Origin of the sequence: Bradyrhizobium sp. SZCCT0148, from assembly GCF_018129985.1 — a bacterium.
Lineage (GTDB): Bacteria > Pseudomonadota > Alphaproteobacteria > Rhizobiales > Xanthobacteraceae > Bradyrhizobium > Bradyrhizobium japonicum_H.
The window spans coordinates 454,612-511,432 of the sequence record NZ_JAFCKT010000003.1 but is presented as its reverse complement, the minus strand read 5'-3'; the positions used below and the strand labels follow the sequence as shown (position 1 = coordinate 511,432).

51 protein-coding genes (2 of these 51 running past the window's edge) are annotated in these 56,821 nt (G+C 64.3%); 25 read left to right on the top strand and 26 right to left on the bottom strand.

All coding sequences use genetic code 11. The annotated features are described in order from the left end of the window. The 4 genes from JQ580_RS14215 to JQ580_RS14200 all read right to left on the bottom strand — a co-directional run. Positions 1-12: the 5' end (the start) of a histone gene (locus JQ580_RS14215; RefSeq protein WP_249134154.1), read on the bottom strand. It extends 375 nt beyond the left edge of the window; the window shows 12 of its 387 coding nt (coding positions 1-12); it begins with the start codon at positions 10-12; the stop codon falls past the left edge of the window. Positions 13-96: 84 nt separating this feature from the next. After that, entirely contained in the window at positions 97-1,419 is a 1,323-nt protein-coding gene (gene glcF, locus JQ580_RS14210; RefSeq protein WP_212280651.1) for a glycolate oxidase subunit GlcF, read from the bottom strand. After that, positions 1,416-2,654, bottom strand: coding sequence for an FAD-binding protein (locus JQ580_RS14205; protein ID WP_212280650.1), 1,239 nt, complete (start codon positions 2,652-2,654; stop codon positions 1,416-1,418). The genes glcF and JQ580_RS14205 overlap by 4 nt, the downstream gene beginning before the upstream one ends. A 72-nt stretch (positions 2,655-2,726) precedes the next feature. Beyond that, positions 2,727-4,220 (bottom strand): FAD-linked oxidase C-terminal domain-containing protein, encoded by a 1,494-nt coding sequence (locus JQ580_RS14200; protein WP_212280648.1) that lies wholly within the window; start codon positions 4,218-4,220, stop codon positions 2,727-2,729. Between the two features lie 279 nt (positions 4,221-4,499). On the opposite strand from JQ580_RS14200, the gene cycA reads away from it, so the two are divergent. After that, positions 4,500-4,895, top strand: coding sequence for a cytochrome c-550 CycA (cycA, locus tag JQ580_RS14195; RefSeq protein WP_212280647.1), 396 nt, complete (start codon positions 4,500-4,502; stop codon positions 4,893-4,895). 1,106 nt (positions 4,896-6,001) lie between these two features. On the opposite strand, the gene JQ580_RS14190 is transcribed toward cycA, so the two are convergent. Next, positions 6,002-6,958: an alpha/beta fold hydrolase gene (locus JQ580_RS14190; RefSeq protein WP_212280646.1), complete on the bottom strand. Its 957-nt coding sequence runs from the start codon at positions 6,956-6,958 to the stop codon at positions 6,002-6,004. A 327-nt stretch (positions 6,959-7,285) separates the two neighbouring features. On the opposite strand from JQ580_RS14190, the gene JQ580_RS14185 reads away from it, so the two are divergent. Beyond that, positions 7,286-7,468, top strand: a complete 183-nt coding sequence (locus tag JQ580_RS14185; RefSeq protein ID WP_212280645.1) for a hypothetical protein — start codon at positions 7,286-7,288, stop codon at positions 7,466-7,468. Positions 7,469-7,478: 10 nt separating this feature from the next. On the opposite strand, the gene JQ580_RS14180 is transcribed toward JQ580_RS14185, so the two are convergent. The 3 genes from JQ580_RS14180 to ykgO all read right to left on the bottom strand — a co-directional run bounded on the left by JQ580_RS14180 (position 7,479) and on the right by ykgO (position 8,747). Then, positions 7,479-7,739 carry a hypothetical protein gene (locus JQ580_RS14180; protein WP_212280644.1) on the bottom strand — a complete coding sequence of 87 codons (261 nt, stop codon included), beginning with the start codon at positions 7,737-7,739 and terminating at the stop codon, positions 7,479-7,481. Between the two features lie 125 nt (positions 7,740-7,864). Beyond that, a complete protein-coding gene (locus JQ580_RS14175; protein ID WP_212280643.1) occupies positions 7,865-8,503 on the bottom strand; it encodes a tetratricopeptide repeat protein in 639 nt (212 codons plus the stop codon). A 118-nt stretch (positions 8,504-8,621) separates the two neighbouring features. Further along, positions 8,622-8,747, bottom strand: coding sequence for a type B 50S ribosomal protein L36 (ykgO, locus tag JQ580_RS14170; protein ID WP_006611362.1), 126 nt, complete (start codon positions 8,745-8,747; stop codon positions 8,622-8,624). A 312-nt stretch (positions 8,748-9,059) separates the two neighbouring features. Between ykgO and JQ580_RS14165 the strand changes: the two genes are divergently transcribed. Beyond that, positions 9,060-9,944: an amidohydrolase family protein gene (locus JQ580_RS14165; RefSeq protein ID WP_212280642.1), complete on the top strand. Its 885-nt coding sequence runs from the start codon at positions 9,060-9,062 to the stop codon at positions 9,942-9,944. A gap of 70 nt (positions 9,945-10,014) precedes the next feature. Here the strand turns inward: JQ580_RS14165 and JQ580_RS14160 are convergent, their stop codons facing one another. Beyond that, entirely contained in the window at positions 10,015-10,749 is a 735-nt protein-coding gene (locus tag JQ580_RS14160) for an SDR family NAD(P)-dependent oxidoreductase (RefSeq protein ID WP_212280640.1), read from the bottom strand. Positions 10,750-10,896: 147 nt separating this feature from the next. On the opposite strand from JQ580_RS14160, the gene JQ580_RS14155 reads away from it, so the two are divergent. The 4 genes from JQ580_RS14155 to JQ580_RS14140 all read left to right on the top strand — a co-directional run bounded on the left by JQ580_RS14155 (position 10,897) and on the right by JQ580_RS14140 (position 13,460). Next, complete coding sequence (locus tag JQ580_RS14155; protein WP_212280638.1) at positions 10,897-11,271, top strand: winged helix-turn-helix transcriptional regulator; 375 nt, start codon at positions 10,897-10,899, stop codon at positions 11,269-11,271. A gap of 68 nt (positions 11,272-11,339) precedes the next feature. Continuing rightward, positions 11,340-12,068 (top strand): haloacid dehalogenase type II, encoded by a 729-nt coding sequence (locus JQ580_RS14150; protein ID WP_212280637.1) that lies wholly within the window; start codon positions 11,340-11,342, stop codon positions 12,066-12,068. A gap of 40 nt (positions 12,069-12,108) precedes the next feature. Beyond that, positions 12,109-12,576: a YbaK/EbsC family protein gene (locus JQ580_RS14145; RefSeq protein WP_212280634.1), complete on the top strand. Its 468-nt coding sequence runs from the start codon at positions 12,109-12,111 to the stop codon at positions 12,574-12,576. Positions 12,577-12,635: 59 nt separating this feature from the next. After that, positions 12,636-13,460, top strand: a complete 825-nt coding sequence (locus JQ580_RS14140; protein WP_212280813.1) for an adenylate/guanylate cyclase domain-containing protein — start codon at positions 12,636-12,638, stop codon at positions 13,458-13,460. A 63-nt stretch (positions 13,461-13,523) separates the two neighbouring features. Here the strand turns inward: JQ580_RS14140 and JQ580_RS14135 are convergent, their stop codons facing one another. Both JQ580_RS14135 and JQ580_RS14130 read right to left on the bottom strand, forming a co-directional pair. Next, positions 13,524-13,880, bottom strand: coding sequence for a hypothetical protein (locus JQ580_RS14135; RefSeq protein WP_212280633.1), 357 nt, complete (start codon positions 13,878-13,880; stop codon positions 13,524-13,526). Positions 13,881-13,988: 108 nt separating this feature from the next. Beyond that, complete coding sequence (locus tag JQ580_RS14130) at positions 13,989-14,975, bottom strand: tripartite tricarboxylate transporter substrate binding protein (RefSeq protein WP_212280632.1); 987 nt, start codon at positions 14,973-14,975, stop codon at positions 13,989-13,991. 147 nt (positions 14,976-15,122) lie between these two features. Here JQ580_RS14130 and JQ580_RS14125 point away from each other — a divergent pair, with 147 nt between their 5' ends. Beyond that, entirely contained in the window at positions 15,123-15,380 is a 258-nt protein-coding gene (locus tag JQ580_RS14125; RefSeq protein ID WP_212280630.1) for a hypothetical protein, read from the top strand. Positions 15,381-15,498: 118 nt separating this feature from the next. On the opposite strand, the gene JQ580_RS14120 is transcribed toward JQ580_RS14125, so the two are convergent. Continuing rightward, the gene (locus JQ580_RS14120) at positions 15,499-16,434 is read right to left on the bottom strand and encodes a LysR family transcriptional regulator (protein ID WP_212280629.1); all 936 of its coding nucleotides are present in this window, start codon (positions 16,432-16,434) and stop codon (positions 15,499-15,501) included. Positions 16,435-16,548: 114 nt separating this feature from the next. Between JQ580_RS14120 and JQ580_RS14115 the strand changes: the two genes are divergently transcribed. From JQ580_RS14115 to wrbA, 3 genes are all read left to right on the top strand, one after another. After that, positions 16,549-17,301, top strand: coding sequence for an SDR family NAD(P)-dependent oxidoreductase (locus JQ580_RS14115; protein ID WP_212280628.1), 753 nt, complete (start codon positions 16,549-16,551; stop codon positions 17,299-17,301). Between the two features lie 35 nt (positions 17,302-17,336). Further along, positions 17,337-18,035 carry a pirin family protein gene (locus JQ580_RS14110; protein WP_212280627.1) on the top strand — a complete coding sequence of 233 codons (699 nt, stop codon included), beginning with the start codon at positions 17,337-17,339 and terminating at the stop codon, positions 18,033-18,035. A 143-nt stretch (positions 18,036-18,178) separates the two neighbouring features. Further along, positions 18,179-18,778, top strand: a complete 600-nt coding sequence (gene wrbA / locus JQ580_RS14105; RefSeq protein WP_212280626.1) for an NAD(P)H:quinone oxidoreductase — start codon at positions 18,179-18,181, stop codon at positions 18,776-18,778. Between the two features lie 60 nt (positions 18,779-18,838). On the opposite strand, the gene JQ580_RS14100 is transcribed toward wrbA, so the two are convergent. The 3 genes from JQ580_RS14100 to JQ580_RS14090 form a co-directional block, all read right to left on the bottom strand. After that, complete coding sequence (locus tag JQ580_RS14100) at positions 18,839-19,984, bottom strand: GNAT family N-acetyltransferase (protein WP_212280625.1); 1,146 nt, start codon at positions 19,982-19,984, stop codon at positions 18,839-18,841. A 109-nt stretch (positions 19,985-20,093) separates the two neighbouring features. Then, on the bottom strand, positions 20,094-21,446 hold the full coding sequence (locus JQ580_RS14095; RefSeq protein ID WP_212280624.1) for an O-antigen ligase family protein: 1,353 nt from the start codon (positions 21,444-21,446) through the stop codon (positions 20,094-20,096). 3 nt (positions 21,447-21,449) lie between these two features. Next, complete coding sequence (locus JQ580_RS14090) at positions 21,450-22,550, bottom strand: glycosyltransferase (RefSeq protein WP_212280623.1); 1,101 nt, start codon at positions 22,548-22,550, stop codon at positions 21,450-21,452. 245 nt (positions 22,551-22,795) lie between these two features. Here JQ580_RS14090 and JQ580_RS14085 point away from each other — a divergent pair, with 245 nt between their 5' ends. Beyond that, complete coding sequence (locus JQ580_RS14085; protein ID WP_212280622.1) at positions 22,796-23,788, top strand: glycosyltransferase; 993 nt, start codon at positions 22,796-22,798, stop codon at positions 23,786-23,788. A 3-nt stretch (positions 23,789-23,791) separates the two neighbouring features. On the opposite strand, the gene JQ580_RS14080 is transcribed toward JQ580_RS14085, so the two are convergent. Continuing rightward, positions 23,792-24,820: a glycosyltransferase family 2 protein gene (locus JQ580_RS14080; RefSeq protein ID WP_212280621.1), complete on the bottom strand. Its 1,029-nt coding sequence runs from the start codon at positions 24,818-24,820 to the stop codon at positions 23,792-23,794. Positions 24,821-25,218: 398 nt separating this feature from the next. Between JQ580_RS14080 and JQ580_RS14075 the strand changes: the two genes are divergently transcribed. The 4 genes from JQ580_RS14075 (at position 25,219) to galE (ending at position 30,483) form a co-directional block, all read left to right on the top strand. Then, a complete protein-coding gene (locus JQ580_RS14075) occupies positions 25,219-26,019 on the top strand; it encodes a class I SAM-dependent methyltransferase (RefSeq protein ID WP_212280620.1) in 801 nt (266 codons plus the stop codon). A gap of 291 nt (positions 26,020-26,310) precedes the next feature. Further along, positions 26,311-28,680, top strand: a complete 2,370-nt coding sequence (locus tag JQ580_RS14070) for an exopolysaccharide transport family protein (protein WP_212280619.1) — start codon at positions 26,311-26,313, stop codon at positions 28,678-28,680. Further along, positions 28,673-29,476, top strand: a complete 804-nt coding sequence (locus JQ580_RS14065; protein ID WP_212280618.1) for a WecB/TagA/CpsF family glycosyltransferase — start codon at positions 28,673-28,675, stop codon at positions 29,474-29,476. Before JQ580_RS14070 ends, JQ580_RS14065 begins: the two co-directional genes overlap by 8 nt. Before the next feature lie 14 nt (positions 29,477-29,490). Further along, positions 29,491-30,483 carry a UDP-glucose 4-epimerase GalE gene (gene galE, locus JQ580_RS14060; RefSeq protein ID WP_212280617.1) on the top strand — a complete coding sequence of 331 codons (993 nt, stop codon included), beginning with the start codon at positions 29,491-29,493 and terminating at the stop codon, positions 30,481-30,483. Between the two features lie 55 nt (positions 30,484-30,538). Here the strand turns inward: galE and JQ580_RS14055 are convergent, their stop codons facing one another. Beyond that, complete coding sequence (locus JQ580_RS14055; RefSeq protein ID WP_212280616.1) at positions 30,539-34,654, bottom strand: bifunctional diguanylate cyclase/phosphodiesterase; 4,116 nt, start codon at positions 34,652-34,654, stop codon at positions 30,539-30,541. Positions 34,655-34,947: 293 nt separating this feature from the next. Between JQ580_RS14055 and JQ580_RS14050 the strand changes: the two genes are divergently transcribed. The 3 genes from JQ580_RS14050 to JQ580_RS14040 are packed head-to-tail and all read left to right on the top strand — an operon-like array spanning position 34,948 to position 38,198. Then, positions 34,948-36,000, top strand: coding sequence for an Ldh family oxidoreductase (locus JQ580_RS14050; protein WP_212280615.1), 1,053 nt, complete (start codon positions 34,948-34,950; stop codon positions 35,998-36,000). A 20-nt stretch (positions 36,001-36,020) separates the two neighbouring features. Further along, positions 36,021-37,388, top strand: coding sequence for an LLM class flavin-dependent oxidoreductase (locus JQ580_RS14045; protein WP_212280614.1), 1,368 nt, complete (start codon positions 36,021-36,023; stop codon positions 37,386-37,388). Between the two features lie 15 nt (positions 37,389-37,403). Next, on the top strand, positions 37,404-38,198 hold the full coding sequence (locus tag JQ580_RS14040) for a fumarylacetoacetate hydrolase family protein (protein ID WP_212280613.1): 795 nt from the start codon (positions 37,404-37,406) through the stop codon (positions 38,196-38,198). Between the two features lie 120 nt (positions 38,199-38,318). Here JQ580_RS14040 and JQ580_RS14035 read toward each other — a convergent pair whose 3' ends face one another. After that, positions 38,319-38,774, bottom strand: coding sequence for an Lrp/AsnC family transcriptional regulator (locus tag JQ580_RS14035; RefSeq protein WP_212280612.1), 456 nt, complete (start codon positions 38,772-38,774; stop codon positions 38,319-38,321). Positions 38,775-38,927: 153 nt separating this feature from the next. Between JQ580_RS14035 and JQ580_RS14030 the strand changes: the two genes are divergently transcribed. Both JQ580_RS14030 and iaaH read left to right on the top strand, forming a co-directional pair. After that, positions 38,928-42,374, top strand: a complete 3,447-nt coding sequence (locus JQ580_RS14030) for an indolepyruvate ferredoxin oxidoreductase family protein (protein ID WP_212280611.1) — start codon at positions 38,928-38,930, stop codon at positions 42,372-42,374. A gap of 76 nt (positions 42,375-42,450) precedes the next feature. Further along, positions 42,451-43,872, top strand: coding sequence for an indoleacetamide hydrolase (gene iaaH, locus JQ580_RS14025; RefSeq protein WP_212280610.1), 1,422 nt, complete (start codon positions 42,451-42,453; stop codon positions 43,870-43,872). Here the strand turns inward: iaaH and JQ580_RS14020 are convergent. Together JQ580_RS14020 and JQ580_RS14015 are read right to left on the bottom strand one after the other, a co-directional pair. Continuing rightward, positions 43,869-44,921: a DUF3616 domain-containing protein gene (locus JQ580_RS14020; protein WP_212280609.1), complete on the bottom strand. Its 1,053-nt coding sequence runs from the start codon at positions 44,919-44,921 to the stop codon at positions 43,869-43,871. The two genes, iaaH and JQ580_RS14020, sit on opposite strands and share 4 nt — an antisense overlap. 320 nt (positions 44,922-45,241) lie before the next feature. Then, positions 45,242-46,153 carry a LysR family transcriptional regulator gene (locus JQ580_RS14015; protein WP_212280608.1) on the bottom strand — a complete coding sequence of 304 codons (912 nt, stop codon included), beginning with the start codon at positions 46,151-46,153 and terminating at the stop codon, positions 45,242-45,244. A gap of 134 nt (positions 46,154-46,287) precedes the next feature. On the opposite strand from JQ580_RS14015, the gene JQ580_RS14010 reads away from it, so the two are divergent. The 3 genes from JQ580_RS14010 to JQ580_RS14000 are packed head-to-tail and all read left to right on the top strand — an operon-like array spanning position 46,288 to position 49,545. Further along, on the top strand, positions 46,288-47,439 hold the full coding sequence (locus JQ580_RS14010; RefSeq protein ID WP_212280607.1) for an HlyD family secretion protein: 1,152 nt from the start codon (positions 46,288-46,290) through the stop codon (positions 47,437-47,439). Positions 47,440-47,443: 4 nt separating this feature from the next. Continuing rightward, positions 47,444-49,054, top strand: coding sequence for an MDR family MFS transporter (locus JQ580_RS14005; RefSeq protein WP_212280606.1), 1,611 nt, complete (start codon positions 47,444-47,446; stop codon positions 49,052-49,054). A 29-nt stretch (positions 49,055-49,083) separates the two neighbouring features. Beyond that, positions 49,084-49,545 (top strand): carboxymuconolactone decarboxylase family protein, encoded by a 462-nt coding sequence (locus JQ580_RS14000; protein WP_212280605.1) that lies wholly within the window; start codon positions 49,084-49,086, stop codon positions 49,543-49,545. 132 nt (positions 49,546-49,677) lie between these two features. On the opposite strand, the gene JQ580_RS13995 is transcribed toward JQ580_RS14000, so the two are convergent. The 6 genes from JQ580_RS13995 to JQ580_RS13970 form a co-directional block, all read right to left on the bottom strand. Then, positions 49,678-50,538: a D-amino-acid transaminase gene (locus JQ580_RS13995; RefSeq protein WP_212280604.1), complete on the bottom strand. Its 861-nt coding sequence runs from the start codon at positions 50,536-50,538 to the stop codon at positions 49,678-49,680. Between the two features lie 179 nt (positions 50,539-50,717). Then, complete coding sequence (locus JQ580_RS13990) at positions 50,718-51,449, bottom strand: amino acid ABC transporter ATP-binding protein (RefSeq protein WP_212280603.1); 732 nt, start codon at positions 51,447-51,449, stop codon at positions 50,718-50,720. A gap of 12 nt (positions 51,450-51,461) precedes the next feature. Continuing rightward, complete coding sequence (locus JQ580_RS13985; protein ID WP_212280602.1) at positions 51,462-52,154, bottom strand: amino acid ABC transporter permease; 693 nt, start codon at positions 52,152-52,154, stop codon at positions 51,462-51,464. A gap of 2 nt (positions 52,155-52,156) precedes the next feature. After that, on the bottom strand, positions 52,157-52,888 hold the full coding sequence (locus JQ580_RS13980) for an amino acid ABC transporter permease (RefSeq protein ID WP_212280601.1): 732 nt from the start codon (positions 52,886-52,888) through the stop codon (positions 52,157-52,159). 119 nt (positions 52,889-53,007) lie between these two features. Then, the gene (locus JQ580_RS13975; protein WP_212280600.1) at positions 53,008-53,919 is read right to left on the bottom strand and encodes an amino acid ABC transporter substrate-binding protein; all 912 of its coding nucleotides are present in this window, start codon (positions 53,917-53,919) and stop codon (positions 53,008-53,010) included. Between the two features lie 86 nt (positions 53,920-54,005). After that, positions 54,006-55,391 carry a M20 family metallopeptidase gene (locus JQ580_RS13970; RefSeq protein WP_212280599.1) on the bottom strand — a complete coding sequence of 462 codons (1,386 nt, stop codon included), beginning with the start codon at positions 55,389-55,391 and terminating at the stop codon, positions 54,006-54,008. A 275-nt stretch (positions 55,392-55,666) separates the two neighbouring features. Here JQ580_RS13970 and JQ580_RS13965 point away from each other — a divergent pair, with 275 nt between their 5' ends. Then, positions 55,667-56,821: the 5' portion of an LLM class flavin-dependent oxidoreductase gene (locus JQ580_RS13965; protein WP_212280598.1), read on the top strand. 225 nt of this gene lie beyond the right edge of the window; only the first 1,155 of its 1,380 coding nucleotides appear in the window; it begins with the start codon at positions 55,667-55,669; its stop codon lies beyond the right edge, outside the window.

The following is a 56,821-nucleotide window of genomic DNA, read 5'->3' as shown; positions in this document are numbered from 1 at the left end:
CGCTTTCGCCATCGTGGTCCTCCTGTTGCCGACGAACAATGGTCGATCGGGCGTCGTTCCAGTGCCGCCTCCGGACGAAAGCTCGGGCTTGAAAGCTCAAACTTGCGCGTTCAATGCCGGTCGCGACCCGCCCGTAGCCCAATCGAGAAGCTCAATCGTGTGTACGACCGGAACTGACGTGCCACTGGCAATCTGCACCATGCAGCCGATATTGCCCGCGGCAATCATGTCCGGCTTGACGCTCGCGATGTTGGCGACCTTGCGATCGCGCAACCGGCCCGCAAGCTCGGGCTGGAGAATGTTGTAGGTCCCCGCCGAACCGCAACACAAATGGCTCTCCGGCACATCTTTCACCACGAATCCATTCTTGGAAAGCAATTCTTTCGGAAGCGTCGTGATTTTCTGCCCGTGCTGCAACGAACACGCTGAGTGATAGGCGACGACGATGTTGTCCTGTCGCGCAGTCGGCTCGAGGCCGAGGCCGGCGATGTATTCGGTGATGTCCTTGGCGAGCGCGGACACCTTCGCCGCGTCGGCGGCAAACGCCTTGTCCTCGCGCAGCAGATAGCCGTAGTCCTTGATCACGGTGCCGCAGCCCGAGGTTGTCACCAGGATCGCGTCGAGCCCCTCGCCGGCCGCTTCCCTTTGCCAGGCCGTGATGTTGGCGCGCGCCCGCGCCAACGCATCCTGATCGTTGCCGAGGTGATGGGTCAGCGCGCCGCAGCACTGCTCGTCCCTGACCAGGACGACCTCGATGCCGTGGCGGGTGAGGAGGCTGATGGCGGCCTGGTTGATGCGCGGCGCCAGCACCTGCTGGGCGCAGCCTTGCAGCAGCGCGACCCGGCCGCGCTTCTTGCCGAGCGCCGCGAACACGCTGCCCGGCAGCGCCCCCCGCGGCGGCAGCCGGTTGGGCGCCAGCGCCAGCATCGCCTTGAGACGCTGGATCAGGCCGGGTGTCGCCGAGGGCCGCGGCGTCGGCAGCAACACGGCAAGCGGACGGGCGAGCCGCGCCAGCACCATGCTGATTCGAAAACGCTGCGGGTCAGGCAGGACGAAGGCCAGCACCTGACGCAGCAGCCGCTCGGTCAGCGGCCGCTGATAGCGCTCTTCGATCCTGACCCGGGCCTGGTCGACGAGATGCATGTAGTTCACCCCGGAGGGGCAGGTCGTCATGCAGGCCAGGCACGACAGGCAGCGGTCGACGTGCTTGACGACCTCCGCGGTCGGCGCCTGGTCCTTCTCCAGCATCTCCTTGATCAGGTAGATGCGGCCGCGCGGGCTATCGAGCTCGTCGCCGAGCAGCACATAGGTCGGACAGGTTGCGGTGCAGAAGCCGCAATGGACGCAGGCGCGCAGGATCTTGTCGGCTTCCGCGATGTCGGGATCGGCGAGCTGGGTGAGTGAGAATTCGGTCTTCATGCCACAGCGCCTCGGCTCAAGCGGCCCCGGTTGAGAACGGCCTTTGGATCGAAACTGGCGCGCACCCGCTCGCTCAAGGCGGCGACGCCGGACGCCTGCGGATGGAAGACATCGACATTGCGCCTGACGTCCTCGGCCGCCCGGATCAGCGTGGCGTGGCCGCCGACGGCATTGGCACGCATTCGCACCGCCGGTTCATGCGCGTCGTCCTTCGGCGGCAAAGCCGCCCAGATCAACCCGCCGCCCCAATCGTAGATCACGTCGCCTCCCGTCTCCTGCGCCAATCGCGTGCCGAGCGCAGCGCCCGAGGCAGGCGGGCAGACGATCCGCCAGACCGGCCGGGCGCCGAGCGCGCCGCCGGCCGCGAACGGCAGCACGTCGCGGATGGTCGCCCACAGCGCGGCAGAGGCTGCGTCGTCGATGAGGGTCGCGGCTCCGAACGGCGCCAGCAATTCGCGCAGCGAGTTGGCGCGATGGGCGGCCGAGGCTGTGATGCCTTCGAGCCGCAGCACGGTCAGCGCCTCGCTCTGGCCTGCGAGATCGCCGAGTCCGTCGGTCCCGGCCCGGACCGCCTGATACGGCAGGTGAGCTGCACCCGAGACGTCGAAGGGCGAGCCGAGCGCCGCAGTCATCGCCTTGTTGGCGGCGGCATCATCCAACCCGCGCAGCAGCAGCGTCCGCTCGGCCTCGGGCTTGGGCATTACCTTCAGCGTGACCTCGGTCATGACCGACAGCGTGCCCCAGGATCCCGCGAGCAGCTTGCAGAGGTCGTAGCCGGTGACGTTCTTCACCACCTTGCCGCCGGTCTTGAAGCTGTCGCCGAAGCCCGAGACGGCGTGCGCGCCGAGCAAATGGTCGCGCGCCCCGCCCGCCCTGATGCGGCGCGGACCGGCGAGCCCGGCTGCGATCATGCCGCCAATCGTACCGAGCGCCGGCGTGCCGAGCAGCGGCGCCGTATCCATCGGCTCGAAGGCGAATTGCTGGTTCTTGGCATCGATCAGCGACAACACGTCGGCGACCGGCGCGCCCGCCTGCAGCGTGACGATCAGCTCGTTGGGCTCGTAGGCGGTGACGGCATTGAGCGCAGAGAGGTCGAGCACGGCATTGGTCGCCATGGCATGGCCGATGCCGCGCTTGCTGCCATGACCGATGATCTCGAGCGGCTGCTCGTTGGCAATCGCCGCGCGCACGACTTCTTCGACGTCTTTGGCGTCTCTGACTTTAAGCGTATCCACGACTGAGCCGGTATCCAAGTTGAGAGCGGAAAGCAAATTTGGCGCGCTGCGGCGAACGCGCAGCGACCGACGCTAGAACCGTGGCAAATCCGGGAATGCCAGCTTGCCGGCATGGACATGCATGCGACCGAGCTCGGCGCAGCGGTGCAGGGTCGGGAATACCTTGCCGGGATTGAGCAGGCCCTGCGAATCGAAGGCGCATTTAAGCCGCTGCTGCTGGTTGAGGTCGATTTCCGAAAACATCTCCGGCATCAGGTCGCGCTTCTCGATGCCGACGCCGTGCTCGCCGGTCAGCACGCCGCCGAACTCGACGCAGGCGCGCAGGATGTCGGCGCCGAAGGCTTCCGCACGCTCGATCTCGCCGGGCTTGTTGGCATCGTAGAGGATGAGAGGATGGAGATTGCCGTCGCCGGCGTGGAACACGTTGGCGCAGCCGAGCTGGTATTTTTCACCGAGCTCGCGGATGCGGGCCAGCGCCTTCGGCAGCGCGCCGCGCGGAATGGTACCGTCCATGCAGAGATAGTCGGGCGAGATGCGCCCGACCGCGGGAAATGCAGCCTTGCGGCCGGCCCAGAACAGGTTGCGCTCGGCCTCGGAGGTCGAGATCTGGCAGGTGGTCGAGCCGCAGCCATTCGCAATGGCCTCGACGCGCGTGATCAGCTCGTCGACCTCGATCTTTGGGCCATCGAGCTCGATGATCAGCAGCGCCTCGACATCGAGCGGATAGCCGGCATGGACGAAAGCTTCAGCGGCGTGGATCGCGGGCTTGTCCATCATCTCCATGCCGCCGGGGATGATGCCGGCGCCGATGATGCGCGCGACGCATTCGCCGGCGGCTTCGACCTCGGCGAAGCCAACCATCAGCGCGCGCGCCGTCTCCGGCTTCTGCAGGATGCGCACCGTGATCTCGGTGATGACGCCGAGCAGGCCTTCGGAGCCGGTGATGACGCCCATCAAATCGTAGCCGGCGTTCTCGCACCCCTTGCCGCCGATGCGCAGGATCTCGCCGCTCATCAGCACGATTTCGCAACCGAGCACGTTGTTGGTGGTCATGCCGTATTTGAGGCAGTGCACGCCGCCGGAATTCTCCGCGACATTGCCGCCGATCGAGCAGGCGATCTGCGAGGAAGGATCGGGGGCGTAGTAGAAGCCGGCATGCGCGACCGCCTGGCTGATGGCGAGATTGGTGACCCCGGGCTCAGTGACGACGACGCGGTTGTCGAAGTCGATCTCGCGGATGCGCTTGAACTTGCCGAGCCCGAGCAGCACGCCGTCCTCCAGCGGCAGCGCGCCGCCGGACAGCGAGGTTCCGGAGCCGCGCGGCACCACCTTGACGTTCTGCCCTGCACAATATTTCAGGATCAGCGAGATCTGCTCGGTCGTTTCGGGCAGCACCACCACCATCGGCGGCTGCCGATACGCCGTCAGCCCGTCGGACTCATAGGCGCGCATCTCGGCGGGCGTATCGATCACGCCTTCGCCCGGCACGATCGCGCGCAATGCAGCAACGATCTCGGCGCGGCGCGCGAGCACAGCCTGGTCGCTCGCAGGCATCATGATGGCCATATCAGATCCTTCATGGCATATTTTTCCGGCTCACGCCGCACGATCAATTTGTCTCGGCAAATCAATCACGTCCGCAGGTGTTTGGGTAGGCCATCCGAAAGTCGAATCGACCATCTTCCGCCAGTTCGCTCTGGGACAAGTCGGAAATGATGAAACCTGTCATGGTTTGGTGGCTTGTCCAAGCCGAGCAGGCCTGCCAAAACCGGCAGGTCGGGCGAATGCCGATCCGGCAAGAGACTGACAGCCCAGACCCACCAGGGAAGAGACGAAGAGCACCCGATGACAAAACTGATTTTTGGCGCACTGACGATCCTCACCGCGATTGCCACCGCACCCGCCGCGATGGCGCAGGATGTCGCGGCCGGCAAGACGTCGTTCAACAAATGCCTGGCCTGCCACGCGATCGGCGAAGGCGCCAAGAATAAGGTCGGCCCCGAGCTCAACGGTCTCAACGGCCGCAAGTCGGGAACCGCTCCGGACTACAATTATTCGGACGCGAACAAGAATTCCGGCATCACCTGGGACGAAGCCGTCTTCAAGGAATACATCAAGGACCCCAAGGCCAAGATCCCCGGCACCAAGATGGCGTTCGCCGGCATCAAGAACGAGACCGAGATCAACAATCTCTGGGCCTATGTCTCGCAGTTCGACAAGGACGGGAAGATCAAGCAGTAAGCGCGTAGCGGACAACCACTGCAGCTTCGGTTCCGCTGAAGTCGGGACCGAGGCTGCAGCTTATTATTTTTGGTGCGCTTTCTCCCGGGCATCATTGGGAGCGAAGCATTCCAGAATCCCTCCTTGGAGAGATTTCTGGAGTGCTTCGTCGCAAGAGCTTCTCGCAATGACGGGGCATGAGGCGGCAGGTCGGTTCTCCAAGCACAGCTGTCATTTCCGCGAAGGCGGGAATCCAGCAAGCTGCGGCTTCGTGTTTCGATCAGTGCCGTCTTGAGGACTGGGTCCCGGTCCTTGTGCGCAGTTGCGCACTGGCCTGGCGATCACACTGAGTGTGTGGCAGCAGACACGCCTTCTCGTTCCCGCGGCGCGTTTCGCCCGAGCTTTGCTTCGTCGCTCCACCCTCTAATCCAAGAGGGCGCAGGGAAGGCCGGGTGCCGGCTGGCACCCGCGGTCCGCTGCGCGAAAATGCACACGCAGGAAGAACCGCACAGCAGCATACAGGTGTCGCCGATCACTCGGCCTTCCCTGCGCAGTGGCTGGACGGCTTATGCCGTGATCTCCCGGGAGCCGACCATTCCTTCTGGCCTCCCTCGCCGTTCGAATTGACGATGCCGTCTGCCCGGTTGGGCTCGCGCACATCTCCGAACGGCTTGACCGTGGCAACGACGGCCAGGACCACACGGTTTTGCCGTACGCACGGCCCGCCATGTCGCCGCAGTATTCCCGGCCCTGTCGACGGAGCCGGAAACTTACGAGCGAGACGAAGCCTGACAGCGCCGTCGTCCGCACGTGGCCTCGGGCTCACAGGGACTACCCGCCCTGCCCGCGCCTTTCGTGCCGACGCTGCCGCGTCCACCGCAAGCCCGGCTCGCGAACGTGACGACTTCACGTCGCCCCTCCTGGGTGAGCCGGGATGGGTGACACATACGCCGAAACCGAATTTCGGTAAAGCGGAATCTTTTCGCGCTTGCGGATTGACAGAGGCCGACACAGGCAGCTGCCGTAGGGTGGACAAAACGAAGCGCGCCCACGTCTTTTTACTGTCATCGAGACATCGTGGGCACGGCGCAAGTGCGCCTTTGCCTACCCTACGAGAGCTCGAACGTCTAATCCGCCGCCGCCTGCGCCGGCGCGATTTTGCCGATCATCGTCTCGATTTCCGTCTTCACGAGCTCCGGCACGACGTTCTGCACCATATGGCCGAGATCGGGCAGCACGATCAGCTTCGTTTGCTGTACCATCGCCGCGAACGGGCGCGCGTGGATGTTGGTCTTCACCGTCGTATCGGGCTCGCCGGCGATGATCGTGACCGGCGCCGTGATCTCGCCGTAGCGCGCGACTTGTGCCGTCACCGCCTGCTTCAGCGTCACGAGATCATAGGCATTGGCGATGAACTCGCGCGGGCGAAGCAGCAGCGGAGTCGCGGAGTCCTGCACGAATCCATCCGGCATCATCTGCGGCAGGAATACGCTGCGCGCACCGGGCTCGGCCAGAAAATAGCCGAGCGGCAGGGTGATGGTGTAGGCGAGCAGCGGACCGATCACCGGCGTTGCGATGATCTCGTTGTAACGGCCGACGCCGCCGCGCCAGGGATGGGTGACGGGGGCGAGCATGACGAGACCGGCGACGCGGCCGGGATGGTCGAGCGCAATCCGCGCGCCCAGCGCACCACTCCAGGAATGAACGACGAAGACCGCGCGATCGATTCCAAGCTTGCCAAGCGCCTCGTCGATCATCCGCGCCTGGATCTGCGGCGTAGAATCCTGCCGCCGCGCGCGCGTGCTCCAGCCATGGCCGGGACGGTCGACGAGAATGACGCGATGGTCCTTGGCGAGGAGGTCGCCGAGCGGGCGCCGCATCGCTTCGAGATTGGAGCTCGCGCCGTGCAGCATCACGATCGGCAATCCTGCATCGCGCGGGCCGATATCGACGACGTGAAGCGTCGCGCCGTCGACCTCGACCATCCCGCCGTGCGGCGGATAGGCGCGTTGCACGGCGACGATTCCAGCCTGAGTGACCAGCGCCAGCAGAACCAGCGCCGTCACGACTGACATCACGATCATGGAGGGAATCCGGACGATCCAGGGCACAGGGTAGCTACGAGCCTCGTAAGCGGCAGTTTCGCCCTGCCGGCTCTCAATAAGTCCACCGAAATTACCGGGGCTGTGGATATGTGCATAATTTAAAATCAGAAAGGTCAATGAAATCAACGGCACTCCGCGCGCCCTGCCGGCGCCGGAACGGCTTCATCCGGCCGTCACCACGGTCTCCATATAATCGCCACGGTCGGTTCCGCCATTTAACCTTGGATGAATGCCGATCCTCCTCTCAACTCAGGGGATTGTTAGGAAAGCCCGGTAATTGTCCTGGTTTGAACCGGAGGATTTTCGATGAGCTTCAGATCGAACGACACTGCGATCGACGAGATCGTGGCGAGCTGCAACGGCGATCTGCGTGGTGCCGTGCGGGCGCTTCTGCTGATCAACGAGCACCTGGAAACGGAGCTGGCAAAGGCTTACGCCGCAGCCATCGATCGCGGCCTGGTCGAACGCGGCGGCAACGCGCTGCATTGAAGCGGCTCGACTAGTTCGTCCCGTCCTCTTCCTTTTCCTCGTCCGGCGTGGGCGCGGGACAGGCGCGGATGGTCGAGCGGGCAAGCTTGGCATCGGCCTTCGACTTGTAGGGACCGTCGCCGAACCAGATATCGCCGATGATGACCGGATTGCTGGTCACGATGTTGCATTTTCCGGTGGCGCGGTTGCCGACCACCCAGAACAATCCGTCGGCGAGGCTCACCGTCCCCGATGCCAGCAGCAACACACCTGCAAAGATCAAACGCTTCATGGCTTTTGCTCCTGCCATGCAGGTAGGCCTGCGGCGGCGCCGGCAATAGTGCTCACGATGCCGCGCTTCCGATCGTGGTTAACCCGAAGCGGCCGCGTTCACTCAAGACATGATCGATTTCGAGGCTAAATATCCCGGCCTTCGACCTTCTCGGTCAGCGATTTGACCTGGTCGGGAATCTTCTCGAGGTGCGGGTTGACGGCCAGCGCCTTGCGATAGGCATCGAGCGCGCGCTTCTCGTCGCCGACCTCCTGCATGATCATGCCGAGGCCTGCGAGCGCACCGAAATGGCGCGGCTCCCGGATCAGCACCTGCTGGATGTCGGCGAGTGAACGGCCATAGTCGTTCTGCATGTAATAGAGCGTAGCGCGCCGGTTCCAGGCCTCGATATAGTCGGGCCGAAGCTTGATGACCGAATCCAGCAGCTTGATCGCGACATCGATCTTCTTGGCGTCGACCGCGGTCTTCGCCCGCGACATCAACAAGGACGCGGTGTCGCTCGGGGTCTGCAGCCAGATCGCCCAGATCCGCGCCTCGACATGCTTGGCGCTGGCCTCATCGGGCGCCGCCTTCAACGCGCCGAACAGGAAATCGAGATTCTTGGTGCGATCGACCTTGGGCAGCTTGGCCGGCGCTTCCGGGAGCTTCTTCTGCTTGCCGGGCGGCGCCGGAGGGTCAGCCTGCGCCAGCGCCGGCTCAAGGCCCCCGGTTCCCAGCAGGAGGGCCAGACACAAAGTGCGCGCGAAAAGGAATCTCACTGCCATGATCAAAGTCTAAACGCGTAAAGCCGCCCTTGCAAAGCAAAGGCGGCGTCAAACTCGTGTGAGCAGTGGTCTTCGGGGGCGCGCAAAAGGCCCTCGGCAGGGATCAGCCTTGAGCTGATCAGCCCTGGCGAGCCTTGAAGCGGCGCTGCACCTTGTTGATCACATAGACCCGGCCCTTGCGGCGGACCAGGCGGTTGGCGCGATGGCGACCGCGCAGCGACTTCAGGGAGTTACGGACCTTCATGGCAGAATCCTGAACGTTCGAAAGGCCGTGTTCGGCACTACCGTTTCGGCACGCGCGAATGTGGCAAAATGAGATTTTTCCCGCCGGCGGACGACCGCCCGGGACGGGGCGGTTCTTAAGGCATGGCGGGAGGTCATGTCAATGTTAACTGCCCCGGTCCACCCCAGCAAAATCTCGAAAACAACCCCATGCACAGTAGAAGCGGCCGGATCGGGCCGATTTATCGCCAAGGACATCAGGGGTTTTGTCACGACGCCTTGCCAAGTTCGTTATATCATATAATCAATTTGGCAACCGGTCGGGAGGAAACCAATGCCGAAGCTGAAGCTGCCTGATATCGACAAAGTCGTCGCCATCGACATCCACACCCATGCCGAGGAGCCCTGCGGCACCCATCCCGACGACGGATATGACGATTTCCAGGCGCAGATGGCCGACTACTTCAAGTCGCCGCACAAGCATCCGCCGACCGTGCCGGAGACCGCAGCCTACTACCGTTCCAAGAACATCGCCGCTGTGATCTTCCCGGTCGACGCCGAGCGCGAGACCGGCTTCCGCCGCTACAAGAACGAGGAAATGCTGGAGATCGCCTCCGACCATCTCGACGTCCTGATCCCCTTCGTCTCGATCGACCCGCACAAGGGCAAGCTCGGCGTGCGCGAGGCGCGCAAGCTGATCGAGGAATATGGCGTGCGCGGCTTCAAATTCCATCCGACCATGCAGGGCTTCTACGCCAACGATCGCATGGCCTATCCGCTCTACGAAGAGATCAACAATGGCGGCGCGATCGCGCTGTTCCACACCGGCCAGACCGGCGTCGGCTCGGGCATGCCGGGCGGCATGGGCATGCGGCTAAAATATTCCAACCCGATGTACATGGACGACGTCGCGGCGGATTTCCCCGACCTCAAGATCATCCTCGCCCACCCCTCCTTCCCCTGGCAGGAAGAGGCGCTGTCGGTCGCGACCCATAAGCCGAACGTCTATATCGACCTCTCCGGCTGGTCACCGAAATACTTCCCGCCGATCCTGGTGCGCTACATCAACTCGATCCTGCAGGACAAGATGCTGTTTGGCTCGGACTGGCCGGTGATCACGCCCGACCGCTGGCTGTCTGACTTCGCCAAGATCGAGATCCGTGACGAGATCCGGCCGAAGGTGCTCAAAGCCAACGCGCGCAAGCTGCTGGGGATCTAGCGGCGGCTTCGTCAACGTTGAGGGCTTCGATCACAATGATCGAAGCCCTCGCGTTTGGATGCTCGGATCCTCAGATCTGAGCGAGGCCGCCGTCCACGAACACCTCGCTGCCGGTCATGAAGCTGCTGTCCGACGACGCCAGGAACGCGGCGACCGCTCCGGTCTCCGACGGTGCCGCCACGCGGCCGAGCGGCGTCGTGCTGCCGAGCGCGTCGAACGCCTCCTCGCCGACGATCTCCAGTGCCAGCTCGGTCTTGGTCGGCCCCGGAGACAGCACGTTGACGCGGATGCCGGTGCCGCGCAGGTCCTGCGCCCAGCTCCGCGCCAGATTGCGGACCGCGGCCTTGGTCGCGCTGTAGATGCTGAACTGCGGCGTTCCCATCACGCCCGTGCTCGACCCGGTCAGGATGATCGACGCGCCCTTCGTCATCAGCGGCAGCGCCTTTTGCACGGAGAACACCAATCCCTTCACGTTGACGTCGAAGATGTGATCGTAGTGTTCGGGCGTGATCTCGCCGAGCGGCGCGAACAGCCCGGTGCCGGCATTGGCGAACAGGATGTCGAGCGTGCCTCGTTCTTTCTTCACTGTCTCATAGAGACTGTCGAGGTCGGCCAGATCCGTCACCGAGCCCCTGACGACACGCGCCTGGGATCCAAGCTTCGCCACTGCGGCGTCGAGCTGCTCCTGCCGCCGGCCGAAGATGTAGACGAACGCACCTTCGTCGATGAAGCGCTTCGCCGCTCCAAATCCGATGCCGGTTCCGCCGCCCGTCACCACTGCCGTCTTGCCTTCTAGTCTGCTCATGATGTGCTCCTTCACTGAGGTTGCACTGAGCTGGCGGCGTACCCACCTATCGACAAGTATGCACCTTTTGGTAAGTACCCAAGAATGTCAGACACGACTCCTTCGCCTGTACAGGCGCCAACATCGGTCCAGAGCTGCACGCCCACCTTGCCCGGGTTCACCTGCGGCTTGGATGCGACCTTGCGGGTCATCGCCGGCAAGTGGAAACCGCTGATCCTGTACTTCGTCGCCCAGGACGGCCCGACCCGCTACGGCGAACTCCGCCGCGCCATCCGCGACGTCAGCGACAAGGTGCTGATACAGCAACTGAAGGAGCTGGAGGCCGATGGGCTCGTGAAGCGGACCGACTACAAGGAAGTGCCGCCGCGGGTGGACTACAGCCTCACACCGCTGGGCCACAGCCTGGCCCAGGCTCTGGTGCCGCTCTGCACGTGGGGCACGGAGCACATGGACGAGGTCAGCCAGGTCTTCGCCGAGCGGGCGACCTGGACGCGGCGAGAACGCCAGCCGACGACTGGCTAGCCGGCTGACCTTAGTGAGCTGACGATGATGTCGAAGTGATTGCGACTGCACGCGCGAAAGGACAGCCGATGAGCAACGCCGTCGTCTTCGACGCTTACGGGACGCTCTACGACATCCAGTCGGTCGCTGACATCACCGAGGATGCGTTTCCGGGCTATGGCGAGATCATCACGCAGGTCTGGCGCATCAAGCAGCTCGAATACACCTGGCTGCGCTCGCTGATGGGGCGCTACCAGGATTTCGCTGCGGTCACCCGCGACTCGCTGGCCTACACGCTGCGCATGCTTGGGCTCGTCTATGAGAACGAGGCGTTCGAGCGCGTGATCGAGAAGTACCTGCATCTCGATCTCTACCCGGATGCGACTGTAGCCCTCACCGCACTGAAGCCGCGCAAGCTCGCCATTCTCTCCAACGGCAGTCCGGACATGCTGAACGCGCTGGTGCGCAATTCCGGGCTCGACCGCCTGCTGGATGCGACCATCAGCGTCGACGCGAAGAAGATCTTCAAGCCGAGCCCGGCAGCCTATGAGCTGATCGGTGAAAAGCTCGGCACCGCGCCGCATGAGGTTCTGTTCGTGTCGTCCAATCCTTGGGACGTGGCGGAAGCGAAGTCGTTCGGGCTCAACGTCGCCTGGATCGAGCGGGTGACGCCGGAGGCGATGGCGATGGCTTGCGTCGAGAATGAACTCATGGCACCGCTGACCATGTTCAAGGCGATCCGCACCCAGATGGACGAGCTTGGCTTTGCGCCGGACCACAGCGTCCGCTCGCTGTCCGAGCTCCCGGGGATCGCTTAGCATCGCCGCCGCCCGCAAGTCTGGACATGAGCTGACTGGAATGAGCCTGGAATCCGTTCGCGCCTTTTTCGCCGAGAAAGCCCCCGACATCACCGTCATCGAATCCGAGGTCAGCTCGGCCACAGTGCCGCTGGCCGCCGAAGCCTATGGTGTCGAGCCCGGCATGATCGCCAAGACGCTGAGCTTGCGCGTCGGAGAACGCGTCATCCTGATCGTGGCCGCCGGCACCTCGCGGATGGACAACAAGAAGGTCAAGGCGCAATTCGGCGGCAAGCCGAAGATGCTGGGGCTGGAAGAGGTTGCCGAGATCACCGGGCACGAGGTCGGCGGCGTCTGCCCGTTCGGCCTGAAGTCGCCGCTGCCGGTTTATTGCGACGTGTCGCTGAAGGCGTTCGAGGTGGTGGTGCCGGCCGCGGGCTCGACCCACAGCGCGGTACGCATCACCCCCTACCGCATGGCCGAACTGACCGCCGCCGAATGGGTCGATGTCTGCGAGGTCAGGACGTAAGGCGGCACCGGATACGATCTCTGGTGCATTTGCCGGTCAGGGAGGCTAGCATGGCGACGATGACCGACGACAAGGTGAAACGACGACTAACCACCGTGCTGTGCGCCGACGTTTACGGCTATTCGCGTCTCATGGAAGCGGACGAGACCGGAACGCTGGAGACGCTCCGCCGCTACCGCACGGCTATTGCGCGATTGGTCGAGCGCCATGACGGCCGCATCGTCAACACCTGGGGCGATGCCATCATCGCCGAGTTCGCCAGCGTCGTCGAGGCCGTGCAATGCGCCGTCGAGATCCAGCAGGAAATCGCCAGTCAGGCTTCGACCCAGGCGAGCCCGATGCAGTTTCGCATCGGCATCAATCTTGGCGATGTCATGGTGGACGGCTCGGACATCTACGGCGACGGGGTCAATATCGCATCGCGGCTGCAAGAGCTTGCCGAGCCCGGCGGGGTCGTGATCTCGAGCTCCGTCTACGACCAGGTGCATAACAAATTGTCCGTCGGCTTCGACTGCCTCGGCCAGCGTCCGATGAAGAACATTGCTCCCCTGACCAGTTACCGGCTGACGCTGGGCGGCCAGCCCGCCGGGCCGGCGAGCTTCGGCATCCAGGACAGCGCACCTCCCTCAGAACGGTCGCGTGCTCGTTGGGTGGACGAGAGGCGCGCGCCATCGTCGCCGACGAATGTCGTCTCGGAGTGGCTCACAAGGGTGCCCCGCCCGGTCGCAGCCGCCCTGACCATTTCCGCCTTCCTGATTGTGATCAATCTCATGACCAGCCACAGGATCTGGTTCCATTGGCCGGTCGCAGCCATTTTCTTCGGTGTGCTGATGCGCATGGTGCTCGGAAACCGACCTGAATCGGACAGCAGAACCGAGCGCTGAACGAGGCGACACCACGACATCTTCGCGCCGCGCGCCTCGTCCGGATCACGCGTTCAAGAAAGCCTAATCGTCGCTGTCGTCATAGGGGCGCGGCTGCACTTGCGAAGGAGGCGGCGGCGCGTTGTCGTAGCGCGGCTGCGGTGCGGCGCGGTTGCGTTGCACCTGCTGCTGCGGCGGCATCTGATTGTTGGACTGGAAGACGGCGCGGCAGCCGCTCGACAGTTGCGGCGTATTCTGCCGCAGGCAGGCAGTGATCCGGCCGACGTCCGGAATCTGATCGCTGCACAGACGCCAGACGTCCGGCGTGCAGGCCATCTGCTGTTCCATGGTCCCGCGATATTCTTCGGCGAATGCTGCGCCCGGCGCCACCATGCCGCCGATCGCGAGCACGACACCCAGCGCAATTCGCTGTGTTCGCATGTCCCGATCCTTCTCAATTTCCGACGTCGATTTCCTTGGTATCTCCTCCATCAATGGGGCGGGAGCCGGTTATGGACCAACAAAAAAATGTGAAAACGGCGCTGGAACCTACTCCACCTTGCCGATCTTCTTCACCGCCGCAATCAGCCGCGTGCTGTCGGTCGCGACGAATTGCGCAAACGCCGGCGCATCCTGATAGGCGACCAGGCTGCCGGAGGTCTCGAAGGCCTTGAGCACGTCGGGACTCGTCATCACCTGCGCCATCGCCTCGCGCAAGCGGGTCGCGATTGGTGCGGGAAGAGAACTCTGTGCGAAGAGTCCGGCCCAGATGTACATCTCGACGTCCTTGTAGCCGAGTTCCTGGAAGGTCGGCACGTCGGGAAAGCTCGCGATGCGCCGCGCGCCGCAATTGCCGAGCACGCGCAGCTTGCCGTCGTCGACCTGCGGCTTCAGCGTCCCCGGTGCGGCTGCGATCGCCTGCACGGTGCCGCTGAGCAGCGCGGTCAGCGCCGGGCCTGCGCCGCGGAACGGCACGTGCAGCAATTTGATGTCCGCGCTGTTGGCGAACATCTCCATCGCCACATGCAGCGTGCCGTAGGGCCCTGACGAGCCATAGGTGATCTGGCCCGGCCGCTTCTTCGCATCCTCGACGAACTCCTGCGCAGTCTTCCATGGCGCCGAGGCCGGCACCGCGAGCAGCGTGGGATCGGCGAGCACGCGCGCGATCGGCATGAACTGCGAGACTTCGTAGGCGACGGGGCGGTCGAACAGCCGATCGGCCTCGGGCAGCACCGCGAGCGAGGACAGCGTCATCAACAGCGTGTAACCGTCGGGTTCGGCGCGTGCCGCCGCGGCATTGCCGACCGAGCCGCCGCCGCCTCCGGCACGGTTGTCGACGATGACGGGCTTGCCCAGGATCCGCTCGAGCGCCATCGCCACCGGCCGCGCTGCGAGATCGGCCTGTCCGCCGGCCGGAAACGGCACGATCATCGTGATGTTGCGCACCGGATAGGTTTGCGCGAAGGCCGGACCAGGTAACGCAACGCGCAGCAACGGCAGTGCAGCAGCGGCGCGCAGGATATCGCGTCGATCCATGGCAGGTCCCTCCTCGATTTCTTCTTGTTTCGCCGCCAGCCTAGCGTGGCGATCGGCAAGAACAAGCCGTTTACGAAGCGTTAGCCATGTTTGGCCCGCTCCGGAACGCAGCCCCACACCCTCGGTTAACCTGCAAGGGAGGCCGCCATGGGAAAATTCGCGACCATCGACATCGCCTTGGACGAGATGCTGGTGAATCTCGCCGCGATCGTGCTGCGGCTTTCAGCGCCCGAACTGACGCGGACACCGGAAGCGCGCCACGCCTTGGTGCAATCCGTCCGTCAATATGCCATCTGCGCCGCGCACTCGACGGATCCGCGCGTGCACGAATTGAAGGTGCAGCTGGAAGACACACTCAAGCCAGCCTTGCGCATCGTGGCGAGCAATGGCGTCAACGTGTTGTAGTTGGCGCTACTGACATTGCGAGGAGCGCTTGCGACGAAGCCATCCAGAATCTCTCGCCGGAGGCGCTCTGGATTGCTTCGCAGCGCTCGCAATGACGCGACGGTTCATACCGCTCGTTCTATGACGTCTTGGCCTTCCCGCGCGGCCGCCGCTTGCACATGCCCGGCAGCTTGGCGGCGAGGAAATCGCCGAGCGCTTCGACGCGGGCGGGACGCGGGCCGCCGGGGGGCGTCACCAGATGCACAGCACCTTCGGCCTGCTTCCAGTCCTTCAGGATCACTTCGACGGCCCCCGACGAAATTGCTTCACCGACGATGAACTCGGGCAGTTCGGCGATGCCGAGGCCCGCGATCAGCGCCGGCATCACGGCTTCGCCATTGTTGACGCGGAGCTGACCGCCCGGGCGCACGCTGGCCTGCTCGCCGGCCGAATTGGTGTAGTGCCAGATGTTGGGCGTCGACAGGTAGGCGTAGCTGAAGCATTTGTGCTCGGCCAAGTGCATCGGATGCGTCGGCCGTCCGTGCTTCTTCAGATAGGACGGCGCGGCCACGGTGAAGCGCGGCATGGTGAAGAGGCGCCGTGCGATCAGCGAGGAGTCCGGCAGCCGCGCGATCCGCACCGCCATGTCAAAGCCCTCGCCTATCAGGTCGATCGTCGCGTCACTCAAATGCAGATCGACAGAGACCTCCGGATAGGCCTCAAAGAATTCCGGCAGCAGCGGCGCCACCGCCTTGATCCCGAACGTCATCGGCACGGCGAGCCGCACCAGCCCGCGCGGCGCGACCGATTGCGCCAGCGCCTCATTCTCCGCCGCTTCGCCGTCGGTCAAGAGGCGCGTCGCGCGCTCGGCGAGCTTGTGCCCCGCGTCGGTCAGCGCAAGCCGGCGGGACGTGCGGTTGAACAGCCGCGCGCCGAGCCGCTCCTCCAGCCGCGTGACGGCCTTGGACACCGTCGCCTTGGACATCGCCAGCTCGCTCGCGGCCCCCGCAAATGACCGTAATTCCACGACTTTTGCGAAAATCGCCAGCGCTTCGAAATCCGGGAGTTTTGCCATGGGGCCGATCCGATCAGTGAATTTATCGAAACAATAGGTTTCAACAGTTTCTATTTCTATACCAAGGGGGGAGGCTTATCCAAGGGTCATCAGAAATTCAGGACAAGAAATCCAATGACCAAGAAGCTCTCAGGAAAGGTTGCCCTCGTCACTGGCGGATCGCGCGGCATCGGCGCGGCCGCTGCCCGCGCCCTCGCCGATGAAGGCGCCGACGTCGCCATCAGCTACGTCGCTTCGCCCGAAAAGGCCGAGGCGGTCGTTACCGAGTTGAGGGCCCGGGGCGTCAAGGCCCGCGCCTTCAAGGCAGACCAGGCCTCGGCCAAGGACGTCACGAAGCTCGTGAACGACGTCGCAAAGGAATTCGGCCATCTCGACATTCTCGTCAACAATGCCGGCGTCGCTGCTGGCGGTGCGACCGACGATGCCGATGCCGACACTGCCGCGCTGGAACGTCAGGACCAGGTCAACGTGCACGGCGTCATCGCCGCGATCCGCGCGGGTTCGCAGTTGATGGGTGAAGGCGGCCGCATCGTCACCGTCGGCTCGATGCTGGCCGATCGCGCCTCGTTCCCCGGTCTTGCCGACTACGTTGCGACCAAGGCGGCCGTCGTCGGCTACACCAAGGGCGCGGCGCGCGATCTCGGCCCGCGCGGCATCACCGTCAACGTCGTACAGCCCGGCTCGATCAACACCGACATGAATCCGGATGACGACCGCGACTTCGCGGAAGCCCAGCGCAAGCAGCACGCGCTGCAGCGCTTCGGCCGTCCCGAGGAAGTCGCAGCCGGCATCGTGTTCCTCGCGAGCCCGGACGCCTCCTTCGTCACCGGTACCGTTCTCAACGTCGATGGCGGCTTCGGCGCCTGAACGAGGTGCCAACCGCCCAAACAAGGATGACGCACATGATCGAACTCAGACCTTTCGACAAGCTCGGCGGCGCCGATCACGGCTGGCTCAAAGCCAAACATCACTTCTCGTTCGCCAGCCATTATGATCCCGACAACATGGGCCACGGCGCCCTGCGGGTGTGGAACGACGACGAGATCGCGCCCAACACCGGCTTTCCCGCCCATCCCCATGCCAACATGGAGATCATCACCTATGTGCGCGAAGGCGCGATCACCCATCAGGACAGCCTCGGCAATCAGGGCCGTACCGAAGCGGGCGACGTGCAAGTGATGAGCGCCGGCAGCGGCATTCGCCACTCCGAATACAATCTGGAGCCGACGCAGACGCGCATCTTCCAGATCTGGATCGAGCCGGTGGCACGCGGGGGACAGCCGACCTGGGGCTCGAAGCCGTTTCCGAAGGCCGATCGCTCCGGCAAGCTCGTCACGATCGCGAGCGGGATCGACGGTGACACGGACGCGCTGCCGATCCGCGCCGATGCGCGGGTGCTCGCCACCACGCTGAAGGCCGGCGAGAGCGCGGAGTACGTGTCGCAGAAGTCTCGGCATCTCTATCTGGTGCCTGCGGCAGGCGCCGTCGAGATCAACGGCGTGCGCGTCAATGCCCGCGACGGCGCCGCGATCCGCGACGAGAGCACGCTGAAGATCACCGCGCTGGAAGATACGGAGCTCGTGCTCGTCGATGCGGCGTAAGCGCGAACCACACAAAACCCGTCATGCCCGGGCTTGACCCGGGCATCCATCACCTTCGCAAGAGTTGTTGAAGAGCGAGGGTTGCAGGGTCAAGCCCGGCAACGACGGCAAACAGAACAACCCATCACCAAACGGAGACCACCATGACCAAAGTTCTCGTGCTCTATTATTCCGCCTACGGCCACATCGAAGCGATGGCCAACGCCGTCGCCGAAGGCGCGCGCGAGGCCGGCGCCACCGTCGATATCAAGCGCGTGCCGGAACTGGTGCCGGCCGAGGTCGCAAAGGCCTCCTATTACAAGGTCGATCAGGCCGCCCCCGTCGCTGCGATCGACGATCTCGCCAATTACGACGCGATCATCGTCGGCACCGGCACCCGCTTCGGTCGCATGGCCTCGCAGATGGCGAACTTCCTCGACCAGGCCGGCGGGCTCTGGGCCAAGGGCGCGCTGCACGGCAAGGTCGGCGGCGCCTTCACGGCGACCGCGACCCAGCACGGCGGCCAGGAGACGACGCTGTTCTCGATCATCACCAACCTGCTGCATTTCGGCATGGTCGTGGTCGGCATGAACTACGGCTTCGCCGGCCAGATGAAGCTCGACGAGGTCACCGGCGGCGCGCCCTACGGTGCCACCACGATCACCGGCGGCGACGGCAGCCGCCAGCCCAGCGCCAACGAGCTCGCCGGCGCGCGCTATCAGGGACGCCAGATCGCGGAGACCGCCAAGAAGCTCCACGGCTGAGCTCCATGGGTGAGCTTCACGCGTGATATGAAAGCGGCATTCCCATTCGGGAATGCCGCTTCAGCGGCTTCCCTTGCCCAAGGCTCGCGCTGCAAGGGCTGCAGCGGCGGGATGGCGGCGCAGGCCCTGCGCGGCATGGTCGCGCCACGCAAAGGGAGCGCCGCGCCAAGACAGCGCGACGCTGACGTCGGTCAGCGGGACCCTCTCGGCGCCGAAGCGCCGCTTGTAGTCCTGATTGCCGATGCTGAGGTCGAAACGGCGCACGCCCCCGGCATGCAGCGCCGCCATCGTACGCTCGATGACGAGCAGTCCCGGCGAGCAGCTCGACCATGCAGTGCCGGCGTGGCTGATGCGCAGGAGATAATAGGTCGCATCGGATCTGACGCCGAACGCGGTGGCGACGGTCCCTTCGTCGCAGACGAGCGCCGTGACGACGGCATAGCCATCCGCGACGCCGCGATGGGCAACCTCGCGGTAAAACCGGGCATGGGCGTCGTCATTGAGGACGAACCGCGAGCCGAGCTGGCGCATACGCGCCTGCTGCTGCACGTCCATCACGTCGAGCAGCTCATGCGCGCGCGCAACGTCCGCGGCGATCTCGAACCGCGCGCCTTCGTGCCGGTCGAAGACGCGCCAGCAGCGCGGCATCTGCATGCGCTTGATCGCGGCCTGATAGTCGGCATAGTCGTCGCCCATCAGCACGACATTGCCGTTCAGCGATGACGATCCGATCCGTCCCATCGCGACCAGCGGATTCGGCTTGCCGCTGACGTGGGCCGGCATCTTCCTGAGGCGAAGCAGATCGAAGCAGTCCGGCAAGGCGCGCAACGCCTCGACCAGGGCCCCGCCGATCGCATCCATTGCGACGGCGTCTAACGCGGCATCGAGCGCCAGGATCGGCGCGTTGTTGTCGGAGACGCCGAGATCGGCGAATTCGACGATGCGGATGCCGCGCCTGACATGGCTGACCATCGGCACCAGCGCGATGTCCTCGCCGGTGGCGGCATCCGAGATGACCGCGATCAGCGGCGCAACATCGTGAAACGCCTGATACCAGGCATCGAGCCAGTAACCATGCTGGAATGCGGTGCGATGCCCGGCGCTCAGTCGCGGCGCGGCCTGCCGCCAGTCACGCACGAAATCGATCGCGAATTTCGGCGGGCCGGACACGAGACCATCTGGTTGCTCGACGCTGAGGAACGTCATCTGCGGGGCATACGATTACGGACTGGGATTATGTTTTGTCGCACGTCGCAAGAGACCTAGCCGCATATCCTTAAGCCGATGCCACCATCGCGCCGACTGCGACAAGCTGTCAGCGTTCCGGTTCCATCTTCGCGACGCATTGGAACCTGGCGAGGAAATGCAGCCCGGCCACCGCGAGCGCGAACATGAACCAGATCGGATTCTGCCGCTCGAGCAGGAAGGTCTCGGTCGCGCCGTAATACAGGCCGAACAGCCAGACGGTCAGGAAGAGCTTTGCCAAAGCGCCACTGCGGCTGTGGGCCTGGGCCGATTGGAAATTGCCGAGCGGTGCGAGCACGAAGATGAGGATCACGAGCAGCAGCCCCGGCAGGCCGATGGTGACCGCGAGGTCGAGATAGCTGTTGTGGCTGTGCGCCGCCGAGGTCGCCCATTCGGCGCCCTGCGCCGTCTGCCGCGCTGTGACATCATCCCAGAACGCCGCGTAGCCGTGACCGATGATCGGCTTCTCGGCGACGGCCGCCAGCGCGAACTCCCAGATCGCGGAGCGGCCGGTGAAGGTCGGATCGAGCGGCAGCATTCGCGTCACCGCGCCCAGCGCCGGGCTCAAGACACTGCCGACCGTCAGCAAATTCATCACGATCAGCGGCACGAAGCAGATGATCCGCTTCAGCCACAGGCTCGGCGTCACGTAGACCAGTGACGCCAGCACGTAGACCGCAAGACACAGCACCGACGACGTCTTGCCACCGGTGAAGATCAGGAAGATGCCTGCGAGCACGGCGATCGCGGGTCCCATCACGAACGAGCCGACAGCAGTCAGGTAGATCCCGACATAGACCAGGATGGTCATCACGGGCGAGGCGATGTTCTTGTGGCCGAAACTGCCGCGCCAGTCGCCGGCGAGCTGCGGCTCGCCGATATCGAGCGCGGTGTGGATCGAATAATCCGGCGCGAGGAGGACGCCGAGATAGCACAGCGCGAGCAGCACCAGCGCTGCTCCGCCCAGACACAGATTGAAGCTGCGCTGCGTCGGCGGTAGCAATGGCAGCAGGACGGCCAGCGACGTTACGCTGGCGGCGAGCACGAAGCGCTGGATCGAGACGCCGCGGCTTTCGGAGAGGAGGATGTTGATCGCTAGCCAGCCCACGAGGCAGAGGTGAAGCGGCGTCACCAGCGTCCTCAGCGCGGGCGCATCCGTGGTGGCGACGAGCAGCACCGCGACCGCAGCGAGCAGCCCCCAGGCAATATAGGTCAGCGCCATTCGTCCGCCGACGACGGCGGCGGCATCGGGATTGCGCAGGTCCGGGAAGGGATCGAGCGTCACCAGCACCAGCAGCAGCGCTGCGACGACGACGAGGCAGCGCGCCGCCTGCACGGCATTCAGCTCCGCCAGCCCGTTGCGGAAGGCGCCGCTCAGCGATCGGGCCTCGAGGTCGGTGATGTCGGCGGCGCTGCGGTTCATCGTTCAAGTCACTTCATGACGCCTGCGAAGCTCCGGGTCGGGGCTCAGCCCCGTTGAGAGTCCGTCGCCGGTCTCTTCGGACATCTGCGCCGCCGGCGGCCGCATGATGCTGCGCGCGATCTCGTAATATTGCAGCGCTCGTTGCTCCAACGTGAGACTGTTCAGAACGTAACCGCGCGGATCGAACGCGCCCGCGGCACACCCGTCCCAGAAACTTTGCCAGCCCGCCTCGAAGCCCGCGACGTCGGCGAACTTGGCGCCGCAGCGCTCATCCCAATACGGCACCGACGACACCGGCGCGAACTGTACACGGTGCGGATAGTAATCGGGGTCCCGCCACGGGCCGCCCGGATCCCAGGCGAAAACAGGCACGCCGCACGACAAGGCCTGCTGATAGGCGATGCCCTGGCTTTCGTTCTGGCACAGGAAGATCATCGCGCGCGAACGCGCCAGCGCTTCCTGAAAATCTTCTTCCTTGTAGCTGCCATAGCGCAGCTCCGTGAACGAGCGGCCCTCCTTGCGCAGACGGGCGCGGACGGGTTCGATCAGCTCCGGCGCATAGCGCTCGCGGTCCCAATGGACCTTGTCGTAGACCAGCACGTCGATCGTCTTTTGCGCTTGCGCCGATGGCGCCCACAGATCGGTGTCGATGCCGACCGGCCATGCCTCCGTCTCGGGCCAATACGGCCGGTACATGTCGACGTACCAGGGGCCGGGCACCACGACCTTCTTCACCGGCAGGCGCTTGAACAGATCGGGGTCGTCGAGCGGATGATTGTGAGCGGCGACGCCAAGCAGTATCGGGTTCTTCCACGCGAACTTGTCGAGCAGGAAGGTACGGCCGATGATGCAGGCGAGCTCTTCGGGATGCTGCGCGATGTATCCGTAATCGTTGACGCGGTACCGGATGCCGAGCCGGTCGAGTCCCGCACAGAGATTGAGGAACACGCGAAGCTGGCCACTCATGCGCGGCTCGCCGAGCAGCATGCGGCGCGCCACGCGCCGCAGATGCCGGTCGCCGGGAAACCAGCGGTCATCCTTGTCCTCGTAGAAGAGGTTGAGGATCATCGCATCGGGGTCGTGTTCGAACGTCTTAGCGGGCACTGGGTCCATCCGCGGCAGCCTGATGCGCATTCTCGCATGGGACCGGCTGTCGCACTCTTCCAAATTTACCTCAGGCTTAATGCCAGCGGCTTAACGCTAACTGACGAAACCGGCGCCGCGCATGCGTTCCCGTCAACGATCCGACTGTAATGCGAGTATCATTCGCGGGCATGCCCATGAGTGCGATCGATCGCATCATCCGTTCCGCGCATGCGCCCTGGTTAACAGACTCTTAAAGGCGAGCCGTGGCTCAGATCACCGCCGAAGACGTTCTCGATTTGCCGGCCACCACACGCCTGGTTCCGGCGGTTCGCCAGCCGCAGCCGTCGAGCCCGACCTGGTCGGTGTCCGTCGTCATTCCCGCCAAGAACGTTGCGGCCTATGTCGCCGAAACCCTCGTCAGCGCACTGGCGCAAAGCGACGTGGCCGAAGTGATCGTCGTGGACGACGGATCGACCGACGACACCACCGCCATCGTGAGCGGCATTCGCGATCCGCGGCTGCGCCTGATCACCAATGATTCCGCCGGCGTGTCGGCAGCGCGCAACCTCGGTGCGCGATATGCCCGCGGCGACTGGCTGCTCTTCCTCGATGCCGACGACCGCCTTCGCCCCGGCGCAGTGTCGTCACTGCTAGTAGCGGCACGCGGGGCTCCGCGGGCGGTGCTCGTCTATGGCGATTACAATACGATCGACAGCGAGGGACATCAGATCGGCCGGCGCGGCCTGCTGAAGGGACGCCGGAAGCCGTCCGGCGACGTGCTGACGCGGCTCGCTGCCGGCAATTTCATCGTCAATGGCGGCATCGCGCTCGCACGCGCCGAAGCTTTCCGGGCCATCGGCGGCTTCGATACGTCCTTGAGATATTGCGAGGATTGGCATTGCTGGTGCCGCCTCGCGGCGATCGGTGAATTCGAGTTCGCGCCAAAATTGCTGCTCGATTACCGACTGCACACCGCCAATACCATGAACGCCGCGGTTCGAACGCCGAAGGATTTCTTCCCGGCCATCGCGCGGGTGTTCGACGACGGACTGATCCTGGCGCGCCTGCCCGAGGGCACCGCGGCCGGACTGCGCCTCGCCGCCGAACTTCACCTCATCACCTATTCGGCGATGCAGGCGGTTCGCTTCGGCCGATATCGCCAGGCGTTTGCTTATCTCGGAATGGTCGGCCGGCGCTCGCTCAAGGCGTTGCCGCGTGCCGCGGCCAGGACCGCCCTCGCCCGCTTCGGCATCTGATCGTCACGACACGATCTTGGAGGCCTCATAGGGCTTCGGCTCGATCCCGAACGCGGCAAGCATGGAGCCGAGCGCGACCATCAGGGGATGCATCGCGACGACGACCTTCGACGACGGCAACAGGCCTGCGGAGCGCACCAGCGAGAGCGGCAGCCGCCCGAGCATCCTTGCGAACACTCGCGCACGCGCCGACGCGCTGTGCGCAGCCTTGTACTGCACACGATAGTTGATCGCGCCGATGCGCAGGCCGCGCTTGGCGATCCAGCCGAGGCTGGTGCGGCTCTGCGGCACTGTCTCGGTGATGACCGCCTCCGCCGTCCAGTGGAAGGTCATGCCGGCATCACGGCAACGCACGAAGAAATCGCAATCGCCACCGCCGAGGAAATTGAAGCGCAGGTCGAAGGCGGGACGATCAAGCCGCTCGAAGGCCGAGCGCGTGATCAGGCAATTGCCGCAGCCATAGATCAGCGGCACGGCGCCGGAATAGTCGTAGGCGGGACAGAAAGCGGGATGACGCGACAGCCAGGGCTTGCTGTCGTCGTCGAAGTGAGGGAGCACCGGACCACCGACCACGTCTGCGCCGGTCGCCTCCGCGGTGCGAACCATCAGTTCGAGCCAGTCGGGTGAGGCGATCTCGTCGTCGTCGATCATCAGGAAGCGGGTCGCGGCAGGAAACAGCGCCTGCGCCGTCTCGAACGCGGCGTTGATCGCCTGGCAATTGCCCTGCCGCTTCTCGACGAGGCAGACGCCCTGCAGCCTGCTGGCGGCCAGAAACTCCGCGGCAACCGGCGCGCTCTCGCGCTGTGCGGCATCGTTCTCAACCATGACGACGGCAAAGGAACGCGGCGTCCGCTGGTTCACCAGCGATTCCAGCGTCAGCCGCAGATGCTGCGGACGGCGGAAACAGGGAATGCAGACCACGATCCCGACCGACAGGTCGATGACCACGGAGCTCGCCACGATCTCCCGGTTGGGATCGCCCACTGCATCCGAGATGCGGGTGGCGGACAGGTCTGTCGGGATCAATGTCATGACGTTCTAAATGTCCGAGATATGTTGAAAAAGCCCTGCTGCAGTCGCGCATTCCCGTGACGGCACACCCGCCACGGGACAGATTCGTCCCAGAATGAACGGCCGCTCGGTGGCGCGTGCCCAGCATCTCGCGCCGGTTTCCCGGCCGTCCCAGGACAACATCATGCGCTTAACCGCTTTCGCCTGTTTCTCCCGCGAAACCATGTGCGCGTGGTACTGCAATTCGCGGTCCATGTGCCCGTGACGACCCAACATGAACAATGCCGTAGTTAATGCCTATGCGCATTAACCCGACCTAAAGCACCTCGACCGGTGAGAGGGCGCGGCATCAGATTTGCTCTTCGGGATCGCGAGTTTTTTCCTGTAAATTTGAATAGAACAAGCGCGGTCAGAGAAGAATGAACAAGCCAGCCACGATCGACTTTGCGACAGCCACGGCGACCCGGATCCCCGCGTCCGCGGCACCCGTCCAGGCGCTTCACGACCTCGTCCCCGGCGAAGCGCGCGACAGCCTGCTCGCCGTTCACCATGTGCTGCGACGCGAACTGCCGCAAGGCCGGCTCGCCATCTATGAAGCCGGCGGCGGCTCATGCAGCGTCCTGCCTCCGGAATTGCCTGGCCGAAGCAAGGTCACCGTCGTCGACATCGACGAAGACCAGGTCCGCAACAACACCTACGCGGATGAGGCGATCCTCGGCGACGTGCAGAGCTACCGTTTCGGCCGAGAGACCTTCGATCTCGTGATCTGCTACAACGTGATCGAGCATCTGCCCCATGTCGACGCCGCACTGCTGAACTTTCGCGATGCGCTCAAGCCCGGCGGGCTGATCCTGATCGGCGCGCCCAATCCCCGCTCGCTGTCCGGCATCGTCACCAAATATTCGCCGCACTGGTTTCACGTCTGGTTCTACCGGCACATCCGCGGCATCAAGGATGCCGGCCTGCCCGGCGAGCCGCCGTTTCCGACCTTCTTCCATCCGCTGGTGACGCTACCCCGGCTCGAAGCCTTCGCGGCCGCCAACGGGCTGGAGATGATCTACCGCCGTGAGGTCGAGAGCCCGCGCTATCCCGAGATGCGCCGGCGCAAGCCGCTGTTCGCGGCGCTCGTGGACGCCGGCGCGGCCGTGCTGAACACCATGCTGTCGCGTGGGACCGACGTCCGTCGCGGCGACTATCACGTCATCCTGCGGAAAAGCTGAGCATCATGATGCGCGCGCGGCCCATTGCAGGACAGGCGGAGCCTCGCGGCCATGCCGTGCGCGGTAACGAACCGTTAATCTCCAGGATGCCCGGACGTCACTGGCGTGACGAGGACGCTCCGCAGAGTGGCGAGCGCTTAAACGCTTTGTTTGCCATTTCGTTGAATAGTCCCTCAATGAGTATGGTTAATTTTCCCTGTTGCGTTGATTGGGCACCTATATCCCGGGTGCATGGCGTAGAGCGAAGAGTAGCCCCTCAGCCTGCGGCATTTGGAATGAAAGCTGGGGATCATGCTTGACTACAGTCAGCCGATAGATCGGGCGAGACCCGAGCCCTCGCAACAGAAGTCTCGAGCCGGCTTCAACGTGCTGGAGCTGGCCGATTTGCTCTGGCGGCGCAAGGTCGCGATTGCCGCGGCTGCCCTGATCGGCGCAACGCTCGCCGTCACCGTGGGCAAGGGCCTGACGCCGCGCTACACCGCCACCGCCCAGCTCTATGTCGATCCGCGCGAGCTTCAGCTTGTCGATCGTGAGCTCACGCCGCGCGCGCAGGACGTTTCCGGCATGTCTATGGTGGTGGAGAGCCAGGCGCGGCTGATCACCTCCAACAGCGTGCTGCTCAAGGTGATCCAGCAGGCGGGTCTCGACAAGGACCCGGAATTCGGCGGCGGCGGTGACGGCCAGAGCCTGATGTCGTCGCTGCTCGGCCTGATCGGCCTGCATCCGCGCGCGCCCTCCGCTGCGGACAACAAGGCAGTGCAGCTTGCGGCGCTCGAGGCCCTGAACCGGCACATCACGATCCGCAAGACCGAGAAGAGCTTCATCGTCGACATCGAGGTCTGGTCGACGGATCCGGCGAAAGCCGCGATGCTCGCCAACACGCTGACCAATGCCTATCTCGCCGAGTCCCGCAACTCCCAGGCTTCGGCCGCACGGCGAGCCACCAACGATCTCTCCGGCCGCCTCAAGGAGCTGCGCGAGCGGCTGCGCAATGCCGAGACCACGCTCGCCACCTACAAGGCCCAGAACAATTTCGTCGGCACCCAGGACTCGCTGATCAGCGATCAGCAACTCTCCGCCAGCAACCAGCGGCTTTCCGCAGCCCGCGCGGCGACGATGGATGCGCAGGCGCGGCTCGACCAGATCGAGGCGAGCCGCCGTACCGCCGCCGATGCCGGCGCCATCCCGGAAGCGCTGCAATCGCCGACGATCGCGAACCTGCGCGCGCAATATGCCGACGCGCGCAAGAAATACGCGGAGCAGGCTGGCGAGCTCGGGCCGCGCCATCCGGCCCTGCGCCAGACCGAGAAGCAGGTCGAGGATCTCAAGCGCACCATCAGCGAGGAGATCGACCGCTTCGCCCAGTCCGCCAAGAACGATCTGACGCGCGCTCGCGACTACGAGGCCTCGCTCAACCGGGCCATGGAAGCACAGAAGCGGCAGAGCGTGCAGCTCAGCCAGGCCGCCGTCCGCCTGCGCGAGCTTGAGCGCGAAGCCGATGCCAGCCGCGACGTCTACCAATCCTTCCTCAAGCGCTCGCGCGAGACCGAGGAGCAGGAGACGCTGAATACGTCGGCGGCCCGCGTCATCGGCGAGGCGACGGTGCCGCAGCGGCGCTCGTTCCCGCCCGCCATGAGCATGTTCGCAATGATCGGCTTCATCTTCGGCGCGCTCGCAGCGTCGGGCTGGTTCGCCGCAGCCGAACTGCTGCTCGTCGGCGCGCCGGCGCCCGCACCGGCCAACCGTGAGCGCAAGCCCGCGCCGGAGAGGACGTACACTCCCGAGGTTTTGCCGGAGCCGGAAGCGCCGCTGGCGTCCCAGGTTTCGCAACCTGCGGAAGTGGCGCAGGACCTGCCCGAACTTGCCGCGCCGCCGCTGCAGCCTGCGATGGTCGACAAGCCCCTGATCGAAAAGCCGCTGATCGCGCGCCTCCAGGAAGCCGACGTCATCCACACGTTAGGCGCCATTCTTGCCACCGGCGGCGGCGTCGACGTCACGAGGCTGGGCTGGCCGACATTGCGGCCCGGCTTTCCCTTGACGAAACTACTCAACACCTGGCGCGACATGCGCACTGCCGTGGCCAGGCGCGCCGGCGACAAGGCGATGCCGGTCATCGCGATCGTCGGTGCCGGCGAGACCAGCGGGCGCAGCGTGAGCGCGCTGAATTTCGCGCTCGCGGCGGCGCGCGACGGCGCCCGCGTGCTGATGATCGATGCGGACCATCAGGCCCACGCCCTCTCGAACAAGGTCAGCCGCCCCGGCAAGAGCGAGCCCAGCAGGCTCGGCTGGCTCTCGATCGGCAGCAAGGCCGCCCGCGAGATCAAGACGGTCAACGGCATTTCGGTGCTGCCGGTCGGCGAAAGTGACGCCCACAAGGCCGCCGACGCAATCCGCAAGGCGATTGCACAAGCGCGCGCCGCAGGCGGCTATGACCTCGTGATCCTCGACGGCCCCGCGATGCCGCTCTCGGCCGGCGGCCGCAAGCTGCTCGACGACACCGACGCGCTGCTGGCGGTGCTGCCGACCAGCCTCGACATCAACGACAGCCTGGAAGAAATCCTGACCGCGCTGGGCCGCGCCGAGCGCAAGCTCGTCGGCGTCGTGCTCGACGAGCTCACCCCGGCACTCCAGACGCGCCAGCGAGGCAGACAATATGCTTGAGCGTCGCGTCAACATCGACGGGCGAGCGGCGACGGCCGACGTGCCGCGCATCACCGTCGGCGGGCTTCGCATGGCCGCGATCGATCTGGAAGCGACCGCCGATTTCATGATCGAAGCGACTGATCCCGACAATCGCATCGGCCGTCCCCTGTTCCTGACCTCGGCCAATGGCGAGGTACTGGCGCGCTGTTCGACGGAGCCGCAGACCGAGCGCCTGTTCCGCGCCGCCGACCTGATCAACGCCGACGGCCAGCCGCTGGTGGCGGCCTCGCGGCTGCAATCATGGTTTCCCCTGCCCGAGCGGGTCGCGACCACGGACCTGTTCCACGTCGTCGCGCGCAAGGCGGAGGCTGTGGGCCGTACCTTCTACATGTTGGGTGCCAGCGAGGACGAGAACATCGCGGCGGTCGAGAACGTCCAGAAGCTCTATCCCGACCTCAAGATCGTCGGACACAGCCACGGCTATCTGCGAGGCGAGGCATTGCGCGCCAAAGTCGAGGAGATCAACGCGCTGGCGCCGGATTATCTGTGGGTCGCGCTCGGCGTGCCCAACGAGCAGGCATTCGTGGAGGAGTTCACGCCGCACCTGACCAATGTTGGCGTTATCAAGACATCGGGCGGCCTGTTCAACTTCCTGTCGGGGAGCCGGTCCCGTGCGCCGGCATGGATGCAGAAGGTCGGACTCGAATGGGCCTGGCGCACCCTGCTCGAGCCGCGCCGCCTGTTCTGGCGCTATTTGACCACCAACCCCCGCGCGCTCTATCTTCTCTTCAGCCGCAATAAACCCATCCGCTAAGAGAAGAAGACGACATGACCGACCGACCGACTGTCCTCGTCACCGGGGGCGCGGGCTATATTGGCTCGCATGCCTGCCGCGCATTGACCGCCGCCGGCTATCAGCCCGTCGTTTATGACAATCTCTCGACAGGTCATCGCAGCTTCGTTGCCGGTCCGCTGGTGACGGGCGATCTGCTCGACGGCACGGCGCTGGCACGCGCCTTCGCCGACCATGAGATCACGGCGGTGATGCATTTCGCCGCGGCGAGCCTGGTCGGCGAGTCCATGGCTGATCCGCAAAAATACTACATCAACAATGTGCAGGGCACTCTGTCTCTGTTGCAGGCGATGCGCAACGCCAACTGCCAGCGCATCGTTTTCTCCTCGACCGGCGCCGTCTACGGCAATGCCGATTCCAAGGAGCTGCCGGAAGATTTTCCCTGCATGCCGATCAATCCCTACGGCGCGTCGAAATTGATGATCGAGCGGATGCTCGCCGATTACCGCTCGGCCTACGGCTTCGGCGCGTTCTGCCTGCGCTATTTCAACGCCAGCGGCGCCGATCCGGCAGGCGGCATCGGGGAGCTGCGCGACAATGAAACCCACCTCATTCCCCGCGCCATGATGGCGCTGCAGGGCCATGTCGACTTTTCCGTGTTCGGCGACGACTACGACACACCAGACGGTACCGCGATCCGCGACTATATCCACGTCACCGACCTCGCCGCGGCGCATGTCGCGGCTTTAAAGCTCCTGGAAGCCGGACATGCCGGCGGCAGCTTCAATCTCGGCACCGGATCCGGCTTTTCCGTGCGCCAGATCCTGAACGCGATCAGGCAGGAGACCGGCCGCGAGGTGCCGCACACCGTCAAGCCGCGCCGCGCCGGCGACCCCACTTATCTGGTCGCCGATCCCTCCGCCGCGAGACAGGTGCTGAACTTCGTCCCTGGCCATTCCGACCTGGCGACGATCATCCGCACCGCCTGGGCCTGGCACCAGAAGGCGCATCCGTTCAAGCAGCGTTAGCCGACCGGCGCGCCCGCGCCTTGCTCCAGCGACGGCGGACTGCACCCGCGTGCCGTCAGACGACAGCGCGTTTCAGGTGTGGCGTCGCCGCTTCCGTGGCGGCAACATCCTGCTCCGGCTGGAGCGGCGGGGCAATCGGCAGGACCATCGGCCGCAATAGCTCGGCCATCTGCCTGGCCGGCAGCGGCTTGGAGATCAAAAAGCCCTGCATCTCGTCGCAGCCATGGGTGCGCAGGAATGCCTCCTGCTCGGCGTTCTCGACGCCTTCAGCGACGACGGTCATGCCGAGCGCCTTGCCCATGCTGATGATGGCCTGTGCGATCGCCTGATCCTCCGAATCCTGTGGCAGGTCGCGCACGAAGGAGCGGTCGATCTTGATGGTGTCGATCGGGAAGTGCTTCATCAACGACATCGACGAATAGCCGGTGCCGAAATCGTCGATGGCGAGGCGGATGCCGCGGCTCTGGATGGCATCGAGCACCTTGAGCGCGCGGCCGACATTGCGCATCATCATGCTCTCGGTGACTTCGAGCTGGAGCAGCACCGGCGACATGCCGCTGGCCGCCAGGGCCTCGTCGACGTCCTGCAACAGTTGCTCGTCAGCGAACTGCCGCGGTGACAGATTGACCGCCATCGACAACGGCAACAAGCCGCGACGCTGCCAGGCCATGGCCTGCGCACAGGCTTCCCTCAGCACCCAGCGGCCGATCGGCACGATCAGGCCGGTCTCTTCCGCGAGCGGGATGAACTGAGCCGGCGAGATGTTGCCGAGCTCGGGATGCGCCCAGCGCAGCAGGGCTTCCACGCCGGTGATCTGACCAGTCGCCATGTCGACCTTGGGCTGGTAGTTCAGCGAGAACTGCTCGCGCTCCAACGCGCGGCGCAGCGCGCTCTCCAGCGACAGGCGCTCGATCGACTGCGTCGTCACTTCGTTGGAGAAGAAGCGGTAGCCGTTCTTGCCGTCCTCCTTGGCCAGGTACATCGCCATGTCGGCGTTCTTGGTCAAGGTCTGCGCATCGGAGCCATTGGCCGGATACATCGCGATACCGATCGAGGCCGTGGTGTGGCACTCGTGTCCGGCCAGCTCCATGGGCTGGGCGAGCGCCGCGAGCAGCCCGGTCGCGATGCGCTGGACGTCGTCGATCTCGCCGCAGCGGTCGAGGATCACCACGAACTCGTCACCGCCGAGCCGCGCCACCACATCGCTTTCCCGCAACGCGCCGCGCAAGCGGTTGGCGACTTCGAGCAGGAGCAGGTCGCCGGCCTCATGGCCGAGCGAATCGTTGATGACCTTGAAGCGGTCGAGATCGATGAACAGCACCGCGAAGCGGTGATCGTGGCGTTCCGCCGAGTCGATCGCTTCCCGCAGGAGTCCGTTGAAGGTCTCGCGGTTCGGCAGGTCGGTCAGGCTGTCATGCGAGGCGAGGTACTCGATCCGCTCGTCCGCCTGGTTCTTGGCGTCGGCACGATCGAAATTCTCCATCGCAAAGGACACGTTGTCGGCAAGACGCTGCAACAGCTCGACGAACTCGGTGGTGAAGGTGCCCGGCTCGGTCGACATGTAGATCATGACGCCGACGGGCTGGTCATGCGCGATGAGCGGGAATGCCGCGCCCGAGCGCGCCCCGTCACCGCGGACGACCGCATGGAAGACGCGGACGCGATCGTCGTTGAGATAGTCGTTGCTGATGCAGGGTTGTCGCGTGCGGAACGCCGTACCGCTCATCCCGCGCCCTTCCGGCCGTTCGGGATCGATGGAGAGGCGAACGCTGCGCGTCGTGTCGGCGGACGGGCCGGCGGCAGCGACGATTTCGAGCTGGTCCGTGCCGGGCCTGGCCAGCGCGATCGTGGTCGAGGTGAACTTGGCGCCGTTCGATGCCGCATGGCACACGAGATCGAACATCTCGGCGCGCGACTTCGCCCGCATGATCGCCTCGTTGGTCGCGCTCAGAGCCGCGAACATGCGCGTCAAGCGCTCTTTCTGCGCCTCGGTACGGGCCTTTTCCTCGGCACGATCGAAATTGTCGAGGGCGAAGGAGACGTTTTCGGCGAGGCGCCCGAGCAACTCGACCAGATCGGGCGTGAACGTGTTCGGCTCGGGTGCGAGGAAAAGCAAAATGCCGATCGGTTCCTCGCCTGCCTTCAGAAGCGGGAAGCAGGCGGCGGCCCGCGTTCCATCCTCGATCGCCCTTGCCCGCCAGTGGGCCGATTGCGGCTCGTTCAGGTAATCATTCATGACGCTGGGCCGGCGAGCCCGCAGCGAACTGCCGATGATCCCCTGGCCTTCGGGATGGTCGACTGAAATGATGCAGGTTCGTCCGGCCATTTGCTGCTGCAGCCGCCCCTTCACCGCGGCGACGCGCACCAGCGCGTGTTCCTTGTCGATGATACCGATCGTGGCGGACGCGAACACGTCGCCGAGGACGGCCGCCTGGCACGCCGCCTCGAACAGGTCTTCGCGCGTCTTGGCGCGCATGATCGCTTCGTTGGTCGCGCTCAGCGCTTCGAACATTCCGCTCAGGCGGTTGCGCAGCTTGTCTGCTCGAGCCCTTTCCTCGGCGCGGTCGAAGCCTTCCAGCGCGAAGGCGACATTGGCCTGCAGCTTGCGGAGCAACTCAACGAACTCGGGTGTGAACGTGCCGCACTCCGGAGAATTGAAGAGGAACACCCCCTCGACCTGATCGCCGTTGAAGAGCGGCAAGGCCGCGGAGGACGCGATCCCGTTGCGGCGCGCGCTGGCGTGCCATGGCGCGATACGTTGATCGGCGAGCACGTCATTGCTGACGGCCGGCCGGCGCGTGCGGAACGCCGTACCCGTCAGTCCGCGCCCCTCCGGCACATCCTCGGAAATCGAGAACTTGAAGTTGCGAACCTGGTCCGCGTTCGGCCCGTAACAGGCGACGACACGCAGCAGCTTGGCGTCTCGGTCGACCATGGCGATGTTGGCCGACGTGAACTTGGCACCCTTGGCCGTCGCCTCGCAGACGAGATCGAACAGTTCGGCGCGCGATCGCGCCCGCAGGATCGCCTCGTTGGTCGCGCTGAGCGCGGCATACATGCGCGCCAGCCGCTCCTCCTCGGCCGCGATTTGGACCTTTTCGGACTCTCGACCGAAATTGTCGAGGGCAAAGCATACGTTCTCGGTGATCCGGAACATCAGCGCGACGACTTCTTCGTCCTTGGCCCACGAGCTGCTGATGAAGGACAGCATGACGCCGATGCTTTGCCCATGCTTGATCAGGGGAGCAGCGACACAGGCGACGACGCCACTGTTGATGTTGGCCTGCTCCCAGGGCGTGCCCTTGGTGCGACGGGGGAGATCGTCCTCCAGGCATGGCTTTTGCGAGCGAAACACCTCACCAGAGATGCCGCGGCCATAGGGATTGTCCGGGTCGACGGAGTAGCGGGCCTGAGCGACCAGTTCCAGATTCCTGCCCGTGCCGGCGACCGGTTTCAGCCAGTCGGAATCCTGTTCCTTCAGCAGGACGTAGGTCGCGAGCGATTTCCCTCCGTGGACGGAAGCGTCACACACGAGCTGGTACAGCTCCTGCTCGGTCTTGGCCCGCAGAATCGCCTCGTTGGTGGCGCTGAGGGCGCCGTACATCCGGTTGAGCCGCCGCGCCGTTCGCTCGCTGGTCTGCCGCGCGGTCTCACGCGCGAAATTGTCCAGCGCATAGGAAATGTTGGCCGACATTCGCTCGAATAGCGACACCATCTGGTCGCTTAGCGAATTCGAATCGCTACGCGTCACCAGCAGCACCCCGACACATCTGCCGTCGCAGAGCAGTGGCAGCGCTGCGGCCGCGCCTATGCCGGCCGCAGCCGCGCCCTCGCGCCACGCCAGCGAGCGCGGATCATTCAGATAGTCGTTGCTGATGCACAGCTTTTGATTGCGAAACGCCTCGCCCCCGACGCCGGCTCCTTCGGGCGTGCCGGCTTCCGTGGAAATCACGATCGAACGCAGACGCGCGACGTCATCGCCACAGCCCGCCGCAAAGAGAAGCCGTCTGCCGTCCTGCCCCACCAGGAACACGGCAACGGCCAAGAAATCCCCACTCGAAAACCCGGCGTCGCAGACCTTCTGGTACAGCTCGTCCGGCGATTTCGCGTAGAGGATCGCTTCGTTAATGGCGCTCAACGCCGCAAAGGTGCGCGCGAGTGTCGTCGACACGATCTTAGCTCCCGGGCATTTCTGCCTATTTGTCCCGGTGACGTTATGAGGGCCATCGCCTAAGTGGTCGTTATTGCGCGCTGCAAACAATCGATCAAAGTGAACGAGCTGCGAACGTCCCGGGCGAAACCATCCAAAATACCGCCGCACGGGACGAAACCTCAGCGAGAGGACACCTCTTTACGAATTTGCAGCCCTGTATTGGTTTACGAGAGATTGATATCGCAGCTGCGCTTTGAGACGATGGCCACCAACAATCAGTGCCCGCCAAGGGCAAGGACCCGGGGAACGCCATGCCGATCGTCACGGCCGATCGCCTCACGCGCGTCAGCGCCGCCCTGCTCCGCGCCGCCGGAGCCTCCGAGGAAGAAGCCGACGCCGTCGCGGTCGGCTGCGTCAACGCCAATCTGGCCGGCCACGATTCCCACGGCGTGATCGCCGTTCCCACCTATATCGACCGCATCAAGGCCGGCCACATCGTTCCCGGCGCCAAATGGACCGTCGTCCAGGAATCGCCGACCACGACCGTGATCGACGGCCATTGGGGCTTTGGTTTCCACGTCAACGCCAAGGCGATGGCGCTGACGATCGAGAAAGCCAGGACCGCGAATGTCGCGGCCTGCACCGTGTTCCGGCAAAGCCACGTCGGCCGCCTCGCCGCCTACCCCTTGATGGCGATGCGCGCAGGCATGATCGGCATCGCCACGGCGGATTCCGGGCGCTCGCCGAAACATGTCGCCCCGTTCGGCGGCAAGGAGGCGCGGCTCGGCACCAATCCGATTTCGATCGCGGTGCCGTCCGATCTCGACACACCGTTCTATCTGGATATGGCGACTTCGGCGGTGGCGGCCGGCAAGATCCAGCTCGCGGTCGCGCGCGGCGAGGAGATTCCGACGGGCTGGATCATCGATGCCGACGGACGGCACACCACTGACCCGACGCAATACCGCAAGGGCGGCGCGCTGCTGCCGCTCGGCGGCACCGAGGGCTACAAGGGCAGTGGTCTCGCCGCCATGGTCGAGGTGCTCTGCGGCCTGCTCACAGGTCTCGGCTTCGGCGTCGAGCCGACCGGCCGTCACAACGACGGATGCTTCATGGCGGTGTTCAACGTCGCCGCCTTCCGGCCGCTGCGGGAGTTCAAGCGCGAGGTCACGGAGTTCGCGCGTTATCTGAAATCGACGCCGCCGTCCGAAGGCAGCAAGGGCGTGTTCTATCCCGGCGAGATCGAAGGCCTGCGCGAGCAGCAGCGCCTGCGCGACGGCATCGAGATCGAGGATGCCACCTGGGAGAAACTGCGCGCGCTGGCGCGCGAGTACAGGCTCGCCACCGTCCTCGATTTGACCTGACGGCACCAGGAGACAGCAGCATGACGAGACAGATGGTCCTGGTCGGCTTCCTCCAGGCGCAGAACTGCACCAATCTGCCGAGCTCCTGGCGGCATCCGGACTCGCGCGCCGATTCGATGTCGGCGGACTATTATCAGGAGATCGGCAGGATTCTCGAGGCCGGCAAATTTCACATGGCCTTCTTCGACGATCGACTGGCGATGCCGGACCGCTACGGCAACGACCACGCCCATACCGTCGAATACGGCATCCGCTGCGTGAAGATGGACCCGCTGATCGTGCTGACCACGATGGGTCTGGTCACCGACAAGCTCGGGCTTGGCGCGACCTGCTCGACCACCTATTACGAACCGTTCGACGTCGCGCGCCGGTTTGCCACGCTCGACCTTATGTCCGGCGGACGCGCGGGCTGGAACGTCGTCACCTCGCTCAATGATGGTGAAGCGCTCAACATGGGGCGCGACTCCCATCCCGAGCATGACTCCCGCTACGACAAGGCCGACGAGTTCATGGAGGTCGTGCTCGGTCATTGGGACACCTGGGAGGACGGCGCTCTCATCATGGACAAGCAAAGCGGCCGCTTTGCCGATCCCGCCAAGGTGAAGCGGCTCGATCACAAGGGCGCCGCGTTCAGGTCACGCGGGCCCTTCACCGTGCCGCGTTCGCAGCAAGGCCATCCCGTGATCATCCAGGCAGGGGCATCGGGCCGAGGCCAGCGCTTTGCCGGGCGATGGGGCGAGGTGATCTTCACCGCCGCGCGCAACCTTCAGGGCGCCAAGGACGGCTACGCGTCCGTGCGTAACGAGGCCGCCAAGGCCGGTCGCGATCCCGATGAGATGTTCCTCTGCAATCTGACGACGCCGGTCTGTGCCGCCACCAAAGCCGAAGCCGAAGACAAGATGGCGCTGATCAACAAGCTGCCGCTGCAGATCGACGCGCTGTCGCTGCTCGCCGAAGCTCTCAATTACGACTTCGCCTCCAAGGGTCTTGACGAGCCGCTGACGACGGACGAGCTGAAGAGCATGCAGGGCATCCTCGGCATCCGCGACGGCGTGCTGAAGACGTCAGGCAAGAGCAACCCGAGCGCCCGCGACTTCGTCACCTTCTCCGGCCGCGGTCAGGTGCAGGACGCCATGGTCGGCGGCCCCAAGGAGATCGCGGACAAGCTGGAGGAAATGTTCGTCGAGCGCGGCTGCGACGGCTTTGTCATCGCCGCGACCTACGTGCCCGGCTCCTACGCCGATTTCGTGCAGTATATCGTGCCGGAGCTGCAGCGCCGCGGACTGTTTCAGAAGGACTATCGCGGCAAGACATTGCGGGAAAACCTCGGGCTCAAGCGACCGGCGGCCGGCGCCTGGAAAGTGCAACCGCGCGATGCCGCGGAGTGACAGCGGGTACATGACATGCGCTGGTTGAATTTCACGGAGACAGGCAAGTCCTCGTGGGGGATTATCGAGGGCGATAAGGTCATCGCGGTCGACGGCGATCCCTTCGGCGAATGGCAACGCACCGCGCGCGCGCATGCGCTCGGCGACGTCAGGATCGAGCTGCCGCTGATCCCGCGCACCTTCTATTGCGTCGGGCTGAATTACCTCAAGCACCTAAAAGAAGCCGCCGACAAGGCCGGCACCGTGCCGGCCGTCCCTGACAGGCCCGAGATCGGCTATCGCGCCCAGAACGCGCTGATCGCGCATGGCGAGGACGTGGTGATCCCGTCGTTTGCGACGGAGAAGATCCACTATGAGGGCGAGCTCGTCGTCGTCATCGGCAAGAAGGTGAAGCACCTCACTGAAGCGAACGCGATGGATTGCGTGTTCGGCTACACCATCGGCAACGACGTCAGCGAGCGTAGCTGGCAAAAGGCCGACCGCAGCCTATGGCGCTCGAAGAACGCCGACACGTTCAAGCCGATGGGGCCGTGGATCGAGACCGAAGCCGATCTCGCAAAGATGGAAACGATCGTCCGGGTCAACGGCCGGGAGACCAGCCGCTTCGCCACCGCCGACATGATCTTCGGCGTCGTGCCGTTCCTGGTCGAGCTGACGAAGTATTTCACGCTGTGGCCCGGCGACGTGATCTGGATGGGCACGGACGGTGCCTCGCCCGACATCAAGCATGGCGATGTCGTGGAGATCGAAATCAGCGGCGTCGGCACGTTGCGCAACAGGTTCGTGCGGGAGGGAGTAGCAGCCCCATAGCACCGGTGCCGTAGGGTGGGCAAAGCGAAGCGTGCCCACCACCTCCCTCGATCATGGAGAAATCGTGGGCACGGCGCGAAGACCGCGCCTTTGCCCAACCTACGGCAGCTGTGCAAGACGTCAAAACGGAAGCGCCACGCTCGACTTGATTTCCTTCAGCACCACATTGCTGCGGACGTAGCGGATGCCGGGAATGCGGAACATGAACTCGTCCAAAAATCGATTGTAGGCCGCCATGTCCTGCACGACGACGCGCAAATGATAATCGGCATCGCCCGTGGTCGCAAAGCACTCCAGGACCTCGCGCCGCTTGGTCACCCGCGCGACGAATTCGTCGACGAATTTGGCGTCGTGCCGCTCCAGCGAGACGTGGAGGATGGCCGACATCGCAAAGCCCGCCTGCTCGCGCGCGACCAGCGCCGCGTAGCCTTGGATGACGCCGGCTTCCTCCAGCGCGCGCACCTTGCGCCAGCAGGCCGAAGTCGACATGCCCACCGCGTCCGCCAGTTGCTGGTTGGTGGCACGGCCATCCTTCTGCAGATGGGCGAGAATCCGCGCGTCCTGGTCTTCAATCATGGAAACCCCTCAGCTGATATAAATCTACCAAAAATGACCACGATACGCAAAAATCTACCGATATTGTCTCCCATAACGGATGAATGGGTAGGACCTACCAGCGGTCCGGGCATACCCTTGCGTCAATCGGCAGGATGCCGCGCGAGGTCCGCCATGGAAGCCTTTCCGTATCTCGATTCGTACGAGCTGTCCGACCGCTACGATCGCGACGAGGGCCGCGTCTTCCTGACGGGGACGCAGGCGATCGTCCGCATCGCGCTCGATCAGGTCAGGCGCGACCGGGCCCATGGCCTCAACACCGCCGGTTTCATCTCCGGCTATCGCGGCTCGCCGCTCGGCGGCATCGACCTCGAGCTCTGGCGCATCCAGGATCGGCTGAAGCAGGACCGCATCGAATTCCTCCCCGCAGTGAACGAAGACCTCGCCGCGACGGCGGTGCTCGGCTCGCAACAGGTCGAGACACAAGGAGATCGCGAAGTCGATGGCGTGTTCGGGCTCTGGTACGGCAAAGGTCCCGGCGTCGATCGTTCCGGCGACGCGCTGAAGCACGGCAACGCCTATGGCTCCTCCCCGCATGGCGGCGTGCTGGTGGTCGCAGGTGACGACCACGGCTGTGTCTCCTCGTCAATGCCGCACCAGTCCGACGTCGCCTTCATGAGCTGGTTCATGCCGACGCTGCATCCCGCGAGCGTCAGCGAGTATCTCGAGTTCGGCGAGTATGGCTATGCCCTCAGCCGCTTCTCCGGCATGTGGGTCGGCTTCAAGGCGATCTCGGAGATCGTCGAGTCCGGCGCCTCCGTCGCGCTGCGTCCGCCGCGCGCCTTCCGCACGCCGGACTTCACGCCGCCGCCCGGCGGCCTGCACTACCGCTGGCCGGATTTGCCGGGCCCGCAGATCGAGGAGCGGCTGGAGGCGAAGAAGCACGCGGTCTACGCCTTCGCGAAGGCCAATCCGATCGACCGGCGGATCTACGACAATCCGAACGCGACCTACGGCATCGTCACCACCGGCAAGGCGCATCTCGATCTGATGGAGGCGTTGCGGCTGATGGGTCTGGATGAGGCCGCCTGCCGCAGTATCGGCATCGATATCTACAAGGTCGGCATGGTCTGGCCGCTGGCGCTGCATGACGCCATGGATTTCGTGAAAGGCAAGCGCGAGATCCTCGTGGTCGAGGAGAAGCGCGGCATCATCGAGAGCCAGTTCAAGGAGTATTTTTACGATTATCCCGGCAGCAAACCCGAACGCATGGTCGGCAAGCACGACGAAACCGGCGCAAGGCTGATCTCCTGGATCGGCGAGCTGTCGCCCCGCGCGCTGGCCGGCGTGCTCGCGCGCCGCCTCGATCCGATGTTTCCGGGCCTCAATCTCGCCGCACGCGCGGCCGCGCTGATGCCGGAGGCCGCACGCACCATCAACGTATCGGGTGCAACGCGCACGCCCTATTTCTGCTCAGGCTGCCCGCACAACACATCGACGAAGGTGCCTGAAGGCTCCAAAGCACTGGCCGGCATCGGTTGTCATTTCATGGCAAGCTGGATGGACCGCGAGACCTCGTCGCTGATCCAGATGGGCGGCGAAGGCGTGAACTGGGCGGCGTCGTCCAAATTCACCGGCCGCAAGCACGTCTTCCAGAATCTCGGTGAAGGCACCTACTACCATTCCGGCTCGATGGCGATCCGGCAGGCGATCGCGGCCAAGGCCAATATCACCTACAAGATCCTGTTCAACGATGCCGTCGCGATGACAGGCGGTCAGCCGGTCGACGGTCCCATCAGCGTGCATGCCATCGCACACAGCGTCCGCGCCGAGGGCGTGACGCGCATTGCGCTGGTGTCGGACGATCCCGCACAGTTCTCGCCTGCCGACCTGCCGGCCGGCGTCACCCTGCATCCGCGCGAGGAGATGGATGCCGTGCAGCGCGAGCTGCGCAATATCCCCGGGGTCTCGGTCCTCATCTATCAGCAGACCTGCGCCACGGAAAAGCGGCGCCGGCGCAAACGCGGGCAGATGGCCGACCCCAAGCGCTTCGCCTACATCAACGATCTCGTCTGCGAGGGCTGCGGCGACTGCTCGGTGGAATCAAACTGCCTGAGCGTCGAGCCGAAGGAGACCTCGTTCGGCCGCAAGCGTCAGATCAATCTCTCGGCCTGCAACAAGGATTTTTCCTGCCTCAACGGCTTCTGCCCCAGCTTCGTCACCGTCGAAGGTGCGACGCGCCGGACGAAGGGCGCAAGCCAGATCGACGCGATCGGCCGTGCGGCTAAGCTTCCCCTGCCCGCATCCTCACCGCTCGACCGGCCCTATGATTTGCTGGTGACCGGCGTCGGCGGCACCGGCGTGATCACGGTGGGCGCGCTGATCGGCATGGCGGCGCACCTCGAACGACGCGGCGTCTCGGTGTTGGACTTCACCGGCTTTGCTCAGAAGTTCGGGCCCGTGCTGAGCTACATTCGCCTCGCCTCAAGCCCTGAGGCGCTGCATCAGGTCCGTATCGACCAGGGCGCGGCCGACGCGCTGATCGGCTGCGATCTCGTCGTCAGCTCCTCGCCCAAGGCGTCCGGTACCTACCGCCGCGACACGCGCGCTGCCGTCAACACCGCGGAGATGCCGACCGGCGACGTCGTCCGCTTCCGCGACGCCGATCTCGCCTCCCCCGCCCGCCTGCGCGCGATCGGTCAGGTCATCGGCGAGGACAATCTCGGCACCATCGATGCCAACGCACTGGCCGAACGGCTGCTCGGCGATGCCGTCTACGCCAATATCATCATGCTGGGCTTTGCCTGGCAGCGCGGGCTGGTCCCGATTTCGCTTGCCGCGCTGCTGCGCGCGATCGAGCTCAACGGCGTCGCAGTCGAGCGCAACAAGCAGGCTTTTGCCTGGGGCCGGATTGCAGCCGTCGATCCCGAGCTCTTGAAAACGGACGAAGCGGCCAAGGACGAAACGCTCGACCAGTTCATCGACCGTCGCGCCGACTTCCTGATCGCCTATCAGGATGCCGCCTATGCGGCGCGCTACCGAGCGACCATCGCAAAAGTCCGCAACGCCGAAGCCGTCCTGAGCAGCGAGGCGCTCACCGAAGCGGTTGCGCGCGCCCTGTTCAAGCTGATGGCCTACAAGGACGAATACGAGGTGGCACGGCTGCACATGCAGAGTGGATTTCTCGATGAGCTTAAGCGCGAGTTCGAGGACGGCTTCAGCGTCCAGTACCACCTCGCACCGCCATTCCTGCCGTCGCCGCGCGACGCACGCGGGCGGCCGCGCAAGCGCACCTTCGGCCAATGGATCCAGATGCCGCTCGCCATGCTCGCGCGGCTGAAGGGATTGCGTGGGACGCCGTTCGATCCGTTCGGCTACGCCTGGGACCGGCGGACCGAGCGCGAACTGATCACATGGTATGAAGCTCTGATCGAACGGATGCTCGGCGAGCTCGGTACGGCGCGTCTTCCGGATCTCGTCGCGATTGCCAAGGCGCCGATGGAGGTCCGCGGTTATGGCCCGGTCAAGGACACCGCGATCGGGAAGACCAAGACCGAGGTCGAGCGCTTGTTTGCCGGACTCCACACGTCGTCGCCGCCAAAGATGCGCGCCGCCGGTTGACGCGGAGCCGGCGAGGCTTCAGCCTCCATGCTCGGGAGGGCGCCCTGATGACTGCCCGCCAAGAGAGTGACGCATCATGGATTTCGACCAATTGACCCTGGGCCAGGCCGCAGCCGGCCTCCGCGCCGGCACCGTCACGAGTACAGCCCTCACGACGGAGGCTCTTGCCCGGGCCAAGGCCAATGCCGATCTCAATGCCTTCATCACCGTGGACGAGGCCGGCGCGCTGAAGGCCGCCGCGGCATTCGACACCAATGGCGACAAGGACAAGCCGCTCGGCGGCGTGCCGATCGTGATCAAGGACAACATCGAGGTCGCGGGACTGCCTTGCAGTGCCGGCACGCCCGCCCTCAGAGACTACGTTCCAAAGGCCGATGCGCCGGTCGTGGCGAAACTGCGTGCGGCAGGCGCGATCATCATCGGCAAGACCAGCATGCACGAGCTGGCCTTCGGTATATCCGGCTACACCACCGCGTTCAGGACCGGCGCCGCGTTCGGCGTGCGCAACGCCTATGATCGCACCCTGATCGCCGGCGGCTCCTCGTCCGGGACCGGTGCGGCGATCGGCGCACGGATCGTCGCAGGCGGGCTCGGCACCGACACCGGCGGATCGGTGCGCGTGCCCGCCGCGCTGAACGGATGTGCCTCGCTGCGCCCGACCGTCGGCCGCTATCCGCAACACGGCATCGCCCCGATCTCGCATACCCGAGATACCGCAGGCCCGATGGCCGCGACCATGGCCGACGTCGCGCTGCTCGATCGCGTGATCACGGATGGCGCGGCGGTCGGACCGGCCGACCTGAAGCAGGTGCGGATTGGCATCGTCAAGACGATGTTGACCAATCTCGATGTCGACACCGAGACCGCCTTCCAGGCCGCCATCGCTCAGCTGAAGGCACACGGCGTCACGATCGTTGAGGTCGAGATGCCGCAGCTCGCCGAGCTCAACGGCCAGGTCGGCTTTCCCGTCGCGCTGTATGAAGCCTATGACGACATGGTCGAATATCTCGCCCACACCGGCACGGGCCTCACCGTGGAAGCGCTGGCGAGGGAGATTGCCAGCCCCGACGTGAAGGGCACCTATGATGGCTTGGTGATCCCGCGCAAACTGCCGGGTCCGGACAATACGCTGCTCGATGCCGGGCCGATCTACGATGCGGCGGTCAAGACCGCGCGACCGGCGCTACAAGCGCTCTACAGCAAGATCTTTGCCGACAACCGGCTCGACGCCATCGCTTTTCCTACCACGCCACGCGTTGCGATCCCCTCCAATCCGGAGTCCAGCACGCTGGAGAATTTCGCTCTGTTCATCCAGAACACCGACCCCGGCAGCAACGCCGGCATTCCCGGAATCCAGATCCCGATCGCGCTCGGCGCCACCAGCAAACTACCGATCGGGCTCGAACTGGATGGTCCCGCAGGCAGCGATCTTCGCCTGCTCGCGATCGGCATCGCGCTCGACGATCTATTCGGCCGATTGCCGGCCCCGACGCGCTAGCTGCTGGAGCAGGGTGGAGGTCGCGGCCCCGATCCCGGAATTTCTATCGGGGTGGGCGCACCTTCCTTGTCGCCGTCGAACACGATCAGGACACGCAGCCCGGTTGACGTCTTGTCCAGCGGCAGGAGCCCCTCCGGCTTTCGCTTGGGATCAAACGGCAAGTCCTTCAACAGTTCGACGGAGTCTGACGAGCCGTCCCACGCGTAAACCGCATAAGACCCGGGGCCGTCCGCGGCGGGCCCCGCCAGGACGAGAACGCGATCGCCGAATGATGCAAGATCGCGCACGCCGCGTCCGTCGCCGAGCGGCAGCCGGTACAGACGATGGTCCGGGCTTCCAGCGTTGCCGAACAGGGCCGCCATCTCGACCGACAGAACGATGGCGCAGTTGCCGTTCAGCACCGGGCCCCGGAATCCCGCGAGCAGCGTCCGGTCGTCCTTGATCGCGACGCCTTCGATCGTCAGCCCGTTGGCTTCCAGCCGCATATCCACGAAGGGGAGAAGAGCCGGCTCGTTCGCAATGACATCTCTCAGCTTGGGCGTGCGCTCGAGGCCTGACGCATTGCCATCTGCCCCCGTCGTACGAAACCGGACGATCTGGCTGCTCGCGGCGATCTTCGCTCGAATTTTATCGGCATGTTTGTTCGGATCAAGCTTGTGGTCCTTGTCCCGGGGATGGCCGTGCGAGCCGATGACGTAATAGTACCCGTTGGAGAAGGCGACGCCCTCGCCATCGAGTTCGAGCGCCTTGTCATTGAACGTGTTGTCGATCAGCTTGACCGGGCTGCCGGCAACGAGCTTGCCGTCGGTCAGCTCGATGAATTGAGCGTCCTGGAGGTTGTCGTCGATGACGAGGCACGAACGGGGAAATCCGTCCGCGGTCGTGCAGGCGATGCCGCTGACGTCCTTGGACTTGTTTCCGTCCTCGCCAATCAGTCTGTTCTTGACCGGCCACGCATCGTCGGTGGCAGCAAAAGAAGGCTGCACACCGCTCGCCGCCGTGAGGCCGAGCAGCAAGATCGCAAGCCATCCCGTTCTGACGAGCATCATCGAAGCCTCCTTCAGCTGCAGTCGGTCTGGATCCGGCCAAGCCGCTCAGCTTCACCGCGACAGGATGCTGTCGATCCCCTGCGAAGCGGGCACGCCATCGAACGTTGATCGGCTTGCCGCCTGTCGATGCGTCGGAGATGGAAAAGCAAGAAATGAAGAAGCAGATGCCGGCTTGAACGAAAAGTCACATCGAAGAAACGGGATCGGGCCGAACCATCGCGGTCCATAATGGATATTTATATCTCAGGTTGCATTGTTTCCAGGTACCCAGCTGATGTCAACTCACTTTCTGGCGGGTATGGAGCCGTCGTCGAGCGGGCTCATGAATACGGATTGATCAGCTTTTGCTGCTCGGCGCTGTGCTGCGCGAGCAGGTCGATGAAGGTCCTGACCTTCGCCGACAGATGATGACGATGCGGATAGACCGCGTTCATGGACAGCTCGATCGTCCGCAATTCCGGCAAGAGGCGCACGAGGTGGCCGGCTTCGAGGTCGTCCTGAATGAGAAATCCCGCCATCAGACAGATAGCGGCCCCCTCCAGTGCGACCTTGCGCAGCGCTTCCCCGCTATTGGTGACGAAGCTGCCCGAGATGCGTACGGAGACCGGTGCGCCTTTGCGGTCGATGAAACGCCATTCATCGCCGAACGGATAGTTCAAGTGCCGGCCGCAATTGTGCGCGGCGAGTTCGTCGAGCTTCTGCACCCGGCCGTACTTCTCGAGATAATCGTGCGAACAGCAAAGCACGTGGCGCCAGGTGGCGAGGCTGCGGACGATCAGGCTCGAATCCGGCGGCGAGGTCATGCGCAGGGCGACGTCGTAGCCTTCTTCGATGAGATCGACGTCAGCCTCGCCCATGCGCAGATCGACCTTGAGCTCCGAATAGGTCGACAGCAGCTTGGCCACCACAGGCGCGACGAACTGCACCATATGGGTGGCGACGTGGATGCGCAGCGTGCCGCGGGGCACCGACTGCAACTCGCTGGCGATATCGTCGGCCTGTTCGAGATCGGCGAGGATCTGGGTCGAGCGGTCGTAATAGGCCTTGCCGATTTCGGTGAGGCTCACCTTCCGCGTGGTGCGGTTGAGCAGGCGCACACCGAGCCGATCCTCCAGCGCCTGCACATGGTTGCTCACCATGGTCGTCGACATGTTGAGCCGGCGCGCTGCGGCGGAAAAGCCGCCGTTTTCGACGACGTGGATAAAGGCGGTGAGGCTGGTAAAGCGATCCATGGCTCGGATTATCCACTCCTGCTGGATAATGCTTCAACTTAATCCACGATTATCACAGGGGCGGCTACGGCACATCTTACCGGCACCCAGCAAGGCACCTTCAGACGAGCCGCGTGGGAACTTCCGAGGATGCCATGTCGAACGCCACTTATGTCACTGAAACAAATACAAAAATCGGCCTGCGCCCATCCCGGCAGGCAATCGGGCGTGCCGCTATCGGGCTGGCGCTCGCGCTCGGCGTCGCGATCGCAGCCGACTATGGCTACGACTATCTGAAAACGGGCCGCTACCTGGAGTCCACCGACGATGCCTATGTGAAGGCCGATTCCACGATCATCGCGCCAAAAGTCTCCGGCTACATCGCCAAGGTGCTGGTCAGTGACAACGAAAAGGTGAAAGCGGGCCAGGCGCTGGCAAAGATCGACGATCGCGACTTCAGGGCGGCGCTCGACCAGGCCAAAGCCGACGTCGCCGCCGGCGAGGCCTCGGTGCGCAACATCGATGCCCAGATCGAACTGCAGCAGCCGATCATCGAGCAGAGCACGGCTGATGTCAGCGCAGCCGATGCCAATCTGAAATTCGCGCAGGAAGAGCGCGCCCGCTACGACGACCTCATGAAGACCGGCTCCGGCACGATCCAGCGCGCGCAGCAGACCGACGCGGCGCTGCGCGCGAGCAGCGCGCAATTGCAGCACGCGAAATTTGGCCTGCTGGCCGCGCAGCGCAAGATCGACGTGCTCACCACCCAGCGGGCCCAGGCCGCGGCCCAGCTCGAACGGGCCCGCGCGGTCGCGCAGCAGGCGGCGTTGAACCTGTCCTATACCGAGATCACCGCGCCGGTCGACGGCACCGTCGGCGCGCGCTCACTGCGGGTCGGCCAATACGTTCAGGCCGGCACGCAATTGATGGCGGTGGTGCCGCTCGACGCGGTCTATGTCGTCGCCAACTTCAAGGAGACCCAGCTCACGCATGTGCGGCCGGGTCAGCCGGTCGAATTGCACGTCGACAGTTTTCACAATCGCACGCTGCGCGGCCATGTCGATAGCCTGTCGCCGGCGAGCGGGCTTGAGTTCGCGCTGCTGCCGCCCGACAATGCCACCGGCAATTTCACCAAGATCGTGCAAAGGGTCCCGGTGAAGATCGTGCTTGACGACCACAGCCTCACCGGCCTGCTGCGCCCCGGCATGTCGGCGGTGCCGACGGTCGACACCAAGCAGGCGGTGCTGGCCGAGCGCGAGACGGCGAAGCACCTCGCGGACAACACGTCCCACCCCAACGGCGGCTGAAGCCATGAGCACGCTCCAACCCACTGTCAACGCCGTCGCGCATCTCGCAGCGCCCAAGGCGCCCGCCGCTCCGGCGGTATCCGCAAAGACCTGGGTCGCGGTGATCGGCGCGACGCTCGGCGCCTTCATGGCGGTGCTGAACATCCAGATCGTCAACGCTTCGCTCGCCGACATCCAGGGTGCGATCGGCGCCGGCATCGACGACGGCGGCTGGATCTCGACCTCCTATCTGGTCGCGGAGATCGTAGTGATCCCGCTCTCCGGCTGGCTGGCGCAGGTGTTCTCGATCCGGATCTATCTTCTGACCAACGCGGTCCTGTTCCTTGTTCTCTCGGCGGCCTGCGCGCTTGCGCAAGATCTGTCGCAGATGATCGTACTGCGCGCTGTGCAGGGATTTACCGGCGGCGTGCTGATTCCAATGGCTTTCACGCTGATCATCACGCTGCTACCGCGCGCAAAACAGCCGGTCGGCCTCGCGCTATTCGCGCTGTCGGCGACGTTCGCGCCCGCGATCGGCCCAACCATCGGCGGCTATCTCACCGAGAATTTCGGCTGGGAATACATCTTCTACGTCAACCTCATCCCCGGCGCGGTGATGGTCGGCATGCTCTGGTACGCGCTCGACGCCAAGCCGATGAAGCTGGCGCTGCTGCGCGAGGGCGACTGGGCCGGCATCGTCACCATGGCGATCGGCCTCTCCGCGCTCCAGACCGTGCTGGAGGAAGGCAACAAGGACGACTGGTTGGGCTCGCCTTTCATCGTCAAGCTCAGCGTGATCGCGGCCGTCGCGCTGACTGCCTTCCTGATCATCGAGCTCGCGGTGAAGAAGCCGCTGCTGAACCTGCGCCTGCTCGGCCGCCGCAATTTCGGCTTCGGCATGCTCGCCAATTTCCTGCTCGGCATCGCGCTGTACGGCTCGGTCTTCATCCTGCCGCAATATCTGTCACGCATCCAGGGCTACAATTCCGAGCAGATCGGCATGGTGCTGGCCTGGACCGGATTGCCGCAGCTCCTGCTGATTCCGCTGGTGCCGCGTCTGATGCAGAAGTTCGATGCGCGGATCATCATCGGCGTCGGTTTCGTGCTGTTCGCGGCTTCCAACTTCATGAACATCCATATGACCAACGACTACGCCGCCGACCAGCTGCTGTGGCCCAACGTCGTCCGCGCCGTCGGGCAGGCGCTGGTGATGGCGCCGCTGTCGGCGGTCGCGACGGCGGGCATCGAAGCGGGGAACGCGGGCTCGGCCTCCGGCCTGTTCAACATGATGCGCAATCTCGGCGGCGCCGTCGGCATAGCGCTGCTACAGACCGTGCTGACCAAGCGCGAGCAGTATCACTCCAACGTGCTGATGCAGTCGGTCTCGGTGTTCGAGCAGGCCATCCGCACACGGCTGGAACAGCTGACGCAATATTTCGTCAATCACGGCATCCTCGACCGTGCGGACGCGGCGCATCGCGCCTACGTCGCGATTGGCCATACCGTGCAGAAGCAGGCCTATATCTTCGCCTTCAGCGATACGTTTTATCTGCTGGGCGTGGCGCTGATCGTCGCGCTCGCCGCGGTCCTGTTCCTGAAGAAACCCGGCCAGACCTCAGCCGGTGGCGCTCACTAACCTCACCCCCGCAAGCAAGGAGAACGACCATGAAGCCCCGCATGAATTTCTACCAGGCCGCACCCGACACGATGAAAGCGCTGATGGCGCTGGAGACGCAGATCCAGTCCACGGGACTGGAGAAATCGCTGATCGAGCTCGTCAAGATCCGCGCGTCGCAGATCAACGGCTGCGCCTTCTGCATCAACATGCACACCGAGGACGCCCGCAAGCGCGGCGAGACCGAGCAGCGCATCTACCTGCTGGCCGCGTGGCGCGAATCCCCGCTCTACACCGATCGCGAACGTGCCGCGCTGGCCTGGACGGAATCGGTCACGCTGATTTCGCAGACGCATGCGCCTGATGACGTCTACGAGCAGGTTCGCGCGCAATTCTCCGAGGAAGAGACGGTGAACCTGACCATGCTGATCGGCGCCATCAACGCCTGGAACAGGATCGCCATCGCGTTTCGCGCGGTTCATCCGGTGAAGGTAAAAGCGTCGGCGGCGTGAGGACGGCGCCCCCCTCAACGCAGGTCTCGTCGGGTGGGCCAAGCGAAGCGTGCCCACCTTCTGTGGCCAACAGGAGAGAAGACGTGGGCACGGCGCAAGGGCGCCTTTGCCCACGCTACGGCAGTACGCGGCTCAGACCGCCGTCGCCCTGGCGAACTCCACATAGATCTCGCGGAGCCGCGTCGCCATCGGGCCGGGCTTGCCGTCGCCGATCTTCTTGCCGTCGACGGCGACCACCGGCTGGACGAACGAGGATGCGCTCGTGATGAATGCTTCCTTGGCGGCGTGCGCTTCGGCGACCGTGAAGGGTCGCTCCTCGACGCGGAGCTGACGTTCTTCGGCGAGCGCGATCACGGCCTTGCGGGTGCAACCCGGCAGGATCGTGTTGGAGTTCTGACGGGTGACGATGACATCGTCCTGGGTCAGGATAAACGCGGTGGACGAGCCGCCCTCGGTGACATAGCCATCCTGGATCATCCAGGCTTCGCCGGCACCGGCTTCGGCCGCCGCCTGCTTCGCCAGCACCTGCGCGAGCAGTGCGACGCTCTTGATGTCGCGGCGCTCCCAGCGGATGTCGGGCACCGTGATCACGTTGATGCCGGTCTTTGCGACCGGAGTGTTGATGATGTCCTTCTCCGAGGTGAACATCACCAGGCTCGATTTCACGTCAGCCTTGGGGAACGGGAAGTCGCGGCCCTTGTCGGCGCCGCGGGTCACCTGGAGATAGACCAGCCCGTTCTCGATCTTGTTGCGCGCGATCAATTCCTTCTGAACCTCGGTGATGCGCTCGAGCGTCTCCGGCAGCTTTAGCTTGATTTCACCGACCGATCGCTCCAGCCGCGCCAGATGCGAGGCGTTGTCGACCAGCTTGCCATCGAGCACGGCCGAGACCTCATAGATGCCGTCGGCGAACAGGAAGCCGCGATCGAGGACCGAGATTTTGGCTTCGGAAAGCGGGACGAATGAGCCGTTGACATAGGCGATCGGGTCCAAGGCAGGTCTCCTGGAGGGATGGGAATTTGGCGCGTTTATAGGCCAATTGGAGGTGGTGATCATCCTCAATCTGTCATTCCGTGGCATTCGCAAAGCGATGAGCCCGGAATCCATAACCCCGGCTGGAGGTTATGGATTCCGGGCCTGCACCTTCGGCGCATCCCGGAATGACGACGGAGCTAATGCGACAATATCTTAGACAAGAACTTCTGCGCACGGTCGCTGCGCGGCTTGCCGAAGAAGTCTTCCTTCGCCGCGTCCTCCACGATCTCGCCGCGGTCCATGAAGATCACGCGATTGGCCACTTTGCGGGCAAAGCCCATCTCGTGGGTGACGACCATCATGGTCATGCCTTCATGAGCGAGATCCACCATGACGTCGAGCACCTCGCTGACCATTTCCGGGTCGAGCGCCGAGGTCGGCTCGTCGAACAGCATGACGATCGGATCCATGGCAAGCGCACGGGCGATCGCAACGCGCTGCTGCTGGCCGCCGGACAGATTCGCGGGATACTTTTGCGCCTGTTCCTTGAGGCCGACGCGTTCCAGCAACTGCATGCCTTTCGCCATCGCCTTGTCGCGCGACCGGTCGAGCACCTTCTGCTGCGCGAGGCAGAGATTGTCGATGATCTTCAGATGCGGGAACAGCTCGAAGTGCTGGAATACCATGCCGACGCGCGAGCGCAGCTTGGGCAGGTCGGTCTTGGGATCGTTGACCTTGGTGCCGTCGACGCTGATGTCGCCGCTCTGGAACGGCTCCAGTGCGTTGACGCATTTGATCAGGGTCGACTTGCCCGAGCCCGAGGGGCCGCAGACCACTACGACCTCACCCTTGGTGACGCTGGTTGTGCAATCGGTCAGCACCTGGAAGCTCGGGCTGTACCATTTGTTGACGTGGCTGATTTCGATCATGACGGACACGCTCTATCGAATGATGGCGATGCGCGCCTGAAGGCGGCGGACGCCAAAGGACGCGATACAGGAAATGGTGAAATAGACGACCGCGGCGAACAGGTACATTTCGACGAGGCGCCCGTCGCGCTGCGCGACCTTGCTCGCCGCGCCCAGGAAGTCCGTGATCGAGAGAACGTAGACCAGCGAGGTGTCCTGGAACAGCACGATGGTCTGCGTGATCAGCACCGGCAGCATGTTGCGGAAAGCTTGCGGCAACACGACGTAGCGCATGGTCTGGGCGTAGGTCAGGCCCAGCGCGCTGGCCGCGGCCGGCTGGCCGCGCGAGATCGATTGGATGCCGGCGCGCATGATCTCGGAGAAGTATGCCGCCTCGAACATGATGAAGGTGATGAGCGAGGATGCGAACGCGCCGACGCTGATCGGGCGCGAGGCGCCGGTCACCCATTGCCCGATATAGGGCACCAGGAAGTAGAACCAGAAGATCACCAGCACCAGCGGCAGCGAGCGCATGAAGTCGACATAGACGCCGGCAACGCGGCCAAGGATCTTGAAGCCGGAGAGCCGCATCAGGGCGAGCGCCGTGCCGAAGACGAGGCCGCCGAGGGCCGCGAGCGCGGTCAAGGTCAGCGTAAACGTCATGCCCTCGAAGAACAGATAGGGCAGCGCACGGCGAATGACGTCGAAATCGAGATTGGCAAACATCGCTATTTCCCCGTGATGTAGCCGGGGATCGCGACCCAGCGTTCGAGGAAGCGCATCGCCGTCACGACCACGGCATTCACGAGGAGGTAGAGGACCGTCGCGGCGGTGAAGGCCTCGAACACCTGGAACGAGAATTCCTGCATCGAGCGCGCCTGCCCGGTCAGCTCGAGCAGACCGATCGTGATCGCGACCGCCGTATTCTTGATGGTGTTCAGGAATTCGGAGGTGAGTGGCGGCAGGATGATGCGGAACGCCATCGGTAGCAGCACGTAGCGATAGGCCTGCACGGTTGTGAGGCCAAGCGCCGTGGCCGCCATCTTCTGCCCTCGCGGCAGCGAACCGATGCCCGCCTGAAGCTGAACGGCCACGCGCGCCGACATGAAGAAGCCGATGCCGATCGCGGCCGTCCAGAACGGCGCGTTCGGGAGTTGCTTCATCCAGGTGCCCGCAGCCTTGGGCAGCAGCTCCGGCAGCACGAAGAACCACAGGAAAAGCTGCACGAGCAGCGGCATGTTGCGGAAGAATTCGACATAGGCAAAGCCGAACCAGTTCGCCCCTTTCGACGGCAGCGTACGCATGACGCCGACGAGCGAGCCGGTGATCAGCGCGATGACCCAGGCCAACGCCGCGGTCTTCAGGGTCAGCACCAGGCCCGACAGCAGCATGTCGAGATAGGTGCCCGTCCCCATCGGGTTCGGCTGGAAGAAGATTCCCCAGTTCCAGTTGTAGTTCACGTGTCCCCCGCGCGAACGCGCCACTGATCAAGTTTGTCCCGGCGCCTATGCAAATGTCCGGCCACCCCTGTGTCAAGAGTGGCCGGACATGATCCCGATCGAAAGATCGAGGTTGTATCTTACTTGTAGTCGTCCGGGTTCGGCGAATCCGAGGGCTTCGCGAACTCGTTCTTCAGCTCGGCCGAGATCGGCGTATTGAGGTTCAGGCCCTTCGGCGGGATCTTCTGGGTGAACCACTTGTCGTAGATCTTCTGGGCTTCGCCGGACGTATAGAGCGCAGCTGTCGCCGCATCGACCACCTTCTTGAACGGCGCGTCGTCCTTGCGCAGCATGATGCCGTAGGGCTCGGGCTTGGAGAACGCGTCCTTGGAAACGACGTAGTCATCCGGCGACTTCGAACCGGCGACGAGGCTCGCGAGCAGGATGTCGTCCATGACGAAGGCGACCGCGCGGTCGGTTTCGACCATCAGGAACGCTTCGGCGTGGTCCTTGGCGGGAATGATGTTGGCGCCGAGGCCTTTCGCGACATTGGCCTCGGTGAGCTGCTTGATGTTGGTGGTGCCGGCGGTCGAGACCACGGTCTTGCCCTTGAGGTCGTCGATCGACTTCAGGCCGCTCGACTTCTTGAAGACGTAGCGGCTGGCGGTCAGGAAGTGGGTGTTGGTGAAGGCAACCTGCTTCTGGCGCTCGGCATTGTTGGTGGTCGAGCCGCATTCGAGGTCGATGGTGCCGTTGGCCATCAACGGAATGCGCGTGGCCGAGGTCACCGGGTTGAGCTTGACCTCGAGCTTGTCGAGCTTGAGCTCCTTCTTCACGGCGTCGACGATCTTGTAGCAGATGTCCATGGCAAAGCCGACGGGCTTCTGGTTGTCGTCGAGGTAAGAGAACGGGATCGAGGAGTCGCGGAAGCCCAGCGTGATGGCGCCGGTGTCCTTGATGTTCTTCAACGTGCCGGTCAGCTCTTGGGCCCCGGCCTGGCTGACGGCGAAGGTCGCGGCGAGCGCGAGGCCGATGCTACGGAAATGTTTCACTTTTTTGTTCCCCTTTCAGGATTGTGCAGCGGGATGCAAGCACAAAATGGATCGGATTAGAATGTGACTTTCGGCGGGATCGCAGCTCAGGTTAACGGCCGCGGGAGTTCTCCCAAATCCCAGAACAGCCCGGCCATCACCGTCAAGGCTTCTTCCGTCAATGGCAGCAGGATGTGCTCATTGGGCGCATGCTGGGAGCAGCCGGGATAGGAGTGCGGGACCCAGATCGTCGGCAGACCCAGGATCTCGGAGAACACGTCGTTGGGCAGCGAGCCGCCGAAGTTCGGCAGCACCGCCGGCGGCTTGCCGGTGGTCTCTTTCACCGAATCCGCCGCCCATTTGATCCAGGGGCTGTCGAAATCGGTCCGCGACGCGGCAAAGCTCTGCGCCGCCCGCACCTCGACCATCGGAAAGCCCTTCTGGACAAGATGAGCGCGGATCGCCTCGATCAGGCCGCCGACCTTGGTGCCGACCACGAAACGCAGTTGCAGCACGGCATTGGCATGGCCCGGGATGGCGTTGGCCGGCTTCTCGATATTGCCCGACGACATCGCCAGCACTTCCAGCGTATTCCAGGCATAGAGCCGTTCCGCCGCCGACAGCCCCTCCTCGCCCCAGTTCTCCGCCAGCGCCGGCTCGTCCTCGGTCGGGACCACCTGCACGTCGGCGAGATAGGAGCGGATCTGGTTGGTGAGGCGCGGCGGCTTCAACGCATCGAGCTGAAGACGGCCGTGGCCGTCGACCAGCGTGGAGATCGCGTTGACCAAAATGGTTGCGGGGTTGGCCAGCACGCCGCCCCAATTGCCGGAATGATGACCGCCATCGCGCAAGTTCACATCGAGATGAATGCGGATGCCGCCGCGGCATCCCAGGAACAGCGTCGGCCGGTCGGCGGACAAGCGGGGCCCGTCGGAGGCCATGAACAGATCGGCCTTGAGCGCGTCGCGATTGAGGTCGCAGACCTTGCCGAGATCGGGTGAGCCGATCTCTTCGCCCATCTCGACGATGAACTTCGCGTTGAAGCCGAGCTTGCCGCCACGGGCGTCGCGCACCGCGCGGAGTGCTGCCATGTTGATACTGTGCTGGCCCTTGTTGTCGGCGGTGCCACGGCCGTACAGCCGGTTGCCCGCAACCGTCGTGCGCCAGGGATCGCGGCCCTCGCGCCACTCGCCCTCCATGCCGTCGACGACGTCGCCATGACCGTAGATCAGCACGGTCGGTGCTGAGGTGCTTTCGAGATGCTCGGCGAACAGGAACGGCGCCTTGCCGCTGGGGGACTCGACGATGTGGCTGGTGAAATCGAGCGCGGCAAACGCCGGCTGCATCTCCTGTTCCAGATAGGCGCGCAGCTCGGCGCCACGCGACGGATTCTGGCTTTCGGTCTGATAGGCGACGCGGCGGTCGAGTTCAGCGAGGAACGCGCCGGATTTGAAGTCGTCCCGGGCGCGGGCGATGGCGTCGGCTCTGGTCATTGCTATTCGTCTTCAAGGTCTCGAGGCGGGCGAACCTAGCGGGCTACACTGGCCGTCGAAAGTGGCGGGGACTTGGGTAGTTCTTGTAGTTCTCTTGCAGTTCTCTTGTAGTCCTCTTGGGATTTCGTCCTTGCCCTCTTGAGATTGGCTTGCCAAAGGCGGCGGCCCGCTGATTTTGGTCTTGCCAAGCGCACGTTATATGCAAGAACTTCGCCAAGTTCGGGCGCACATCTACCATTCGAAGAGCGCTCAGTATAGAGCGCCGGGGAACAGTCATGGCCAAGCAGATCAGGCTCAACGCCTTTGCGATGAATTGCGTCGCGCACCAGTCGCCGGGCCTGTGGACCCATCCACGCGACCGCACCGCCGAGTATAACCGCCTGCCTTACTGGATCGATCTCGCCAAAACGCTGGAGCGCGGCCGGTTCGACGGGCTGTTCCTGGCCGACGTGCTAGGGGTCTACGACGTCTATGGCAACAGCCCCGACGCGGCCTTGCGCAACGCGGCGCAGACGCCGTCCAACGAACCGCTGCTGCTGCTTTCGGCAATGGCCGCGGTGACGAAAAACCTCGGCTTCGGCGTGACCAGCAATCTCTCCTTCGAGCCGCCCTATCCGTTCGCGCGGCGGATGTCGACGCTGGACCATCTCACCGAAGGCCGGATCGGCTGGAACGTCGTCACCGGCTATCTGGACAGCGCCGCGCGAGGTGCCGGCAAGGACAAGCAGACCGGCCACGACGACCGCTACGACATCGCGGACGAATACATGGAGGTCGTCTACAAGCTCTGGGAAGGAAGTTGGGAGGACGACGCCGTGCTGCGCGACCGCAAGCGCGGCATCTTCACCGATCCCAGCAAGGTTCACCGCATCAATCACGAGAGCGCAAACTACCGCATCAACAACACCATTCATCTCAGCGAGCCTTCGCCGCAGCGAACGCCGGTGCTGTACCAGGCCGGCACCTCGCCGCGCGGCCGCCAGTTCGCGGCCAAGCATGCCGAATGCGTGTTCATGTCGGGACCGTCGGCCAAGATCATCGCGCCGCGGGTCGCGGCGATCCGCCAGGAGGCCGCCGCACTCGGCCGTAATCCTGCGGACATCCTGATGTTCAACATGATGACGATCATCCTCGGCAACACGGAAGCAGAAGCGGCGGCGAAATATGCCGACTACCGCTCGCACATCAATCCGGAAGGCGCGCTCGCGCTGATGTCAGGATGGACTGGCATCGACTTCTCCGGTTACGAGCTCGACCAGCAGGTGCGTCACGTCCAGAACGATGCCGGGCGCAGCGCGCTCGACAACGTCACACGCGGCGACCCCGACCGCGTCTGGACCGTGCGCGACGTCATCGAGCATGTCGGCATCGGCGGCGCTGGCCCCGTCGTGGTCGGCACGCCCGAAAGCGTCGCCGACAAGATCGAGGAT

What these genes read in the sequence shown, in the direction of transcription:
- JQ580_RS14015 (WP_212280608.1), bottom strand. Translation starts at nt 46,153, where the DNA reads ATGGATCGCTTTACCAGCCTCACCGCCTTTATCCACGTCGTCGAAAAC.
- JQ580_RS14030 (WP_212280611.1), top strand. Translation starts at nt 38,928, where the DNA reads ATGGAAGCCTTTCCGTATCTCGATTCGTACGAGCTGTCCGACCGCTAC.
- JQ580_RS14135 (WP_212280633.1), bottom strand. Translation starts at nt 13,880, where the DNA reads ATGCGAACACAGCGAATTGCGCTGGGTGTCGTGCTCGCGATCGGCGGC.
- wrbA (WP_212280626.1), top strand. Translation starts at nt 18,179, where the DNA reads ATGACCAAAGTTCTCGTGCTCTATTATTCCGCCTACGGCCACATCGAA.
- JQ580_RS14000 (WP_212280605.1), top strand. Translation starts at nt 49,084, where the DNA reads ATGAAGCCCCGCATGAATTTCTACCAGGCCGCACCCGACACGATGAAA.
- JQ580_RS14190 (WP_212280646.1), bottom strand. Translation starts at nt 6,958, where the DNA reads ATGATCGTGATGTCAGTCGTGACGGCGCTGGTTCTGCTGGCGCTGGTC.
- JQ580_RS14050 (WP_212280615.1), top strand. Translation starts at nt 34,948, where the DNA reads ATGCCGATCGTCACGGCCGATCGCCTCACGCGCGTCAGCGCCGCCCTG.
- JQ580_RS14185 (WP_212280645.1), top strand. Translation starts at nt 7,286, where the DNA reads ATGAGCTTCAGATCGAACGACACTGCGATCGACGAGATCGTGGCGAGC.
- JQ580_RS14075 (WP_212280620.1), top strand. Translation starts at nt 25,219, where the DNA reads ATGAACAAGCCAGCCACGATCGACTTTGCGACAGCCACGGCGACCCGG.
- JQ580_RS14070 (WP_212280619.1), top strand. Translation starts at nt 26,311, where the DNA reads ATGCTTGACTACAGTCAGCCGATAGATCGGGCGAGACCCGAGCCCTCG.
- JQ580_RS14145 (WP_212280634.1), top strand. Translation starts at nt 12,109, where the DNA reads ATGAGCCTGGAATCCGTTCGCGCCTTTTTCGCCGAGAAAGCCCCCGAC.
- glcF (WP_212280651.1), bottom strand. Translation starts at nt 1,419, where the DNA reads ATGAAGACCGAATTCTCACTCACCCAGCTCGCCGATCCCGACATCGCG.
- JQ580_RS14115 (WP_212280628.1), top strand. Translation starts at nt 16,549, where the DNA reads ATGACCAAGAAGCTCTCAGGAAAGGTTGCCCTCGTCACTGGCGGATCG.
- JQ580_RS14010 (WP_212280607.1), top strand. Translation starts at nt 46,288, where the DNA reads ATGTCGAACGCCACTTATGTCACTGAAACAAATACAAAAATCGGCCTG.
- ykgO (WP_006611362.1), bottom strand. Translation starts at nt 8,747, where the DNA reads ATGAAGGTCCGTAACTCCCTGAAGTCGCTGCGCGGTCGCCATCGCGCC.
- JQ580_RS13990 (WP_212280603.1), bottom strand. Translation starts at nt 51,449, where the DNA reads ATGATCGAAATCAGCCACGTCAACAAATGGTACAGCCCGAGCTTCCAG.
- cycA (WP_212280647.1), top strand. Translation starts at nt 4,500, where the DNA reads ATGACAAAACTGATTTTTGGCGCACTGACGATCCTCACCGCGATTGCC.
- JQ580_RS14175 (WP_212280643.1), bottom strand. Translation starts at nt 8,503, where the DNA reads ATGGCAGTGAGATTCCTTTTCGCGCGCACTTTGTGTCTGGCCCTCCTG.
- JQ580_RS14130 (WP_212280632.1), bottom strand. Translation starts at nt 14,975, where the DNA reads ATGGATCGACGCGATATCCTGCGCGCCGCTGCTGCACTGCCGTTGCTG.
- JQ580_RS14095 (WP_212280624.1), bottom strand. Translation starts at nt 21,446, where the DNA reads ATGAACCGCAGCGCCGCCGACATCACCGACCTCGAGGCCCGATCGCTG.
- JQ580_RS14180 (WP_212280644.1), bottom strand. Translation starts at nt 7,739, where the DNA reads ATGAAGCGTTTGATCTTTGCAGGTGTGTTGCTGCTGGCATCGGGGACG.
- JQ580_RS14065 (WP_212280618.1), top strand. Translation starts at nt 28,673, where the DNA reads ATGCTTGAGCGTCGCGTCAACATCGACGGGCGAGCGGCGACGGCCGAC.
- JQ580_RS14160 (WP_212280640.1), bottom strand. Translation starts at nt 10,749, where the DNA reads ATGAGCAGACTAGAAGGCAAGACGGCAGTGGTGACGGGCGGCGGAACC.
- JQ580_RS14100 (WP_212280625.1), bottom strand. Translation starts at nt 19,984, where the DNA reads ATGACGTTCCTCAGCGTCGAGCAACCAGATGGTCTCGTGTCCGGCCCG.
- JQ580_RS14035 (WP_212280612.1), bottom strand. Translation starts at nt 38,774, where the DNA reads ATGATTGAAGACCAGGACGCGCGGATTCTCGCCCATCTGCAGAAGGAT.
- JQ580_RS14020 (WP_212280609.1), bottom strand. Translation starts at nt 44,921, where the DNA reads ATGATGCTCGTCAGAACGGGATGGCTTGCGATCTTGCTGCTCGGCCTC.
- JQ580_RS14150 (WP_212280637.1), top strand. Translation starts at nt 11,340, where the DNA reads ATGAGCAACGCCGTCGTCTTCGACGCTTACGGGACGCTCTACGACATC.
- JQ580_RS14140 (WP_212280813.1), top strand. Translation starts at nt 12,636, where the DNA reads ATGACCGACGACAAGGTGAAACGACGACTAACCACCGTGCTGTGCGCC.
- JQ580_RS14200 (WP_212280648.1), bottom strand. Translation starts at nt 4,220, where the DNA reads ATGGCCATCATGATGCCTGCGAGCGACCAGGCTGTGCTCGCGCGCCGC.
- JQ580_RS13985 (WP_212280602.1), bottom strand. Translation starts at nt 52,154, where the DNA reads ATGTTTGCCAATCTCGATTTCGACGTCATTCGCCGTGCGCTGCCCTAT.
- JQ580_RS14005 (WP_212280606.1), top strand. Translation starts at nt 47,444, where the DNA reads ATGAGCACGCTCCAACCCACTGTCAACGCCGTCGCGCATCTCGCAGCG.
- iaaH (WP_212280610.1), top strand. Translation starts at nt 42,451, where the DNA reads ATGGATTTCGACCAATTGACCCTGGGCCAGGCCGCAGCCGGCCTCCGC.
- JQ580_RS14125 (WP_212280630.1), top strand. Translation starts at nt 15,123, where the DNA reads ATGGGAAAATTCGCGACCATCGACATCGCCTTGGACGAGATGCTGGTG.
- JQ580_RS14080 (WP_212280621.1), bottom strand. Translation starts at nt 24,820, where the DNA reads ATGACATTGATCCCGACAGACCTGTCCGCCACCCGCATCTCGGATGCA.
- JQ580_RS14110 (WP_212280627.1), top strand. Translation starts at nt 17,337, where the DNA reads ATGATCGAACTCAGACCTTTCGACAAGCTCGGCGGCGCCGATCACGGC.
- JQ580_RS14040 (WP_212280613.1), top strand. Translation starts at nt 37,404, where the DNA reads ATGCGCTGGTTGAATTTCACGGAGACAGGCAAGTCCTCGTGGGGGATT.
- JQ580_RS14045 (WP_212280614.1), top strand. Translation starts at nt 36,021, where the DNA reads ATGACGAGACAGATGGTCCTGGTCGGCTTCCTCCAGGCGCAGAACTGC.
- JQ580_RS14120 (WP_212280629.1), bottom strand. Translation starts at nt 16,434, where the DNA reads ATGGCAAAACTCCCGGATTTCGAAGCGCTGGCGATTTTCGCAAAAGTC.
- JQ580_RS13970 (WP_212280599.1), bottom strand. Translation starts at nt 55,391, where the DNA reads ATGACCAGAGCCGACGCCATCGCCCGCGCCCGGGACGACTTCAAATCC.
- JQ580_RS14165 (WP_212280642.1), top strand. Translation starts at nt 9,060, where the DNA reads ATGCCGAAGCTGAAGCTGCCTGATATCGACAAAGTCGTCGCCATCGAC.
- galE (WP_212280617.1), top strand. Translation starts at nt 29,491, where the DNA reads ATGACCGACCGACCGACTGTCCTCGTCACCGGGGGCGCGGGCTATATT.